Origin of the sequence: Herbiconiux flava (genome assembly GCF_013409865.1) — a bacterium.
Taxonomy (GTDB): Bacteria; Actinomycetota; Actinomycetes; order Actinomycetales; family Microbacteriaceae; genus Herbiconiux; species Herbiconiux flava.
In genome coordinates, this window is sequence record NZ_JACCBM010000001.1 from 1,566,328 (window position 1) to 1,621,779 (window position 55,452).

Consider the following 55,452-nt stretch of genomic DNA (forward strand, 5'->3'; position numbering starts at 1 on the left):
GTTGGGGCCGGTGTTGCGGCCGAGGCGGAAGCCCGGGCCGAAGGGGAGCGCGCGGTACTCGACGGTGACCGAGACCGTCTCGGTCGTGCCCTGCTGCGCCGGGAGGATGGCCGCCGAGGTGCCGTTCGGCACCGTGCGGGTGCGGCTGCCGTCGTCGAAGGTTGCTCCCGTCAGGGTGAACCGCCCGGGGAACGAGCCGGCGGGAACGGTGGCGCGGCCGGCCAGGTAGTCGACGACGAGCTCCGAGCGCACCGAGCCCCCGGGCCCATCGAGATCGAGCGAGACGGTCGCCGAGACCCCGGTGGAGGCGCCGCCCGGCTCGTCGGCGCGGGACAGGATGTGGTTCGCCGCGATGACGACGTCGGCCGCCGAGTCGTTGGCCCGGCGGGCGAAGTAGGCCTGGTCGTGGCCGGCGAGGCCTGCGACCGTCCAGGTGGCCAGCTGCGCCGACGCCGCCGAGAGCGGGTCGGCCGGCGAGCCGAAGTTGCGGGAGATGTAAGCCAGCCGCGCCGAGTCGGCCGCCGAGTACTCGCCCGTGGTCGAGCCGTCGACGTAGGTCACCTCGGTGCCGGCCGGCTGCGGCTTCTCGACGTCGAGGCAGTAGCCCGTGTTGCCGTCGTCGAGGCGGTACGAGCCGATCCACGAGGCGTGGTCGCCCGCCCACATCACCCCCTGGCCGTGGGCGACGGCCCGGGCCGCGAGTGCCGGGCCTGCGGCGAGGAGGCCGCCCAGCGCCAGGACGGCTGCGGCGAGGAGGAACGAGAGGAGGCGGAGGCGTGGGTTCATGCGGACAGCGTGCCGGGCGGGCATCCGGAGCCTGAGGTCGGCGGCGGCATCTGTGGAGAACGCCGAGCATCGGGAGACTGTGCAGGACGGGAGGGCGCCCAGGCGGGTGCTGCGACGGCCCTCGAAGGGGAGCGTCGGCGGGCGGGGGTAATGTTCTAGGTGGTGTCCGGAGCGACGAAGCGGAACATGCCCTCCGTCGCGCCGTGAGTCATGTCCTGAGTGACTGCCAGGACGACGAGTTGAACGGATTGGAAGACCAGCGTGGATCTATTCGAATACCAGGCCAGAGACCTCTTCGAGAGCTACGGCGTGCCCGTGCTCCCTGGAATCGTCGCCGACACCCCTGAGGAGGTGCGCGCAGCGGCCGAGAAGCTCGGTGGCGTCACCGTCGTCAAGGCCCAGGTCAAGGTCGGCGGTCGCGGCAAGGCCGGCGGCGTCAAGGTGGCGAAGACGCCCGACGAGGCCGAAGAGGCGGCGAAGGCCGTCCTCGGCCTCGACATCAAGGGCCACGAGGTCAAGCGCGTCATGGTCGCCGGCGGTGCCCGCATCGCCGAGGAGTTCTACTTCTCGGTGCTGCTCGACCGCGCCAACCGCTCCTACCTCTCGCTGACGAGCTACGAGGGCGGCATGGAGATCGAGCAGCTCGCCGTCGAGCGCCCCGAGGCCCTCGCCCGCATCGAGGTCGACCCCATCGCGGGCATCGACCTCGAGACCGCGAAGTCGATCGCCGTGCAGGCGAACTTCCCGGCCGAGCTGGTCGACAAGGTCGCTCCCGTGTTCGTGAAGCTGTGGGAGGTCTACAAGGGCGAGGACGCCACGCTCGTCGAGGTGAACCCGCTCGTCCTCACCGAGGAGGGCGAGATCATCGCCCTCGACGGGAAGGTCTCGCTCGACGAGAACGCCGACTTCCGCCACCCGGGTCACGAGGCGCTCGAAGACGCCGAGGCGGCCGATCCGCTCGAGGCCAAGGCCAAGAAGCTCGGCCTCAACTACGTCAAGCTCGACGGCCAGGTCGGCGTGATCGGCAACGGCGCGGGGCTCGTCATGTCGACGCTCGACGTCGTCTCCTATGCGGGTGAGAAGCACGACGGCGTGAAGCCGGCGAACTTCCTCGACATCGGCGGCGGAGCCTCGGCCCAGGTGATGGCCAACGGGCTCGACGTCATCCTCGGCGACGAGCAGGTCAAGAGCGTGTTCGTGAACGTGTTCGGTGGCATCACCGCCTGCGACGCGGTGGCGAACGGCATCGTCGGCGCCCTCGAGGTGCTCGGCGACACGGCGACCAAGCCGCTCGTGGTGCGGCTCGACGGCAACAAGGTCGAGGAGGGCCGCGCCATCCTCGAGAAGGCCGCGCACCCGCTGGTGACCCTGGCCCTGACGATGGACGACGGCGCCGACAAGGCCGCCGAGCTGGCCGCTGCGGCGAGCAAGTAAGCGGCGAGCGAAGTAGAGGACGAGAGACATGTCGATTTTTCTGAACAAGGATTCCAAGGTCATCGTGCAGGGCATCACCGGCGGTGAGGGCACCAAGCACACCGCCCTCATGCTGAAGGCCGGCACCCAGGTCGTCGGCGGTGTGAACGCCCGCAAGGCCGGCACCGTCGTCAGCCACACCGACAAGGACGGCAACGCCGTCGAGCTGCCGGTCTTCGCCACGGTGAAGGAGGCCATCGAGGCCACCGGCGCCGACGTGTCGATCGCGTTCGTGCCCCCCGCCTTCTCGAAGGACGCGATCATCGAGGCCATCGACGCCGAGATCCCGCTGCTCGTCGTGATCACGGAGGGCATCCCGGTGCAGGACTCGGCCGAGGCCTGGGCCTACGCCAAGCAGAAGGGTGACACGACCCGCATCATCGGCCCGAACTGCCCCGGCATCATCACGCCCGGTGAGGCGCTCGTCGGCATCACCCCGGCGAACATCACCGGCAAGGGCCCGATCGGCCTCGTCTCGAAGTCGGGCACGCTGACCTACCAGATGATGTACGAGCTGCGCGATCTGGGCTTCTCGACCGCCATCGGCATCGGCGGCGACCCCATCATCGGCACGACGCACATCGACGCGCTCGCCGCGTTCGAGGCCGACCCCGAGACGAAGGCGATCGTGATGATCGGCGAGATCGGCGGCGACGCCGAGGAGCGCGCTGCCGACTTCATCAAGGCGAACGTCACCAAGCCGGTCGTCGGCTACGTCGCGGGCTTCACCGCCCCCGAGGGCAAGACGATGGGTCACGCGGGCGCGATCGTGTCCGGCTCGGCCGGCACCGCCCAGGCGAAGAAGGAGGCCCTCGAGGCAGCCGGCGTGCGCGTCGGCAAGACCCCGAGCGAGACCGCTGCACTGCTGCGCGAGGTCTACGCGGCCCTCTAGCCACGAGCTCCCTGCACGACGGCCCGTCCCTCACCGGGGGCGGGCCGTCGTCGTCCCCGTCGACCTGCCAGAATGTGCAGAACGACCAGAATGTGCAGAACGACCAGAATGTGCAGAACGACCCGAATGTGCAGCACGACCCCGAGGCGATGAGGAGGCCGGCCGTGACCGACCACGACGCGACGACGGATGCTCCCGCCGCCCGCCCTTCGCTCCGACAACGCCTGAGGCACGAGCTCGTCACCCCCGAGTCGATCTACGGCACCATCATCGTCAGCGCCCTGATCGTCGTGGTCGACGACGGCGAGAGCGACTTCCGGCTGATGATCGGGGTCGGGAGCACCGTGCTGGTGTTCTGGCTCGCCCACGTCTTCGCCTTCACGGTGGCGCACCACGGGCGCCGCGGCGGCACCGAGCTCGGGGTGGCGGCCGCGCTCGGTCGGGCACTCACTCATTCCACCGGCCTCCTCCTCGCCGCGGTGGTGCCGATGATCGCGCTCGGCCTCGGCGCGCTGGGCGTGCTCGACGAGGCCTCCGCGTACTTCGCGGCGCTGTGGGTGGGGGTGATCGTGCTCTTCCTGCTCGGAGTGCTCGCCTTCGCCGAGCGCGGCGCCCGCTGGTACTCCTGCCTCACGGGTGGAGTGGCGACGGCGCTGCTCGGGGTGGCCGTGATCCTGCTCAAAGCCGTCTTCCACTGAGCACCTCCAGTGACCGCACGGCCGTTCCAGCCGAGGGCGACGCCGTTCGGGCCGAGCGCAGCGCCGTTCCCTCCGAGCGTCGTCAGCTGATGCGCCGACCCTGCCGGTAGGCTCGGCTCCGCATGAATCGCCCAGCCACCGCCCTCCTCGCCGCCCTCGACGCGGTCATCGCCGTAGCCATCGGAGTGGGCATCCCGCTCATCCCGCTGACCATCCTCTGGGCGGCCCAGTTCGGCCTCGCGGTCGACTGGCTCGCGTTCTGGCGCGCCTCGGGCGACCTGTGGCTGCTCGGCAACGGGGTCGACCTGCTGCTCACCATCGACCCGGCGCTGGCGCTGCGGCTCGGCGTGGCCGGGGCCGAGCTCCCCTTCGAGGTCGGCATCGCTCCCCTCGGCCTCGCGGTCGTGACCGTGCTGCTCGGGCTGCGCTCGGGGCGCCGGCTCGGCCAGACGCCCTACCCGATCACCGGAGCGGCAGTCGGCGTGATCGTGGTCGCCGCGCTCGCCCTCCTCGTGGCGCTGAGCGCCCGTGACGCGGCGGCCCTGCCCTCGATCGCCCAGAGCGTCCTCTTCCCCGCCGGCGTGTGGGCCATCGGCCTGGCGCTGGGCTACGGCACGGCGTCACGGCGGGTCGCGTCGCGAGAGCTCCCCCAGGGCTCGGCGCCGCGCCAGGCCCTCGCCCGTCTCGTCGACCGGGTCGACGCGGGCGACCGGGCCCTCGCCGCGCTCGCCCTGCGGGCCGGGACGATCGCGGCCGCCGGCGTCGTCGGCTTCGCCGCTCTGGCCATGGCCGTCGTGCTGGTGCTGAACTTCAGCTCGATCGTGGGGCTGTACGAGAGCCTGCAGGCGGGCATCCTGGGCGGGGTGACGCTGACGCTCGGGCAGCTGGCCCTGCTGCCGAACATCGTGCTCTGGACCGCCGCGTGGTTCGTCGGCCCCGGGTTCGCCCTCGGCGCCGGCTCCTCGGTGTCGCCGCTCGGCACCCAGCTCGGGCTGGTGCCGTCGCTGCCGGTGTTCGGCGCGCTGCCGGAGAGCGCTCCGGCGTTCGCATTCGTGGGTCTGCTGGTGCCGATCGTCATCGGCTTCGCCACGGCTGCCCTGCTGCGGCCGGTCTACCTCGACCACGTGCGCGGCTCGAGCCCGCGCGGCCGGATCGTGCGGCTCGCCGCGACGTCGGCCGGTGGGGGGCTGGTGGGGGCGGGCATCCTCGCCCTGCTGACGCTCTGGGCCGGAGGAGCGGCCGGGCCCGGACGGCTCGCCGAGGTCGGTGCCGACCCGGGGGCCGTGCTGCTGTGGGCGTTCGTCGAGCTCACCCTCGCCCTGCTGCTCGGCCTTCTCGGCGGAGCCAGCTGGCGCCCGGGAGCCGCCGGTGCGCGCCCGCGATCGGCGGAGACGCGCCCGCGATCGGCGGAAGCGCACGCGGGAGCAGCCGACTCGACGACACGCGCCGCCCGCCCGCCTGCCGATACACTGTGACCGTGCTCTCCCTCCTGGTTCTGATCTCCGGAGGGGGCTCCAACCTCAGAGCCCTGCTCGAGGCCTGCCGCTCGGCCGACTACCCGGCGCACGTCATCGCGGTCGGCGCCGACACCGACGCCCCGGGGCTCGCGCACGCCGAGGAGTTCGGTGTGCCGACGTTCACCGTCATCCCCTCGGCGTTCGGCAGCCGCGCCGCCTGGGGTGAGGAGCTGCTCGAGCAGATCGAGCGCTGGAACCCCGACCTGGTGGTGTGCGCCGGTTTCATGCGCATCCTGCCGCCCGGGGTCGTCGCGGATCTCACCCCGCGGCTCATCAACACCCACCCCGCCCTGCTCCCCGCTTTCCCGGGTGCCCACGCCGTGCGCGACGCGCTCGCCGCCGGCGCCGAGGTCACGGGCGTCACCGTGCACGTGATCGACGAGGGAGTCGACACCGGGCCCGTGATCGTGCAGCGCGAGGTCGCCGTGCGGCCGGGTGACACCGAGCACGCCCTGCACGAACGCATCAAGACCGTCGAACGCGAGCTGCTGGTGCAGGCCGTGCTCGACATCGCCACCGGACACGTCGATCTCGAGGAGACAGCAGCACGATGAGCGGACCGCAGCACGACCCGAGCCTCTACAGCCACCGCGACACCGTCCCGGTGCGCCGCGCGCTGATCTCGGTCAGCGACAAGACCGGCCTCGCCGACCTGGTGGGCGCGCTCGCGGCCTCGGGCGTCGAGATCGTCTCCACCGGCTCCACCGCCAAGGCCATCGCGGCCGAGGGCGTCGCGGTCACCGAGGTGAGCGAGATCACGGGCTTCCCCGAGTCGCTCGACGGCCGCGTGAAGACGCTGCATCCGGGTGTTCACGCGGGCATCCTCGCCGACCTGCGCCTCGAGTCGCACCGGCGCCAGCTCGACGAGCTCGGCATCCGGCCGTTCGACCTGGTCGTGGTGAACCTTTACCCGTTCCGCGAGACGGTCGCCTCGGGAGCCGCTCCCGACACCGTGATCGAGCAGATCGACATCGGCGGCCCCGCCCTCGTGCGCGCCTCGGCGAAGAACTTCGCCAACGTGGCCATCGTGGTCTCGCCGAACCGCTACGACGACGTCATCGCGGCCGCGGCCACGGACGGCACGACCCTGTCGCTGCGCCGTGCGCTGGCAGCCGACGCCTTCGCGCACACCGCCTCCTACGACACCGCGGTGGCGGCCTGGTTCGCCGAGCAGCTGGGCGGCGGGGCGAGCGAGGCGCTGGCCGAGACAGAGCAGGCCGAGCAGAGCGACACGGCGACGGATGCCCGGCCGGGCTTCCCCGACACCCTCGACGTCTCGGCGGCGAAGGCCTCCACCCTCCGCTACGGCGAGAACTCCCATCAGCAGGCCGCCGTCTACGCCCTCGCCGACGGGCACGGCATCGCCCAGGCGACGCAGCTGCACGGCAAGGAGATGTCGTTCAACAACTACGTCGACGCCGACGCCGCCGTGCGCGCCGCCTACGATTTCGCCGAGCCGGCCGTGGCGATCATCAAGCACGCGAACCCGTGCGGCATCGCGATCGCCGACCCGAGCGCCCCCGACCCCATCGCGAACGCGCACGCCAAGGCGCACGCCTGCGACCCGCTCTCGGCGTTCGGCGGCGTGATCGCGGCGAACCGCACCGTCACCCTGGCCATGGCCGAGTCGGTGAAGGACATCTTCACCGAGGTGCTGATCGCCCCCGCCTTCGAGGGCGAGGCGCTCGAGGTGCTGAAGACCAAGAAGAACCTGCGCCTGCTCACACTGCCCGAGGGCTTCGGCCGCGAGGCGCTGGAGCTTCGTCAGATCTCGGGCGGCTTCCTCGCGCAGACCCCCGACGGCTTCGAGGGCCTCGACACGGCGTCGTGGACGCTCGCCGCCGGCGAGCCCGCCGACGCCGCGACGCTGGCCGACCTCGAGTTCGCCTGGAAGGCCTGCCGCTCGGTGAAGTCGAACGCCATCCTGCTCGCGTCCGGCGGCGCCTCGGTGGGCGTCGGCATGGGCCAGGTCAATCGCGTCGACTCGTGCCGCCTGGCCGTCACCCGGGCCGGCGACCGCGCCGAGGGCTCGGTCGCGGCGTCCGACGCGTTCTTCCCGTTCGCCGACGGAGCTGAGATCCTCATCGCCGGCGGCGTGAAGGCCATCGTGCAGCCGGGCGGCTCCGTGCGCGACGCCGAGGTCGTCGAGGCGGCCGAGAAGGCCGGAGTCACCATGTACTTCACGGGGGAACGGCACTTCTTCCACTAGCCACCGCCTCGGGCGGCAGTCAGGCCGCTCGCCGAAAGCGTTCAGCCTCCGTCACCTAAGGTTCTCTGCATGACTTCGTTCCGCCTCCGGACGCTCACCGCGTCGGTCGTCGCCGCCGCGGCGGTCGCCCTGATCGCGATCGTCGTCGCCGACCTCGCCTACTTCGTGGCCAACCAGCAGAACCCGCAGGTCTTCCCCGTCTACAGCGAGTACTTCCTCAACGCGACGCTGCTGCTGTTCGTGTTCACCGCGGTGTTCGGTCTCGTGGGGGCGTTCCGGCGCTGGTACACGGCGCTGATCGCGGGTGTCGTGTCGGCGGTCGTCGCCGCTCTCGTGGGCACCGGCCTGTCGGCGCTGGTGGCGGGCATCGCCTTCGGCGACATGATCGCCCCGCTGCTGGCCACGCTGATGGGCAACAACCTCATCTTCGTGCTCGCCGCCGTGCTGGCCTCCGTGCTGCTGGCGCCGCGCATCCACTCGCGAATCGCGATCACCGAGCAGCAGGAGGTGCTGCGCAAGAAGTACGTGCTCGTGCGGCGCCCGGCTGCCACGCTCGACGAGGGCATCGTGACCCACATCGAGCGGGAGAACATCGACGTCGACCTCGCCGAAGAGCAGTGGGAGACGTACGTCGCCGCCCTCACCGGCGGAGGCTGGGAGCCGATCGAGGTGCCCGTCGCAGACGACCTGCCCGACTCCGTCTTCGTCGAGGATTCGGTAGTGATGTTCGGCGCCCTCGCCGTGCTGGCGAGCCCCGGAGCCGAGTCGCGCGAGGGCGAGATCGCCTCGGTGGAGGAAAGCGTCCGCGCCCTCGGCCTCGAGGTCACCCGCATCGAGAAGCCCGGCACCCTCGACGGTGGCGACGTGCTCAAGGTCGGCATGACGGTCTTCGTCGGCAAGGGCGGTCGTACGAACGCCGAGGGCATCCGGCAGCTGCGCAAGATCCTCGCGCCCCGGGGCTACTCCGTCGTCGCCGTGCCGGTCACCAAGGCGCTGCACCTGAAGAGCACCGTCACGGCACTGCCCGACGGCACCGTCATCGGCTACCGCCCGCTCGTCGACGACCCCTTCGTCTACGACCGCTTCCTCGAGATGCCCGAGCCGAGCGGTGCGCACGTCGTGGTGCTCTCCGACGACACCGTGCTCGTCTCGGCCTCCGCGCCCGAGTCGGTGCGCCTGATCGAGGGCCTCGGCTACCGGGTCATCGCGGTCGACATCTCCGAGTTCGAGAAGCTCGAAGGCTGCGTCACCTGCCTCTCGGTGCGCGTGCGCTGAGCCGTCCTCCTGGAGGGTCGCTGAGCGGCCCTCCCGCGCGGTCGACGATGATTCCGGATGCCCGGAACTGCGTCTTGCGCCCCGCCGAACCCCACCGCTAGTCTGTAAGGCTGCCGCGACGCCGGTTCCCCCGCACGGGGGCCGGCACTTCTTCCCTGCCCATCGAGCGGGGGAATCAGCGCGCGCAGCGATGCGTTGTGTCACGAGCACGGCGTGCAGCAGACGAGGACGAGACATGCAGAACCAGAACGAGGCCCAGCCCGCCGGAACGGTGGCGACGCTCGCGCGTCTGCGCCCCTACGCGGCGGCCGCGCTTCCGCGCATCTACACCGCGATGGTCGCCTCCCTGCTCGCCAGCCTCGTCGCCCTCGCCATCCCGCAGGTGCTGCAGTGGATGGTCGACGGTCCGCTGGCCGACGGTGACGCCTCTCAGATCTGGGTCGCGGCGGGGATCGTGCTGGGCCTCGGTGTTCTCGAGGCCATCCTGATCGGGCTGCGACGTGCGCTCGTCCTGACCCCCGGCACCCACGTCGAATCGCGCATGCGCAACGCGCTGTACGCGAAGCTGCAGGACCTCCCGGTGACGTTCCACGACCGCTGGCCGAGCGGCCAGCTGCTCTCGCGCGCCATCAGCGACCTGAACCTGATCCGCCGCTGGCTGTCGTTTGGGCTGGTGCTGCTGGTGGTGAACGTGCTGACCCTCGTCGGCGGTCTGATCATCCTGATCGTCATGAACTGGGTGCTGGGTCTGATCTTCGCGGCTGCGGCTCTGCCGGTGATCGCCTACGGCTTCGCCTTCGAGCGCAAGTACTCCTCGGTGGCGCGCCGCAGCCAGGATCAGGCGGGCGACCTCGCGACGAGCGTCGAGGAGTCGGTGCACGGCATCCGGGTGCTGAAGGCCTTCGGCCGCTCGCGCTACGCCCTCAAGCGATTCGAGTCGCAGGCCGAGGAGCTGCGGGGCACCGAGATCGAGAAGGCCAAGGCGATCGCGGGCATCTGGCTCTACCTGACGCTCATCCCCGACCTCGCCTTCGGCGTCTGCCTGGTGGTCGGCGTCTGGCTCGCCTCGGTCGGGCAGTCGTCGGTGGGCGAGCTGGTCGCGTTCTTCGCTACCGGCACCGTGCTGCTCTTCCCGATCTGGTCGATGGGTTACTTCCTCGCCATGACGCTCGACGCCAAGACGGCGACGCTGCGCTTCTTCGAGGTGATGGATGCTCCGAACACCATTCGCGACCCCGCCGCTCCTGCCACCATCGAGGGCGGCGCCGGCGAGCTGCGCTTCGACGACGTGCACTTCCGCTACCAGGACTCGCCGGAGGCCTTCCCCGACCTGATCGACGGGGTCTCGCTCACGGTGCGCCCCGGTGAGACCATGGCGCTCGTCGGGCTGACCGGCTCGGGTAAGTCGACGCTCACCGCGCTGACCACCCGGCTCTACGACGTCACCGGGGGAGCGGTGCGGGTCGACGGCGTCGACGTGCGCGACCTCACGCGGGAGGAGCTGCGGTCGCGGGTGGCGATGGCCTTCGAGGAGGCCACGTTGTTCAGCAAGACCGTGCGCGAGAACGTGCTGCTCGGGCGGCCCGACGCCTCGGAGGCCGACCTCCGCGAGGCGCTCGACATCGCCCAGGCGTCGTTCGTCGACGAGTTGCCGCACGGTCTCGACACCAAGGTGGGCGAGGAGGGGCTCAGCCTCTCGGGCGGTCAGCGGCAGCGGCTCGCGCTCGCGCGGGCCATCGCGGCGAGGCCGAGCGTGCTCGTGCTCGACGACCCGCTGTCGGCGCTCGACGTCGACACCGAGGCGCTCGTCGAGGCGGCGCTCCGCCGCGTGCTGGCCACCACCACTGCGCTGATCGTGGCGCACCGCCCCTCGACCGTGGCCCTCGCCGACCGCGTCGCCCTGCTCGAGGACGGCCGCATCACCGCCGTCGGCACCCACTCCGAACTGCTCGCCACGAGCGAGCACTACCGCTTCGTGATCTCCAGCCTCGAGGCCGAGACCCGCGACGAACTCTCCGAGGAGGTGAGCTCATGACCGATCAGCCCGACCAGTCCGTCGAGGGTGTCGAGGGCGAGGAGCGCGACGACCTGAGCAAGGCCGAGAGCCGGCAGATCCGCGCGCGGTCGGTGCGCCTGCTGGGTTCGCTCGTGCATCCGATGCGCGGCAAGCTGGCGCTCGCCGTGGTGGTCGTCGTGATCAGCACCATCTCGCAGGTCGCGGGCCCGTCGATCATCGCCTACGGCATCGACACCGGTCTGCCGGCCCTGCTCGCGCAGGACTGGATGCCCGTCGCGCTCGCCGGCCTCGCCTACCTGCTGGCGGGCGTCACGGGTGCGCTGCTGATCGCCTGGTTCACCATCCTCTCGGCGCGCATCAGCCAGGCCATCCTGTTCGACCTGCGTCGGCGGGTGTTCCTGCACACGCAGCGGCTCAGCCTGGAGTTCCACGAGAGCTACACCTCGGGGCGCATCATCTCGCGGCAGACGAGCGATCTCGACGCCATCCGCGAGCTGCTCGACTCGGGCATCAACCAGCTGGTGCAGGGCGTGCTCTACATGCTCTTCACCGCGATCGCGCTGTTCCTGCTCGACGTCGAGTCCGGCTTCATCCTGCTTGCATCGCTCGTGCCGCTGCTCGTGCTCACGCGGTGGTTCCAGCTGCGGTCTCAGCGGCTCTACCGTCGCACCCGGGTGGCGTCGGCGCGCCTGATCGTTCAGTTCGTCGAGACCATGACGGGCATCCGCGCGGTCAAGGCGTTCCGCACCGAGAAGCGCAACGAGGACGAGTTCGGCGAGCTGGTGGAGCAGTACCGCGAGTCGAACGCCAAGGTCATCCGCCTGTTCGGCGTCTACGACCCGGGACTCGTGCTGATCGGCAACGTCGCGGTCGCGGTCGTGCTGCTGGTGGGCGGCTTCCGGGTGATCGACGGCGGGCTCGAGATCGGTGTGCTGCTGGCCGCCGTGCTCTACACCCGGCGCTTCTTCGACCCGATGGAGGACATGGCGATGTTCTACAACGGGTACCAGAGCGCGACGGCGGCCCTCGAGAAGATCTCCGGCGTGCTGGAGGAGCGGCCGAGCGTCGCCGACCCCGAGAAGCCGGTCGACCTCTGGCACTCCGCGGGGCACGTGGCGTTCGAGGGGGTCGAGTTCGGCTACACGGCCGACCGGCCGATCCTGCCGCACTTCGACCTCGACATCCCGGCCGGGCAGACCATCGCGCTCGTCGGATCGACGGGCGCGGGCAAGACCACGCTAGCCAAGCTGATCTCCCGCTTCTACGACCCCAGCGCGGGCCGGGTGACGCTCGACGGGATCGACCTGCGGGAGCTCCACCCGAAGGACCTGCGCCGGGCGATCGTCATGGTCACCCAGGAGGCCTACCTCTTCTCGGGCACGGTCGCCGACAACATCGCGATCGGCAAACCCGACGCGAGTCGCGACGAGATCATCGCCGCGGCCCGGGCCGTGGGCGCGGCCGGCTTCATCGAGGGCCTGCCGAACGGCTACGAGACCGACGTGAACAAGCGCGGTGGTCGGGTGTCGGCGGGGCAGCGTCAGCTGATCTCGTTCGCGCGGGCGTTCCTCGCCGATCCGGCGGTGCTCATCCTCGACGAGGCGACGGCATCGCTCGACATCCCGAGCGAGCGCCTGGTTCAGGATGCGCTGCAGACCCTGCTCGCCGACCGCACCGCCGTCATCATCGCCCACCGCCTGTCGACGGTCTCGATCGCCGACCGGGTGCTGGTGATGGAACGGGGCCGCATCGTCGAAGACGGCACCCCCGAGGAGCTCATCGCGGGCGACGGCCGCTTCTCGCAGCTCCACGCCTCCTGGCGCAGCTCGCTGGTCTAGAGGAATCCGCCTAATCCAGCTGTGCTGATTCTGATTTCGGGATCAGCCCGCCGGACCCACCTCGTCGACTCAGCCATGTCCATCTCGGGCAAGCGCGTCAGCGCGCGGCAGCCGGGTGTGCTGCCGCGCGCTCCGCGCTTGCCCTCGGATGCGGTGGCTGGCTAAGCGGCGGGTCGCTGGATGGTGCGACGCCGGGTGGTCGGGATCGGTGTCTGCTCCGTGTCGATCCATCTGGGTGGGATGAGGTGGGGCACCCCGTCGTGCATTGTCAGTTTCCACGGTGATTTGTGCAGGTGGGAATGGTGGAAGTGGCAGAGCAGAACGCCGTTGTCGATATCGGTTCTTCCGGGCGGATGATCGTCTGAAACCCATTCGTTCGCGTGATGTGTCTCGCAGTATGAGGGCGGCCGGTCGCAGCTGGGCCACACGCAGCCGCCGTCGCGGGCGGCTAGTGCCCGGTTCTGCGCCGCGGTGAAGAGGCGCTTTGCCTTGCCGTGATAGAGCACCTCGCCCTTCTCACCGAACAGCGTCGCCGCGACGGGGGATGAGCATCGCAGCTGCTCCACGGTCGAGGCGGGGACGGGCTGGTCGATGCCGTCAATCCATCCGACTCCCCGGCCCTTTTCAAGATCGTCCAGGGTCATGTGCACGTTGACGGTGGCGATGGCCCCGTTGATGCGGGGCATGTCGTCCGCCCCGGCGGCGCGGGCGATCAGCTCGGTGACGGTGTCGGCGTTCTTCTGCGCCTGCGTGCGTCCATCGGCGGTCGCGTATTCGTCTCCCTCGACGAACCGCGGCCCGGTCGCTCGCGGGCTTTGCATCGCTTGGATGCTCGCAAACCACACTCCACCCTGCTCGGGCGTGAGCGCGAACTTCCCCCGGTACATCCCATCCGACGATTGCGCGATCGTCAGTGATCGCTGCATCTGCAGGACCTCGTCACGGGGTTCCGCCCCATCAGGGTCGAGCACTTCGCGCAGATGGATCGCAGCACGGAACGTCTCATCCGCGGTCAGCCGGCACGAGAGGGTCTGGTCGACGAGTGTCTCCTCGGCGAGGCTCACGACGTCGGGGGAGCATCCACGGTCGGCGAGCACACGGCACTGCTTCACGATGACCGACGCCGCTTCGACTCCGAGCACGCCCTCATCGAGCACGCGGGCGATCACCGGGAACGGTGCCTGCCCCTCGCCGCCGCCCAGCAACACGGCGCCCCGGAGCGTGCGGCCGAGGTCGAGGCGTGACTTGCACTCTCGCGCCGACGCACCCGTGACGTGTGAGAGCAGCTTCACGGGGCTGGTGAAGTTCTGCGACCGGCTCAGGCCCTCATCGCCGAGCTCGGTGCGAGACCGCACGCTGATCTCTCCGGCGAGGCGCACCTGCTGTGCCAGCATCGCGCGCACCACAGCTTCGCCGACGGCGACGACTTCGAGCAGTTCGTCATCGGTCATGCCGGCCTCGTGCGAGGCATGATCGCCACCGCGCTCGCCGCAGAGATCGGCGACGATCTCGGTGAGGCGAGCGGCTGGGAGCATACTGAGATTCTATCAGAAACAGCTGATGAAATCTCGTTTTAGTGCAGGTTTACGGAGTCCAGGCGAAGTACTGAGAGCCGTACATGAAGACGATGTGCCAGCCGTCCTGGCAGGTGGCCTCGTTGACCGGGAGGTTCTGGGGCCACCAGGTGTCCTGCATCGGAGGTGCGTTGTCGATGATCGACGCGTCGCAGGGGCCGCCGATGGGCTCGGGGGCCGGGTCGCCGAACTGCATGATCTTGGCGCCGGTCTCGGAGTTCTCCTTGATGCGGATGAGCGTCGCGTCATCCGGAACCCAGCTCGGGATCTCGATGGTGGCGTCGGAGCCCCGGGCCTCGGTGATCGTCGGGTAGAGCTGGGATTCGATCGGCGGAGTGATCGCATTGGCGAGCGTGCAGCCCGACAGCGCCGCTGCGAGGCCCGTGGCCATGACCGCAGCGAGGAGAGCGCGTCTTTTCATCTGCTGTGGGAGGTCCTTCCGAGTCAGGCGGCCGGGTGCGACGGCCGCCACCGTGCTACAGCGTACTCGACGGCGTAGCCCGGTTCCCGCGAGATCACCCGGAGGGGGGTGCCCTCCTCCTCGTAGTGCTCGCGGGCGCGTTGCTCGTGGCCGACGGGTGGGAGACCGCCGGAACGCACCACTCGCCACCACGGGTGACTGCCGCCGGACATCCGGAGCGTGGTGCCGACCGCCCTCGCCGCACGCGAACCGAGCAGAGCGGCGACGTCACCGTAGCTCAGCACGTGCCCAGGCGGGATGGAGTCGACGACCTCGAGGACGTCGTCGGCGAAGGCCACCGTGCGGGACTCGGCTCGGCGGACGTCAGAGCTCGAGGGCGGCGACGGTCTCGCCGTAGGGGGTCTCGCCGTAGGGCGTGAAGCCGATCTTCTCGAAGAACGCGGCGGGGCCGGCCTCGCCGGGCTCGTAGATGACCGTGATGCGCTCGAGCCCGCGGCGGCGCGCCTCGTCGGCGACCGCCAGCACGGCGAAGCGGCCCACGCCGTGCCCTTGGGCGTCGGCGGCGACGTTGATGCGCCAGATGCAGGCCTTGAACTCGTCCTCCTGCGCGTCGGGGTCGAAGTTGCCCATGATGAAGCCGACGACCTCGTCGTCTTCGAGCACCACGCGCGGCCACGCGGTGGCCGGGTTCACGTACGCCTCGGCGATGGAGTGCGACACCGGGGCGACGAACTGCTCCTGCCCCGGCTTGAGCGACAGGGTGTTCGCCGCGACGATGTTGGATGCCGCAAGCTCCTCGAGCCTCAGTTCACTCATGCGATCAGGGTATCGGGTGGCGGGCTCGGGGCGCCAGCGGTGCGGGGCGTGACCGTGCCGCGCGAGCATCCGGAACTATCTCGACGTCGAGATATCTGGAGGATCGCGTAAACTGGTGAGCGGCCCATTTCCGGCGGCTGATGAGGAGCTGAATTGTCCAAGATCAAGGTTGAAGGCACGGTCGTCGAACTCGACGGCGACGAGATGACCCGCATCATCTGGCAGGCCATCAAAGACACGCTGATCCACCCGTACCTCGACGTGAACCTCGAGTACTACGACCTCGGCATCGAGCACCGCGACGCCACCGACGACCAGGTGACGATCGACGCGGCGCATGCCATCCAGAAGCACGGTGTCGGCGTCAAGTGCGCCACCATCACCCCCGACGAGGCACGCGTCGAGGAGTTCGGCCTGAAGAAGATGTGGAAGTCGCCCAACGGCACGATCCGCAACATCCTCGGCGGCGTCATCTTCCGCGAGCCGATCATCATCTCGAACATCCCGCGCCTGGTGCCGGGCTGGAACAAGCCGATCATCATCGGCCGTCACGCCTTCGGCGACCAGTACCGCGCCACCGACTTCGTCTTCAAGGGCAAGGGCAAGCTCACGGTCGAGTTCACCCCCGACGACGGTTCCGAGCCGATGAAGTTCGACGTCTACGACGCCCCCGACGACGGCATCGCGCAGGTGCAGTACAACCAGGACGCCTCGATCCGCGACTTCGCGCGCGCCTCGCTGAACTACGGTCTGACCCGCAACTACCCGGTCTACCTCTCGACGAAGAACACCATCCTGAAGGCCTACGACGGTCGCTTCAAGGACATCTTCCAGGAGATCTTCGACACGGAGTTCAAGGAGCAGTTCGAGGCCGCCGGCCTCACCTACGAGCACCGCCTCATCGACGACATGGTCGCTTCGGCCATGAAGTGGGAGGGCGGCTACGTCTGGGCCTGCAAGAACTACGACGGCGACGTGCAGAGCGACACCGTGGCGCAGGGCTTCGGCTCGCTGGGCCTCATGACCTCGGTTCTCGCCACGCCCGACGGCAAGGTCGTCGAGGCCGAGGCGGCGCACGGCACGGTCACGCGGCACTACCGCCAGCACCAGGCCGGCAAGCCGACCTCGACCAACCCGATCGCCTCGATCTTCGCCTGGACCCGTGGGCTCGCCCACCGCGGCAAGCTCGACGGCAACCAGGAGCTGATCGACTTCTCGCTGGCCCTCGAAGACGTCGTGATCAAGACGGTCGAGTCGGGCAAGATGACGAAGGACCTGGCGCTGCTCGTCGGGCCCGACCAGCCGTACCAGACGACCGAGGAGTTCCTCGCGACGCTCGACGCGAACCTGCAGGAGCGCATGGCGGCCTAGCCTCCGCGCCTCGTGCGACGGCCCTCACCCTCCGGGGTGGGGGCCGTTCTCGTTCCGGGGCGGCGCCGGCTCAGGTGACGGCGACGGGGCGGCCGGCAGCCCAGACGTGGGTGACCTCGAAGGTCGGGGTGAGGAGGACGAGGTCGGCCGCGTGGGCCGGCGCGAGGCGGCCGAGGTCGGGGCGGCCGAGCACGCGGGCGGGGGTGGCGGTGAGTGCGGTGACGGCGGCGATGGGGTCGACGCCGGCGGCGACGGCGGTGCGCAGGGCGGCGTCCTGGGTGAGGGTCGAGCCCGCGATGGTGGGGGCGACGGATGCTCGGCCCGCACCCTCCGCGGAGGTGCCGGCCGCGGCGGCGGCGCCGCCCGGGGTGATGGCGGGGTCGGCGACGGCGCCCGGGGCGGGGCCGGCTGCAGCGGCCGCGGCTGCCGGAGCGACGCCCGGGGTGAGGGTCGCGACTCCGTCGCGGACCGTGACCGGGAGGGTGCCGAGGAGGTACGCGCCGTCGGGGGCCCCGGCCGCCGCCATGGCGTCGGTGACGAGGGCGATGCGCCCCGGGGCCGCCGCGAAGGCGAGCGCGAGCACGGCGGGGTGCACGTGCACGCCGTCGGCGATCAGCTCGAGGGTGACGCGGGGGTCGTCGAGGGCGGCGGCGACCGGTCCGGGGTCGCGGTGGTGGATGCCCGGCATGGCGTTGAAGGCGTGGGTGAGCAGGGTGGCGCCGCGGTCGACGGCCTCGCGGGTGAGGTCGTAGCCCGCATCCGTGTGCCCGATGGCGACGACCGTGCCGGACGACGCGAAGGTGCCGATCGCCTCGAGGGCGCCGGGGAGCTCGGGTGCGAGGGTGATCTGCACGAGCCGGCCCTCGGACGCTTCGAGCAGCTGCTTCAGCACGTGGTGCGTGGGCACGCCGAGGAAGTCGGGATTGTGTGCGCCCTTGCGGGACGGCGCGAGGAACGGCCCTTCGAGGTGCGAGCCGAGCACGAGCGGGTCGCCGGCGGCGATCCGGGCGATGGCGTCGAGGGAGGCCGCGAGCACGTGCGGCGGGTTGGCGACGAGCGAGATCACCGAGCGGGTGGTGCCGTGGGCGCGGTGCACCGCGAGGGCCGAGCGGATGGCGTCGGCTCCGTCGTCGAAGGAGAATCCGCCGCCGCCGTGCGCGTGCAGGTCGATGAAACCGGGGGTCAACCACGCGCCGCGGGCGTCGACGACATCGGCGTCGGGCGGCATCACCCCGGTCGCCCGCCACGAGTCGCTCGTGCCCGTCGCGGCGATGGTGGAGCCGGAGGTGAGCAGCCAGAAGTCGTCCACGATGCCGTCGGCGTCGAGCTTGCGGGCGCCGTGGACGAGCACGGTCATTGCAGGTTCCGCCGTCCGGCCACGACTCCGCTGGCCACCGCCACGAGTCCGAAGACGAGCGCCACGAGAGGCTGCCCGAGCATCAGCCAGGCCAGGGCCGCCGAGCCCAGCAGCACGATCTCGACCAGCGCACGTCCGAAGGCGTCGATATGGATGACGGCCTTGGGGGAGAGGAAGAACGCCCAGATCAGGATCGCGAAGAGGGGAGTGGCGATGCCGAGCCCCAGGTTCCAGGGGAAGGGCCAGGCCACGAAGCCCCAGAAGCCGAAGGTGAAGAAGGCGAACAGCTCGACGAGCAGGCGGACGACGTCGTTCACGCGGATACGGGGCTGGGCGGGGACATCGGACACACAGCAATGCTAGACGCCCGTGTTTCGGGTTTGTAAAGATCGCGAACGAATCCGGGAAAAGTCTTGATCGGGATAAGTTCGTAAGCTTTACTAACAAACATGACGGCACTGCGGCCCTTGAGGCCCTCCTCCAAAGTGCTTCCGGTCGACGCCCGGGGGCACAACCGCTCCCTCGTGCTCCAGACCCTCTACCGCGAGGGAGGCCGCAGCCGCGCCGACATCGCCCGCGAGACCGGGCTCACCCGGGTCACCGTCAGCGCCCTCGTCGCCGAGCTGATCTCCGACGGACTCGTCGTCGAGCTCGGCCAGCGCGAGGAGACCCGCCCCGGCAAGCCCGCGACGCTGCTCGACCTCGACCGCTCGGCGTTCGTGATCGTCGGGCTCGACCTCTCCGAGCACTCGGTGTTCACCGGCGCGCTGCTCGACCTCGACGGGGCCATCAGCGCCCGGGCCGAGGTCGCGCTCGACGGCAGCACCGGCGACGAGGCGGTCGCCAAGGTCGTGGCCTTGGCCGAGCGGCTGATCGAGCAGGCCACAGCTCCGGTGCTCGGCATCGGCGTGGGCTCGCCCGGCGTCGTCGACCTCGGCGGCGTGGTGCTCAGCGCACCGAACCTCGGCTGGAACGGGATGCCGCTGCAGAGCATCCTGGCCGACCGCTTCGGGCTGCCGGTGCTCGTCGCCAACGACGCCAACGCGGCGGTGCTCGCCGAGCACAGCTTCGGCGGCGCCGACAGCGACGCGATGCTCATCACGATCGGCCACGGCGTCGGCGCCGGCCTCCTGCTCGGCGGCACCCCGCTGTTCGGCAGCCGGTTCGCCGCGGGAGAGATCGGCCACGTCGTGGTGGGCACGGACGGGGGCGCGGTCTGCGCCTGCGGGAAGCGCGGCTGCCTCGAGACGTGGCTGAGCATCCCGAACCTGATCGACCGGTTGGAGGGGGAGCAGGGTACCGCGCGAACGGCCGTGCTCCAGGAGGCGGGCCAGCGGCTCGGCATCGCCCTCGCGCCGGTGGTGGGAGCGCTCGACCTCAGCGAGGTCATCCTGAGCGGGCCCACCGAACTGCTCGACGGACCGCTGATGGCGGCCACCGTCGAGACCCTGCGCAGCCGCACGATGGCCGAGTTCCACGGCTCTCTGACGCTGCGCATGACCACCCTCGGGCCGGACATCGTCCTGCGCGGGGCGGCCGTGATGGTGCTCTCGGGCCAGCTCGGCGTCTCCTGAAGTACAACAGCAACCCCATCCCATCGCCCTAGGAAAGGCAGAACACCATGAGGAAGACGACACTCGCCGTCACCGCCCTCGGCGTCACGGCGGCACTCGCGCTCGCCGGCTGCGCCGGAGGCTCGTCGGACGACAGTGCGGGAGGCGACGGCACCGCCGACATCCGCGTCTGGCTGAACGGCACCGACACCCCGCAGGAGGCCCGCGACTACCTGGTCAGCACCTTCGAGAAGGACCACCCGGGCTCCACCCTCACCATCGAGGAGCAGGCCTGGACCGGTCTCGTCGACAAGCTGACGACGAACCTCTCCGGTTCCGACAGCCCCGACGTCGTGGAGGTCGGCAACACGCAGGCGGCCGCCTTCACCTCGGCGGGGGCGTTCCTCGACCTGTCCGACGTGCAGGAGGAGCTCGGCGGCGACGACCTGCTCCCCGGCTTCGTCGAGGCGGGCAGCTACGACGGCAAGCTCTACGCCGCTCCCTACTACTCGGGTGCGCGCCTGGTGTTCTACAAGAAGGACCTGCTCGCGAACGCCGGCCTCACCGTGCCGACGACCCTCGACGAGTACGTCTCGAACGGCGTCGCGCTCGCCGCGGCGAACCCGGGCGTCTCGGGCATCTACTTCCCGGGCCAGGACTGGTACAACGCCCTGCCCTACATCTGGGAGAACGGCGGCGAGATCGCCACCCAGGACGGCGACACCTGGACCTCGAGCTTCTCGAGCCCCGAGTCGATCGCCGGCCTGAAGCAGGTGCAGGAGGTCATGACCGAGGCCAGCGTCGCCCCGAAGGACGGCAACGAGACCGACCCGCAGGTGCCGTTCTGCGAGGGCGTCGTCGCGAACCTCTCCGCCCCCAGCTGGGTGAAGGGCTCGATCCTCGCCCCGGCCGACGCGGATGCGCCCGGCTGCCCCGACCAGGAGGCCAACCTCGGCGTCTACGCCCTGCCCGGCAAGGACGGCGGCGCCGCCCACGTCTTCGCCGGCGGCTCGAACATCGCCGTCGCCGCGAAGTCGGCCCACCCCGAGCTCGCCACGGACGCGCTCGAGATCATGCTGAGCGACGAGTACCAGTCGATCCTCGGTGAGAACGGCCTCGTGCCGGCGAAGATCTCGCTGGCGTCGACCCTCGGCACCGACGAGGTCGCCACGGCCATCGCCGAAGCCGCGGCCAACGCCAAGCTCACCCCGGCCTCGCCGAAGTGGGCCGACGTCGAGGCCTCGGGCGCCCTGCAGGACTTCTTCGTCGGCATCGCCCAGGGCGGTGACGTGGAGCAGCTCGCCAAGGCGCTCGACGAGAAGATCGACGGGATCCTGAACTCCTAGAAGGGCTCCGACCAGCCCAACCGGACGGTGGCCGGCACGGTGCGCGAACACCGCGCCGGCCCCCGTCGGCCCGATGCCCATCGCCCTAGGAAGGTGGGGGCACAACCGCAATCGTAGTGGGAGTACCGTCTATGACCTCGTCCGTGCTGCTCGTGCGCGAGCACGAATCCGGGGGTGTGCAGGAGCTGCCGCCCGACCCCGGCACCGCCCGCCGGAAGCGCGCCCGCTTCACGCCGATCGTGCTGCTCGTGCCGGCCCTGATCATCCTCGCCGCCGTCATCGGCTGGCCGCTCGTGCAGCTGTTCGTGATGTCGTTCCAGGAGTTCGGCCGAGCGCAGGTCTTCGGCGCCGACGCCCCGTTCGTGGGCTTCGACAACTACGCCCGGGTGCTCGGCGACCCCCAGTTCTGGGCGGTGCTCGGCCGCAGCATCCTGTTCTGCGTCGCCAACGTCGTGACGGCGATGGTGCTCGGCACGGCCGTCGCCCTGCTGATGAACCGCGTCAACCGCTTCTTCAAGACCCTCGTCTCGGTGGGCCTGCTGCTCGCCTGGGCGATGCCGGCGCTGACCGCCACGATCGTCTGGGGCTGGATGTTCGACACCCAGTACGGCGTCGTCAACTACCTCATGGAGGCCGTCAGCGGCCAGGACTTCACCAACCACTCCTGGCTGATCGACCCGTTCTCCTTCTTCGTGGTCGCGACCATCATCGTCACCTGGGGCGCTGTGCCCTTCGTCGCCTTCACGATCTTCGCCGGGCTCACGCAGGTGCCCGACGAGGTGCTCGAGGCCTCCCAGCTCGACGGGGCCGGGGCGTGGCAGCGCTTCCGCCTGATCGTCTTCCCCTACCTCCGCTCGATCTTCGTGGTCGTGATCATCCTGCAGGTCATCTGGGACCTGCGCGTGTTCACGCAGATCTTCGCCCTCCAGGGCATCGGCGGCATCAAGGAGCAGACCTCGACCCTCGGCGTGTACATCTACCAGACCTCCATCGGCGGCGGCGACTACGGCACGGGCGGCGCCATAGCGGTGATCATGGTCATCCTGATGGTGGCGATCTCGGTGTTCTACGTGCGCCGGAGCCTGAGGGAGGAGGAGCAGTGAGCGGCGTGCGCACCAAGCGCAGCACGAGCATCCTGCTCGGGGCCGCGTCGATCGTGGTCTTCGTCTTCTCGGTCTTCCCGGTCTACTGGATGGTCAACACCTCCCTGCAGCCCAACAACGAGATCCGCGGCTCCGTGCCGAACTTCTTCCCCCAGCACCTCACCACGGCGAACTACGAGACCGTCATCTTCGACCCGGGTCGCGCGCCCTTCCTGCCGGCCCTCGGCAACTCGCTGATGGTCACCATCTCGACCGTCGTGATCGCGCTGGTCTTCGCGTTCCTCGCCTCGCTCGCGGTGACGCGCTACCGCTTCCGCAGCCGCAAGGCGTTCATCTTCGCCATCCTGATCATCCAGATGATCCCCGCCGAGGCGATGATCGTCTCGACCTACCGGGTGCTCGACGGCTGGAACCTGCTCAACACCATCGCCGGCCTCACCCTCGTCTACGTCGCGACGGTGCTGCCGTTCACCATCTGGACCCTGCGCGGTTTCGTCAACGGCGTGCCGGTGGAGCTCGAGGAGTCGGCGATGATCGACGGATGCTCGCGCACCGGCGCGTTCTGGCGGATCACCTTCCCCCTGCTGGCGCCGGGCCTCGTCGCCACCGGCGTCTTCGGCTTCATCCAGGCGTGGAACGAGTTCCTGCTCGCGCTCGTGGTGAACTCGCGCCCCGAGATGATGACGCTGCCCGTGTGGCTGCGCACCTTCCAGCAGGTCACCGGCACCACGAACTGGGCGGCGATCATGGCGGGGTCGACGCTGATGGCCATCCCGGTGATCGTGTTCTTCCTGCTGGTGCAGGGGCGCATGACCTCGGGGCTCGTGAGCGGGGCGGTGAAGGGATGAGCGGGCTCCGGTCGAGCATCCTGGGCACCCTGCTGCCCGGGTTCGAGGGCACGACGTTGCCCGAGTGGGTCGAGCGGATGCTCGGCGAGGGTCTCGCGGGCGTGTGCCTGTTCGGCGAGAACATCGTCTCGCCGGCGCAGCTCGTGGCCCTGACGGACGCTATCCGCGCGGCCAACCCCGCCGCTCTCATCGCGATCGACGAGGAGGGCGGCGACGTCACCCGGCTGTTCTACGATCGCGGGGCGCCCTATCCGGGCAACGCCGTGCTCGGCCGCCTCGACGACCTCGCGGCGACCCGTGCGGTCGGCGCCGCGGTGGGGCGGGCTCTCGCCGAGGCGGGCGTCAACCTCGACTTCGCGCCGGATGCGGACGTGAACTCGAACCCGCTGAACCCCGTGATCGGGGTGCGGAGCTTCGGCGCCGACCCGGCGCTCGCGGCCCGGCACACCGTCGCCTGGACCGAGGGACTGCAGGCCCAGGGAGTCGCCGCGTGCCTCAAGCACTTCCCCGGGCACGGGGACACGGCGCAGGACTCCCACCTCGCGCTGCCGACGGTGGACGCGCCCGCCGATGTGCTGCGGTCGCGGGAGCTCGTGCCCTTCGCCGCAGCCGTCGCGGACGGGGCCCGCACCGTGATGACGAGTCACATCGTGCTGTCGCAGCTCGACCCGGGCACGCCGGCGACGTTCTCGCGGCCGATCCTCGAGGGGATCCTGCGCGGAGAGCTCGGCTTCGACGGGGTGATCGTGACCGATGCGCTCGACATGGCGGGCGCGAGTGCCTCGATCGGCATCCCGGGGGCCGCCGTCGCGGCGCTCGCCGCGGGATGCGACCTGCTCTGCATCGGCACCAGGAACACCGGGCCGCAGCTCGACGAGATCGTCGACGCGGTGCAGGCCGCGATCGACTCGGGCCTGCTCGCGGCCGGGCGGGTCGAGGAGGCGGCCGGGCGGAACCTCGCTCTGGCGGGCTGGGCGGGTGCGGCGACTCCGTCGTCGGGAGCGGTCGGCTCAGACGGTGCGATGCCGGATGCCCGTGCCGTCGCCTCCACGTTCGCCTGGACCCCCGAGGCCGACGAGGCGCTGACCGGCCCCGGCTGGACCGTCGTGCGGGTCGACACCGCGGCCAACAGCGCCATCGGCGTCGTGCCGTGGGGCCCCTTCGCCGCGCTCGCCGCGGCCGGTGTGCACCTCGGCGTGCACGAGGTCGTCGAGGCGTCCTGGCGGGAGGAGATCGAGGACATTCCCGCCGAAGCATACGTGCTCGTGATCGGGAAGGACAACGAGCGGCGGCCGGAGGTCGTCGCCCTGATCGACGCACTCCGGGACCGGCATCCGCGGGTCGTCACCGTCGACATGGGCTGGCCCGGATCGCACGCCCGCTACGCCGGCCTCGCCACCTACGGTGCCTCGGCGCTCGTGGGCGAGGCGCTCGCCTCGGTGCTCGCCGACAGGGGGGTGCGCTCGTGAGGCTCGGGCTGGACATCGGGGGCACCAAGACCGACGTGGTCGCGGTCGACGACGGCGGAGCCGTCGTGGAGCGGGTCCGTCTCGCCACCGGATTCGGGCCGGAGGCCGTGGTCGCGACCGCGCTCGCCGGGATCGCCCGCGTCGCCGAGCTGACCGGGCGGGCGCCGTCGGACTTCGACTCGATCGGGGTGGGCATCCCGGGGCAGGTCGACGTCGTCGCCGGTACGGTGTCGCACGCGGTGAACCTCGGCTTCGACGAGCTCGCTCTCGGCGACCTCCTCGGCGAGCGGCTCGGCTGCCCGGTGAAGGTCGAGAACGACGTGAAGGCCGCCGCTCTCGGCGCCTATCACCTGATGACGGCGCAGCCGCAGCTGACCGCGCGCTCGATGGCCTACCTGAACCTCGGCACCGGGCTCGCGGCCGGACTGGTGATCGACGGCCGGCTCTGGCGGGGTGCCCGCGGGGCGGCCGGTGAGATCGGGCACATCCCGGTCGACCCGAACGGGGTGCTCTGCCCGTGCGGGCAGCGGGGCTGCCTCGAGACCGTGGCGTCGGGGAGCGCGATCGCGAGGCAGTGGTCGTCGCCCGGGGCGGCCGACCCGATCCCGGCGCGGTCGCTGATGTCCGCTGCGGATGCCGGTGACCCGGAGGCCGTGGCCATCCGCTCGCTGCTCGTCGACAACGTGGCCGCCGCCGTGCGCGTGCTCGTGCTGACCGTCGACGTCGAGATCGTGATGATCGGCGGCGGGCTGTCGAACCTGGGGGAGTGGCTGCTCGACGAGGTGCGGCGGGTTCTGACATCCTGGGCCGAGGAGTCGCCGTTCCTGGCGTCGCTCGGGCTGGAGAGCCGGGTGCTGCTCGTGCCGGCCGGGTTCCCGGCGGCCGCCGTCGGGGCCGCCCTGGTCGGGGCGCCGGCGCTCACCGCTGACGAGAGGGTGCCGACGTGGCAGAAGTGATCGTGGTCGGCAGCCGCCGCGCCGCCGGGGCGCTCGTGGCCGAGGCCATTGAGCGGCTGGTGCTGCAGCGGCCCGACGCCGTGCTGGGGCTCGCCACCGGGGACACACCGCTGCCGGTGTACCGGGCGCTCGCCGAGCGTGTGCGGGCGGGGCTCGACCTCTCGGGCGTGCGCGGGTTCGCGCTGGACGAGTACGTGGGCATTCCCGTGACGCATCCGCAGAGCTACCACTCGGTGATCGCCGCGCAGGTGACCGGGCCGCTCGGGTTGGAGCCCTCGGCCGTGCACGTGCCCGACGGGCGGACGCTCGGCATCGAGACCGCGGGGGAGCGCTACGAGGACGCCATCCTGGCAGCCGGCGGCGTCGACCTGCAGCTGCTCGGCATCGGCACCGACGGCCACATCGGCTTCAACGAGCCCGGCTCGTCGTTCGCCTCGCTGACCCGGGTCAAGACGCTCACCCGGCAGACACGGGAGGACAACGCCCGCTTCTTCGACACCGTCGAGGAGGTGCCGGTGCACAGCATCACGCAGGGGCTCGGCACGATCCTGCGGGCGCGGCGGCTGGTGCTGCTCGCGTTCGGGCGGGGCAAGGCTCGGGCGGTGGCGGCCGCGGTCGAAGGCCCGCTGACGGCGAGCGTGCCGGCGTCGGCCATCCAGCTGCACCCGCGGGCGACCGTCGTGGTCGACGAGGAGGCCGCGGCCGAGCTCACCGAGCTCGAGTACTACCGTGAGGCCTTCGCGCAGAAGCCCATCTGGGACCCGGTCATCCTCTAGCCGCCGGCCCTCGTGCGTGGCGGGTCAGCGGCGCACGGGGTCGGCGGCGTCGAAGGCCGCGAGGTCGGACGGGCGCGCGTAGCCGAGCCAGTCGCTCGGGTGGGTGCAGGCGATGGCGCCCGCGATCGCCGCGGTGCGCACCGCCTCGGCCAGGGGTGCGCCCGCGAGACGGCGAGCCAGGTAGGCGGCGGTGAAGGCGTCGCCCGCACCGACCGTGTCCACGACCGGCACCGCGAAGGCGGCCTGGTGCACGACCTCACCGCCGGCCGAGGCGCTGGCGCCGAGCGGTCCGCGCTTCACGACGGCCTCGCGCGGCCCGAGGTCGCGGAGGGCCTCGAGCAGCGCCGCCGGGTCGTCGAGGGCGGCGGGCGACCCGGTGATCAACCGCGCCTCGTCATCGCCGGCGATCACGATGTCGACGAGGGCGGCGAGCGAGCGCAGCACCGGCGCCGGATCCTCGGCCGGCCAGAGCGAGGCCCGCAGGTTCACGTCGAAGGACACGGCGCAGCCCGCCGCGCGGGCGAGCTCGACCGCCGCGAAGGCGGTCTCGCGCGCCGACGCCGAGAGCGCCGGGGTGATGCCCGTCAGGTGCAGCAGCGCGTGCTGAGCGAAGTCGATCCGGTCGAGGTCGGCCGGGGTCAACCGGCTGCCCGCGCTCCCCGCGCGGTAGTAGGTGACGGCCGTCCGCCCGGCGTGCGGGGTGTTCTTGATCATCAGCCCGGTGGGCGCCGCCGTGTCGACGATCGCCACGACCCGCACGCCCTCGCCCCGCAGCTCGCCCGCGACCCGTCGCCCGAGGGCGTCGTCGCCGACCCGCCCGAGCCAGGTGGCGTCGACCCCGAGGCGTGTCAGCCCCACGGCGACGTTGCCCTCGGCCCCGCCGGTCTCGATCCGGGCCGTCGCCAGGTGCTCGAGCCCGGCGACCCCGTCGCCCCGGATCAGCGCCATGCTCTCCCCGAGCGTCACCACCCCGCGCGTCATGTCCCCGCCCGTCATCGCTTCACCCCGCCCAGCGAGTCGACGGCGGCGCGCGACAGCTCGGCGATGCGGCCGAAGTCGCCCGCTGCGATCGCGTCGCGGGGCACCATCCAGCTGCCGCTGATCGCGAAGACCGACGGATGCGCGGCCCACGCCGCGGCCGAGGCCGCACTCACCCCACCGCTCGGCAGGAAGCGCACCCCGGGGAACGGCCCCACCAGCGCGTCGAGGTACGCCGTGCCGCCGAGCGCGCCCGCCGGGTAGAGCTTCACGTGGTCGACGCCGGCGCGCAGCGCTCGGGAGACGTCGGTGGGCGTGGCGACGCCCGGCACGACGTCGAGCCCGCGGTCGGCGCCGAGGGTCACGATCTCCTCGTCGAAGCCGGGCGCGACCGCGAAGCGCGCGCCGGCGTCGGCCGCCGCGTGCAACTGCGCCGGCGTGATCACCGTGCCGACGCCTGCGACGAACCCCGGCACCGCCGAGGCCGCGGCGAGGGCGTCGAGCGCCGCCGGGGTGCGCAGGGTGAACTCGGCGCAGCCGATGCCGCCGGCCAGCAGCGCCTCGGCCAGCCCGACGGCCTGCGCGGCGTCGTCGATGACGACGACCGGCACGATCCGCTGCCCGCCGAGCGAGGCCGGTGCCCCGCTCATCGTCCGAGCCAGCCGCCGTCGACGGGCAGCGTGATGCCGTCGACGTAGTCCGAGGCGCGGGAGGCCAGGAAGACGGTGGCGCCCGCCAGGTCGGAGGCCTCGCCCCAGCGCCCGGCCGGGATGCGGTCGAGGATCGACTGCGAGCGCGAGGGGTCGGCCCGCAGCGCCGAGGTGTTGTCGGTCGCGATGTACCCGGGCGCGATGGCGTTCACGTTCACGCCCCGCGCCGCCCACTCGTTCGACAGCGCCTTGGTCAGGCCCGCGATGCCCGACTTGGCCGCGGTGTAGCCCGGCACGTTGATGCCGCCCTGGAAGCTGAGCAGGGACGCCGTGAAGATCACCTTGCCGTGGCCGCGGTCGAGCATCCGTCGCCCCACCGCCTGGGTCAGCCGGAACTGGCTCGACAGGTTGATCTCGAGCACCCGGTACCAGGAGTCGAGCGGATGCTCGGCCGCCGGTGACCGCTCGATGGTGCCCGCGTTGTTCACCAGCACGTCGATGTCGCGCTCGGAGAGAGCGGCCCCGAGGGCGTCGACGGCGGACGGGTCGGCGAAGTCGCAGGCGAGCCCCTCGAACCGCCGCCCGGTCGCCTCGACGGCCGCGCCGACCGCACTGCCGGAGGCCGGGAGCGTCGTGCTCACACCGATGACGTCGGAACCGGCCTCGGCGAGGGCCACCGCCATGGCGAAGCCGATGCCGCGGCTGGCGCCGGTGACCACGGAGGTTGTTCCTTCGAGGGAGAAGAGCCCGCTCAGGCCCGGCCCGCTCGGGCCCGGCCCGCTCATGCCTTGCCCGCCACGTCGACGAGGATCTTCATCGCGCGACCGCTCTCGAGCTCCTCGAGCGCGGCCTGGGTCTCGGCGAGCGGCACGCGGCTCGTGATGAGCACCTCGGCCGGCACCGTGCCGTCGGCCACCAGCTCGACCGCCCGCTCGAAGTCGGTGCGCTGATAGACGCGTGCTCCGCGGATGGTCAGCTCGCGCCAGAACACCCGCTGCAGGTCGATCTCCCGCGGGGTCGGGTGGATGGCGACCACGACGAGCGTTCCCCGCACCTTCGCCAGCGCGGTCGCGCCGAGCACCGCGGCGGCTGCGCCCGAGACCTCGAACACGACGTCGGCGCCGACGCCGCCCGTCCACTCCTCGACCCAGGCGGTCTGGTCGACCGCGCGCGGGTCGACGGTGGTGAAACCGAGGGCGGCGACCTGCTCCCGGCGCCCGCCGTCGAGCTCGATCACGGCGACCTCGGCGCCGATCGAGCGGGCGACCGTGGCGATCAGCACGCCGATCGGGCCACCGCCGATCACGACCGCCTTCTCGCCGGCCTTCAGCTCGGCGCGGCGCACGTCGTGCACGGCGACGGCGACGGGCTCGACGAGAGCCGCGTGGTCGAGACGGATGCCCGCCGGCAGCGCCACGAGTGTCGACGCCGGCACGTTCCAGAGCGGCTGCAGCGCACCGGGCGAGTCGATGCCGATGAAGTCGAGGTTCTGGCAGATGTGCTCGTTGCCCGCGAGGCAGGCGGGGCAGGTGCCGTCCCAGTCCAGCGGCATGACGGTCACGGGGTCGCCGACCGACCAGCCGGAGACGCCGTCGCCGAGCGCCGCGATCTCGCCGCTCATCTCGTGACCGAACACCAGCGGGGTGCCGACCCGCGCATCCATCGAGCCGTGGAAGATGTGCAGGTCGGTGCCGCAGAGGCCGACGTGCGACACCGCGATCTGCACGGAGCCGGGCGGCGGCGGGGGAGTGGTCTCCGCCTCGGCGATCTCGATGGTGCGGTTTCGCACGTAACTGGCAGTCAGCACTGACTCGTCCTTCCGTCGTCGGAGGTCGTGCGCCGCGGGCCCTGAGGCCGCGCCTTGCGCATCGACACCCCGCGACAGTAGCATGAGCAAACGATTGAGCAAAGGGCTCGCCGCAAGGATGCGGACAGGGAGACGACGTGACCACTGCACGAGGAGCACTGCCGCTCGACGGCATTCTCGTTCTCGATTTCAGCCAGTTCCTGGCGGGGCCGGTGGCGGCCATGAGGCTCGCCGACCTCGGCGCCCGGGTGATCAAGATCGAGCGGCCGGGGTCCGGCGACATCGGCCGCACGCTCGCCTTCGCGGGCCGGACGGCCGACGGCGACACCGTGTCCTTCCACGCGATGAACCGCAACAAGGAGTCGATCACCGCCGACCTGAAGAAGCCGGCCGACCTCGACTACGTCAAGGAGCTCGTGGCGAAGGCCGACGTGCTCATCCAGAACTTCCGGCCGGGGGTGATGGAGCGGATCGGCCTCGACTACGAGTCGGTGCGCGAGCTGAACCCCTCGATCGTCTACGCCAGCGCCACGGGCTACGGCTCGGAGGGCCCGTGGGCCACACGGCCGGGCCAGGACCTGCTGGCGCAGTCCGTCTCGGGGCTGCCCTGGCTGAGCGGCTCGGCCGCCGACGGGCCCGTGCCCGTCGGGCTGTCGATCGCCGACCACCTGCTGAGCTGCCACATCGCCCAGGGGGCGACCGCCCTGCTGGTGCGGCGCTTCCGAACGGGGGAGGGCGGCCTGGTCGAGTCGAGCCTGCTCGAGGCGATGCTCGACCTGCAGTTCGAGCTGCTGAGCGTGCGGCTGAACGACGACTCCATCGCGGTGAAGCGGCACGGCGAGCACTCCGCGCACGCCTTCCTGGCGGCGCCCTACGGCACCTACCCGACGCTCGACGGGTACATCGCGCTGGCGATGAACCCCATCCCGAAGCTCGGCGAGCTGCTGGAGCTCCCCGAGCTGACCGGCATGGTCGATCCGCAGCAGGCGTGGGACGAGCAGGAGCGCATCGAGGCGCTGCTCGCCGAGCGCTTCGCGACCGGCAGCACCGAGCACTGGCTCGGCATCCTCGACGCGGCCGACGTCTGGTGCGCACCGGTGCTGACGCTCGACGAGCTGCTCGACAGCGAGGGGTTCGCCGCCATCCGCATGACGCAGGAGGTGGAGCGGCGCGGCACCACGCTGACCACGACCCGCAGTCCGCTGCGCGTCGACGGACAGATCCTCAGCAGCCGCAAGGCCGCCCCGCTGCTCGGCGAGGACGACGAGCGGGTGCGCGCCGAGTTCCCGGACACGGGCCGTGCCACGGTAGCCGAGGCGAGCGGCACAGCGGCCCCCGCTGCGGGCCGTGCCCCGGCGCACGAGGCGACCGCATGACCGTCACCCTCCGCGGCATGACCTGGGAGCACGCCCGCGGTCACGGCAGCGTCGTCGCAGCCGCCGAGGCCTACCGTGCGGTCGCCCCCGACGTCGAGGTCGTCTGGGAGTACCGCTCCCTCCAGGCCTTCGCCGACTATCCGCTCGACAAGCTCACCGACCGCTACGACCTGCTGGTGATCGACCACCCGCACATCCCGATCGCGGCCGTCGAGGGCCTCTTCGCCCCGCTCGACGGAACCGGCCACGACGACGAGCTCGAGCTGCTCGCCCGGCAGTCGGTCGGCGCGTCCCACCGCTCCTACTCCTACGCCGGACGCCAGTGGGGGCTCGCCAGCGACGCCGCCGCCCAGGTCTCGGCGTTCCGCGCCGACCTCATCGACGCCGCGCCCACCGACTGGGACGAGGTCATCGCGCTCGCCGAGGAGGGCCGTGTGCTCTGGCCCTACAAGCCGGTCGACGCCTTCTCGAGCCTCGTCACCGTCGCCTCCGGGCTGGGGGAGGAGCCGATGCGCACGCCCGGCGTCTTCCTCCGCGCCGAGACCCTCGGCTCCGCGATGGCGGTGCTCCGCCGCCTCGCCGCACTCGTGCCGCGCGAGAACGCGGGGTGGAACCCCATCCAGGTCGCCGACGCCCTGAGCGAGGGCGATCGCTACGCCTATTCGCCGCTGCTGTTCGGTTACACGAACTACAGCCGGCCGGGTTTCCGGATGCACCGACTGACGTACACCGACATCCCCCGCTCGCGGAACGGGGCGCGGGGTTCGCTGCTCGGCGGCGCCGGCATCGCGGTGTCGGCCTCGACCGCGCATCCGGTCGAAGCCATCGACCACGCCTTCTGGCTCGCCTCGGCGGCGGTGCAGGAGGGTGTCTACTACGACGGCGGCGGCCAGCCCGGCAACGCCGTCGCGTGGGAGAGCGCACGCACGAACGCCGACAGCCTCGACTTCTTCCGGGGCACGCGCGCCACCCTCGAGGGCGCCTACCTGCGACCCCAGCACCCGCACTACATCGAGCTGCAGAACGAGGCGTCCGAGCACGTCACCGCGGCCCTTCTCGGCGAGCTCGACGACGACGAGCTGCGCCGCCGCCTCGACGACGCCGTCGCGCGCCACCTCGGCGACGACATCGCCGACACCGGCACCGCGCGCACCGCCCCGCGCACCACCGAGCAGGAGACCTCCGCATGAGCACCGTCGACCGCTACTACGACGACATCGCGATCGGCGAACGTCGCGACACCACCGGCCGCACCATCACCGAGGCCGACATCGTGCTGCACGCCGGCCAGACCGGCGACTTCTTCCCGCACCACATGGACGCCGAGTGGATGGCCACCCAGCCGGCCGGGCAGCGCATCGCCCACGGCACGCTCATCCTCTCGGTCGCGGTGGGCATGACGGCGGGGGACATCAACCCGCAGGCGATGAGCTACGGCTACGACCGCATCCGCTTCATCAAGCCGGTGTTCATCGGCGACACCATCCGCGTGAGCGCCGAGATCGTCGACCGGGTGCCGCACGCGAAGCGCCCCGAGCAGTTCGGCTACGTGCACGAGCTCGTGACGGTCACCAACCAGCGCCAGGAGACCGTGCTCGTGCTGACCCACCTGTACCTCGTCTCGGTGCGCCCCTCCGCGTGATCGCGGCGCGGCGGAACCTAGACTGAGCGCATGGCGACCCTCAGCGACGTGGCGACCATGGCCGGGGTCTCCGTCTCGGCCGTCTCGCGCGTGCTCACCGGGGCGGCGGATGCGCGGGTCAGCGACGCGACCCGCAAGCGCATCACCGACGCCGCCCGCGAGCTCGACTACCGCCCCAACTACGCCGCCCGGGCGCTGAAGTTCTCGCGCACCAACGTGGTCGCCCTCGTGGTGCCCGACCTCACCAATGCCATCGTCAGCGAGCTCATGCGCGGCGTCGAGGACGAGGGCTACGAGAAGAAGTACATGGTGCTGCTCGCCCGCGCCGAGAGCGAGCTCGAGGAGTACGCGCTGCCCCGCCTGATCAAGGAGGGCCGGATCGACGGTGCCCTGGTGCAGGCCGCCGACGCGATGGAGCCCGCCGAGCTGAGCGAGCAGATCGACAGCCGCCTGCCGGTCGTCTACGTCAACTCCAACCACCCCGCCGACGGCGGCTACGTCGACCTCGAGGACGAGCTCGGCACCCGCATCGCCACCCGGCACCTGATCGGGCAGGGGCACAAGCGCATCGCCTTCGTGGGCGGCCTGCCCTCCTCGGTCACCGGCCGGCGCCGGGAGCAGGGCTTCCGCGACGAGATGGCGAGCGCCCGCCTGCCCGTCGACGAGCACTTCGTCACCTCCCTCGGCTACGAGCTCGTCGTGGGCCGGGCGGCGGTCGGCCCACTGCTCGACGCGGATGCGCGGCCCACCGCGATCGTCGTGGCCAACATCAACGCCGCCTTCGGTGTGCTGCTCGAGCTGCGCAGTCGCGGGGTGAGCGTGCCGCACGACATCTCCGTGGTGGCGATCCACGACGCGTGGACGGCCGACAACTCCTGGCCGCCGCTGACCACCGTGAAGATGCCGCGGTACGAGCTCGGCCGGCGGGCGATGGCGGCGCTCTACGACCGGATCCACGGAGGCACGGTGCCGCGGCTCGTGGTCTCCGACCCGGCACCGCAGCTGATCATCCGCGAGTCGACGGTCGCGCCGCGGCCCTGACCGCCGTCCCGTCGATCGCCGCGTGGCACTCGACGCGGTGCCGCGCGTCGTGAACAATCGATTGTGCAGATCCGGGCCGCAGCCGCGGCGCGGAGGAGTTCGAGGAGGAACACGCATGCCCTTTCCCGTCATCGACGCCCACCAGCACGTCTGGGATCCGGCCCGCGCCGAGTACAGCTGGCTCGGTCCGCAGCACGCGCCGATCGACGGCGCCATGTCCTTCGAGCAGCTGCAGCCCGAACTCCAGGCGGCGGGCGTCGGCTTCACCGTGCAGGTGCAGTCGGCCGACAACAGCGACGACACGGCGGTGATGCGGGGGTCGGCGGCCGAGCATCCCGAGGTCGCCGGCATCGTGGGCTGGGTGCCGCTGGACCGGCCCGAGGAGGCGGCCGCGATGCTCGAGGGCTGGCGCGACGACAGCCTGATGGTGGGGGTGCGCAACCTCATCCACGACCGCGCCGACGCCGACTGGCTGCTGCGCCCCGAGGTCGACGAGGGCCTCGGCGTGCTGGAGGAGGCGGGGCTGCCGTTCGACGTGGTGGCCGTGCTGCCGCGCCATCTGGAGCTGATTCCGATCATCGCCGAGCGCCACCCGCGCCTGAGGATGGTGATCGACCATCTCGCCAAACCGCCGATCGGGCTCGACTCCTGGGAGCCCTGGTCGACGCTGATCGCCGAGGCCGCCGCCGTGCCGACCGTCTACGGCAAGGTGAGCGGTCTCTACTCGGCGACCGGCGACGAGGGTGCGTGGACGACCGACACCGTGCGGCCCGCCTTCGAGCGGGCCGTCGAGGTGTTCGGCGTCGAGCGGCTGATGTACGGCGGCGACTGGCCGATCTCGGCGCTCGCCGGTGGCTACACGCGGGTCTGGCAGGGACTGCAGCCGCTGTTCGCCGAGCTGTCCGAAGCCGAACGCGAGCAGCTCCTCGGCCGCACGGCGGCGCGCTTCTACGCCCTCGACCCGGCCAGGATCGGGCTGGCGCACGACGCGCCGAATTGATTTGAGCAAACGTTTGACTAGTGGCCCTCGATGGGGATAGCGTGACAGCGGCACCAAGCGGGGAATCCCGTTCGCCAGGCAAACCGCAGTGTTCGGCCCCTTGCCCGCACTGCTCTCAACAGGGAGTGTCAATGAAGACAACAAGATTCCTCACAGCAGGTGTCGCCCTTGCCGCAACCGCCCTTCTGATGGCGGGCTGCGCGAGTGGTGGAACCACGACGACCGGGGGCGCTCAGACCGACTCCGGCGGCAAGATCACGGTCTGGGTCGACCCGCCTCGGGTGCCCGCGGCCGAGGCCTTCAAGGAGGCCTACCCCGACATCGAGATCGACATCGTGCAGATCGACGGAACGGTCGGAGGCCAGACCGTGCGTCAGGCCTTCGCGAACTTCGACTCGGCCGGGAAGGGCTGGCCCGACGCCATCTTCTTCCCCTCGAACGACGACATCGCCTGGGCCACGAACTCCACGAGCAACTACGCCGCCGACCTCGGCGAGCTGATGCCCGACACGATCGAGGGCTACGACCCCGCGGTCATCTCGTTCTGCGACATCGACGGGGCCATCCGCTGCCTCCGCAACGACGCCGCCCCCGACGTGTTCTGGTACAACAAGGCCTTCTTCGACGAGAAGGGCTACACCGTGCCCACCACGTGGGAGGAGTACGGCGAGCTGTCCGTCAAGATCGCCCAGGAGAACCCGGGCAAGATCTCCGGCTTCCTCGGCGACGCCTACGCGGTCAACCGCTACCTGCAGGCCGCGGGCTGCCCCACGAACGACCGCGTCTCGGAGTCGGAGGCGCACATCGACCTCTCCGACCCGAACTGCGTGCGCGCCACCGAGCTGCTCGACCAGATGCAGGCCGGCGGAGCCCTCTCGACCCAGGGCATCTTCGACGGCGACGCCGCCGAGGCCGGAGCCAACCTGGTGATGAGCCCCGGGGCAGTGTGGTGGGGCAACTACCTCTTCCGCGACACCTGGAAGATCCCGGCCGGCCAGATGACCGCGGTCGCCCCGCTGAAGTGGGACGGCGAGTCGGAGCCCTCGACGGGCAACGAGGGCGGCGGCCTCTGGGGCGTCTCCTCGCACATCACCGGCAAGCAGCTCGAGAACACGCTCACCTTCGCGAAGTTCGTCGCCACCGACCCGCGCTGGCAGGTCGACCTGAGCACGGGCCTGCCCGGCTACGGCCCGGTGCAGGAGGACTGGCTGGCGAAGATCGCCGACGACGCCTACTTCGCCGACGTCGCGACGACGCAGGAGGCGTTCAAGAGCGCTCTCGGAGTCGTGCAGCCCTACTCGTACATGCTGTACGACACCGGTTCGGTCTGGACCCAGACGGTGCCCTCGACGCTGATCGGCGGAGGCTCCGCCACGGACGCCATCAAGGCGTTCGGCGACGAGCTCGTCAACCAGGCCAAGTCCGTCGGCTACACGGTCGTGGCCGAGTAGCCGAACACCGAGCGGGCGGGCGCCGGCCCTCGGCCGGCGCCCGCCACAGGGGAACACTGTGACCAATCACCTCCTGGAGGAGCGCGCGAAGACCGCCGCCCCCTCCGACACCAGGGGCGCGGGCACCACCGCCCGCCGCCGCCGCTCGTGGCTCCGCCGCGACGAGACCCTCGGGGCCTGGGTGCTGCTGGCGCCCTACACCGTGCTCTTCCTCGTCGCCGCGGCCATCCCGATCGGCTACGCCTTCGTCATCAGCCTGCAGCGGGCGCCGTCGCTGGTGAACCCGACCTCGGGCTTCGGCGGCCTCGAGTCGTTCGCGACCGTGGTCGGCGACTACCGCTTCTGGTCGACGTTCATCAACATCTTCACACTGATGGCCATCTGGCTGCCGATCATGATCCTCGGCATCGTGGCCCTGGCGCTGCTCATCCACGCCAGCCCCGGTCGCTTCGGCGGCGCGATGCGCTTCGTCTACTACATCCCGGGCGCCCTCGGCGGCATCGCGAACTTCGTGCTCTGGGTCTACCTGATCGACCCGGTCAACTCGCCCATCGCCTTCCTCTGGCAGGGCCTCGGTGCGAGCACCTACAAAGAGGTCATCACGCCGGGCAACATGCCCTTCATCCTCACCGCGATGCTGTTCTTCCAGGGCATCGGCACCTGGATCGTCGTGGTCAACGGCGGCCTGAACGGCATCTCCGACGAGGTGCTCGAGGCCGCGCGCATCGACGGGGCGAACGCCTGGCAGCTCGCCTGGCACGTCAAGCTCCCGCTCATCCGCCCCTGGGTCGGCTACGCGGCCCTGATGAACCTGGCCTACGGCTTCCAGCTCTTCCTCGAGCCCTACCTGCTGAGGCAGATCTCCTCGGGCTCGGTGGTCGCCGAGTGGGCGCCCACGCAGCTCGGCTACGCGTTCGCGTTCACCAACCGCAACTTCCCCGCCGCGGCCGCCCTGTCGATCATCCTGCTGCTGATCACGCTCGGCATCGGCCTGATCATCGTCACCCGCAGCGGACTGTTCGGCGACGAGACCAGCACCCGCACGACCCGCGCCCAGCGCAAGGAGAGGAGGACCGCATGACCCGCGTCAGTGCGACTCGCGTGAGTGACGTCCCCCGCGTCGTCGGCTCGCACCGGTGGAACGCCGGCCGCATCGCCCGCATCGTCGTGATGGTCGTGATCGCGGCCGCCTTCCTGCTGCCGATCATCGGCTTCATCGCCCTCGCCTTCGGCAGCCAGGAGAACATCGAGTCGGGCGCCAGCGGCTTCCTCAACCTCGGCGGCATGTCGTGGGAGAACATCGTCTACAGCTGGAACCAGATCACCGGCTTCGGCCCCGGCAACGGTGGGCTCTTCCAGCAGTGGATGATCAACTCGGCCATCGTCTCGGTCGGCGGCGCGGCGCTCGCGCTGGTCGCGGCCATCCCGGCGGGCTACGCGTTCGCCCGGCTGCGCTTCCGCTTCCGCAAGGCGTTCCTGATCGCGACGCTGCTCGCCATGGTGATGCCGAACACCGTGCTCGTCATCCCGATCTTCCTCGAGGTGAACGCCATCAACGCGGTGGGCCAGCTCTGGCCGGTCGCGGTGATCATGGGCTTCTACCCGTTCGGCGTCTACCTGTCGTACATCCACTTCATGACGACGATGCCGCACGAGCTGGTCGAGGCGGCCCGCATTGACGGGCTGAGCGAGCTGCGCACCTTCTTCGAGATCGCCCTGCCCATCTCGAAGCAGGCCATCGCGCTGGTCGCGTTCTTCAGCTTCGTCGCGAACTGGACGAACTTCTTCCTGCCGCTCGCGCTGCTCACCTCGAGCCAGCAGAACAAGACGATCTCCATCGGCATCCAGGAGCTCATCGGCGCCAGCCCGCTGTTCAACGCCACCGTGGCCGCCGGCCTCGACGTGAAGCTCTACCTGCCGCAGCTCGCACTCGCGACGGTCATCTCGATGGTGCCGCTGCTGGCGATGTTCATCGGGGCCCAGCGCTTCCTGGTGCGGGGCCAGACCATCGGGGCGGTGAAGGGATGAGCGACGAGCGGATGCGCGGCGACCTGCCCGAACGCGATGACCTGCCCGAGCGCCACCCGGCCGCGGCCTACACGCTCGAGCTGCCCGTGCATCCGAGACCCATCGTCGTCATCGGTGCCGGCGGCATCGTCAAGGACGCGCACCTCCCGGCCTACCGCAAGGCGGGCTACCCGGTCTGGGGCATCGTCAACCGCACGGTGCAGAGAGCGGATGCCCTCGCCGCCGAGTTCGGCATCGAGCACGTCTTCGGCACCGTCGAGGCGGCCGTCGCCGAGGCCCCGGCCGACGCGGTCTACGACATCGCGCTGATGCCGGAGCAGTACGAGGCGGCCCTCGAGGCCCTGCCCGACGGATCTCCCGTGCTCATCCAGAAGCCGCTCGGCCACAGCCTCGAGCAGGGGGAGGCGCTCGCCGCCCTCTGCCGGCGCAAGGGCCTCGTGGCCGCGGTGAACACCCAGCTCCGCTTCGCGCCCTACGTCGCCGAGGCCCGCCGGCTGATCGCCGCGGGCACCATCGGCGAGGTGCACGACATGGAGGTGCGGGTGTCGGTCGACACCCCGTGGCACCTCTTCCCGCACGTGTTCGGGATGGAGCGGCTCGAGCTGACGATGCACAGCGTGCACTACCTCGACCTCGTGCGCTCGTTCTTCGGCGACCCCGACGGCGTCAGCGCGGTGACCCGGCGACACCCCGGGAAGCCCGAGATCGCCACGACGCGGTCCACGATCATCCTGCGCTATCGGGGTCGCGATCTGCGGGCCGTCGTGAGCACGAACCACGACCACGACTACGGGCCGGCCCACGAGGAGAGCTTCATCAAGTGGGAGGGCACGAGGGGCGCGATCCGCGCGCAGCTCGGCCTGCTGCTCGACTACCCGCGGGGCCGCGAGGACTCGCTCGAGCTCGCCGTCGCCGGCGAGAAGGGCTGGACTCCGCTGCCGTTCGAGGGCTCGTGGTTCCCCGACGCCTTCATCGGCTCGATGGGCGCACTGCAGCGCTACGTCGAGGGCTCGGTCGACTCGTTGCCGACCTCGGTGGACGACGTGCTGCACACCATGGCGGTCGTCGAGGCGGCCTACGAATCGGACGAGCGCGAGGGCGTGCCGCTCCGCGTGACGGTGACCTCGTGAAGCGGGTCGCCTCGGTGATCGGGCTGCCGCCCGAGAACCGCGAGGAGTACGAGGCCCACCACGCCGCCGTCTGGCCGGAGGTGCTGGCGCGGCTCGCCGAGAGCCACGTGCACAACTACTCGATCTACCGCTTCGGGGCCCTGCTGTTCTCGTACTTCGAGTACACGGGCGACGACTACGAGGCCGACATGGCCGCGATCGCCGCCGACGAGGCGACGCAGCGCTGGTGGGCCGTGCAGGAGCCGTTGCAGCGCCCGCTCGAGAGCCGGGCGCCGGGGGAGTGGTGGCAGGAGCTCCCCGAGGTCTTCCACACCGACTGACCGACACCCCCCTTTTCTTCACCCCTTCGACCGAACGGTTCACACTGATGACGATCATCACCGGCGTGGACGTCTACGACGTCCGCTTCCCCACCTCCCTCAGCCAGGACGGCTCCGACGCCATGAACAAGGACGGCGACTACTCCGCCGCCTACGTCGTGCTCCGCACCGACGGCGATCTCCGCGGCCACGGCTTCACCTTCACCATCGGCCGCGGCAACGACCTCTGCGTCGAGGCCTCGCGTCAGCGCGCCCTGCCGCTGATCGGCCGGGACGTCGACGAGATGGTGGGGGACCTCGGTGCCACCTACCGCTCGCTGAAGTCCGACTCGCAGCTGCGCTGGCTCGGCCCGGAGAAGGGTGTCGAACACCTCGCCATGGCGGCCGTGATGAACGCCGTCTGGGACCTCGCCGCCCGCAAGGCCGGCAAGCCCCTGTGGCGGATGCTCGCCGAGATGAGCCCCGAGGAGCTCGTCGACGTGGCCGACCTGCAGTACCTCTCGGATGCGCTGACCCGCGACGAGGCGCTCGAGATGCTGCGCGAGCTGGAGCCGACCCGCGGACAGCGGATCGCCGAGCTCGAGCAGCGCGGCGGCTACCCCTGCTACACCACCAGCGCCGGCTGGCTGGGCTACAGCGACGACAAGCTGCGCCGCCTGCTGCAGGAGTCGGTCGACGAGGGCTACCGGCACCTGAAGCTCAAGGTCGGCGCGAACCTCGAGGACGACATCCGCCGCCTCGGCATCGCCCGCGAGGTGATCGGCTGGGATGCGAACCTGATGATCGACGCGAACCAGGTCTGGGACGTGCCGGAGGCGATCGAGTGGGTGAACCGCCTCGCCGAGTTCAAGCCGCTGTGGATCGAGGAGCCCACGAGCCCCGACGACGTGCTCGGCCACGCCGCCGTGCGCCGAGCGGTCGCGCCGATCGGTGTCGCCACCGGCGAGCACGGCATGAACCGGGTGCTGTTCAAGCAGATGTTCCAGGCCGAGGCGATCGACTTCTGCCAGCTCGACTCGGCCCGGCTGGCGTCGATCAACGAGATCCTCGCCGTGTACCTGATGGCCAAGAAGTTCGGCGTGCCGGTCTGCCCGCACGCCGGCGGCGTCGGGCTCTGCGAGCTCGTGCAGCACCTCTCGATCTTCGACTACGTGGCCGTCTCGGGATCGCTCGAGGGCCGGGTGACCGAGTACGTCGATCACCTGCACGAGCACTTCACCGATCCCTGCATCGTCGTCGACGGGAACTACGTGCTCCCGGGCCTCCCGGGGTACTCTGCGGAGATGTACGAAGAGTCCGTGGCGGAGTACTCCTTCCCCGACGGCGGCTACTGGAGCCGCGCGCTGGCTCCCGCGACCGCCGAGACCGCCGAGACCGCCGAGACCGTCTCCGTGGAGGCCGTTCTGTGAAGACCCGCTCCCTCCGCACCGGTCTCGCGCTGACCGAGCTCGGCCTCGGCACCGCCCAGTTCGGCAACCTGTTCAAGGAGACCACCGACGAGGAGGCCGCGGGCGCGTACGACGCCGGCTTCGCCGGCGGCGTGCGCTACTTCGACACCGCGCCGCACTACGGCCTCGGGCTCTCCGAGCGGCGGCTCGGGGCGGCGCTCGCCGCCACCGGCACGCGCGACGAGATCGTGCTCTCCTCCAAGGTCGGCAAGCTGCTCGTCGACAGCCCCGAGACCGCCGACCGGCTGGACGACGAGGGCTTCGTGGTGCCGGCCGCCACCCGCCGGGTCTGGGACTACAGCCGTGACGGCATCCTGCGCTCGGTCGAGGCGAGCCTCGCCCGGCTCGGCACCGACCGGCTCGACATCGCGTACCTGCACGACCCCGACGACCACTGGGAGGCCGCGTCGACCACCGGCGTCGACACCCTCGTCGAGCTGCGCGAGCAGGGCGTCGTCGGAGCCATCGGCGCCGGCATGAACCAGTCGGCGATGCTCGCCGAGTTCGTGCGCCGCACCGACGTCGACGTCGTGATGGCCGCCGGCCGGCTGACGCTGCTCGACCAGGGCGCCTCCGACGAGCTGCTGCCGCTCGCGGTCGCCCGCGGCGTCGGCGTCGTGGCGGCGGCGCCGTTCAACTCGGGGCTGCTCAGCAGCGACCGGGTTCCGGAGGCCGCGACCTTCGACTACGCGCAGGCCCCCGCCGAGCTGCTGCAGAAGGCCCGTGACATCGCCGAGGTCTGCGCACGGTACGGCGTCTCCCTCCCGGCCGCTGCGCTGCAGTACCCGCTCGGCTTCCCCGGTGTCGTCAGCGTCGTCGCCGGCGTGCGCACGGCGGCCCAGGCCGCCTCGACCGCCGAGCGCTTCGCCGTCACCATCCCCGACGAGCTCTGGAACGAGCTCGACGAGGCGGGGCTCGCCCCGCGACCGCCCGCATCACCGACCACCCCTACTCCGACGAAGGACAGCACGCGATGAGATTCAGCCGTATCGGCGCCCCCGGACACGAGACCCCCGCGGTCGAGATCGACGGGATCCACTACGACCTCTCGACGGTCACCCGTGACATCGACGGGGCCTTCCTCACCGGAGGGCTCGAGGCGGCCGCTGCCGCCGTGACCGCGGGCTCCCTCCCCGAGCTGCCCGCCGGCGGCCGTGTCGGTGCCCCGCTGGCGGCGCCCGGCAAGATCGTCTGCATCGGCCTGAACTACCGCGACCACGCCGACGAGACCGGGGCCGCCTACCCGGCCGAACCCGTCGTCTTCATGAAGGACCCGTCGACCATCGTCGGCCCCTTCGACGAGGTGCTCATCCCGCGCGGCTCGACCAAGACCGACTGGGAGGTCGAGCTCGGCGTCGTGATCGGCGAGACCGCCCGGTACCTCGACTCCCCGGCCGACGCCCGCAGGCACATCGCCGGGTACGTGCTCTCGCATGACGTGTCCGAGCGGGAGTTCCAGCTCGAGCGCGGCGGCCAGTGGGACAAGGGCAAGAGCTGCGAGACCTTCAACCCCCTCGGTCCGGTCCTGGTCACCGCCGACGAGGTCGACGACCCGCAGAACCTCGGTCTGCGGCTCTGGGTCGACGGCGTGCAGCGCCAGAACGGCTCGACGGCGAACATGATCTTCGGCATCGACCACGTCATCTGGTACCTCAGCCAGTTCATGGTCCTCCGTCCCGGCGACCTGATCAACACCGGCACCCCCGCCGGTGTCGCCCTCGGCATCCCGGGCAACCCGTACCTCCGCGCCGGATCCACCGTCGCCCTCGAGATCGACGGCCTCGGCCGCGCCGAGCAGACGCTGGTGCAGGCATGAGCGGCGTCTTCGAGGGGCTGACCGCGATCGTCACGGGAGGCGCATCCGGAATCGGGGCCTCCACCGCGACCGCGCTGCTCGCCGCCGGCGCCCGCGTCGCCGTGCTCGATCGCGCCACCGAGGGAGCGCCCGAGGGAGCCGTGCTCGTCACCGCCGACGTGACCGACCGCGCCTCGGTGCAGCAGGCCGTCGACGCCGCGGCCGAGGCCCTCGGCGGCATCGACATCGTGGTGAACAACGCGGGCATCAGCGCCGTGGGCACCGTGGAGCAGAACGACGACGAGCAGTGGGCCCGCGTGCTCGACGTGAACGTCGTGGGCATGGCCCGCGTCTCGGCCGCCGCGCTGCCGTGGCTCCGCCGCTCCGAGCACGCCGCGATCGTCAACCTCTGCTCGATCGCGGCGCTGAACGGCCTGCCCGACCGCGCGCTCTACTCGGCGTCGAAGGGTGCGGTGCTGGCGCTCACGTTCGCCATGGCCACCGACCATGTGGCCGAGGGCGTGCGCGTCAACGCCGTCAGCCCCGGCACCGTCGCGACCCCGTTCGTCGAGCGGATGCTGCAGGGCTTCGACGACCCGGTCGCCGAGCGCGCGGCCCTCGACGCCCGCCAGGCCACCGGCCGCATGGTCTCGCCCGATGAGGTCGCCCAGGCCATCCTCTACCTCGCGAGCCCGCTCTCGGCCTCCACGACGGGCACGGCCCTCGAGGTCGACGGCGGCGTCACCCACCTCCGCGTCCGCCGCTGAGGGCCGGCGCCCGCATCCTGGCCCCGACCGCTGCTAGCGGAAGATGATGGTGCGGGCGCCGTCGAGGAGCACGCGGTGCTCGGCGAACCAGGTCACGGCCGTGGTCAGGGTGCGGCTCTCCTCGTCCTGCCCTATCGCCACGAGCTCCGACGGCGTGCGGGTGTGGTCGACGCGCACCACGTTCTGCTCGATGATCGGGCCCTCGTCGAGGTCGCTGGTGACGAAGTGCGCGGTGGCGCCGATGAGCTTCACCCCGCGGGCGTGCGCCTGCTTGTAGGGGTTCGCGCCCTTGAAGCCCGGCAGGAAGGAGTGGTGGATGTTGATCATCCGCCCCGCCAGCCGCTCGCACAGCTCGGGCGAGACGATCTGCATGTAGCGGGCCAGCACCACGAGCTCGATGTCGTGCTCCTCGACGACCTCGAGCACGCGCCGCTCGAACGCGGCCTTCGACTCGGGCGAGGTGACCGGCAGCGACTCGAACGGCACGTCGTAGAAGCCGGCGAGGTCGCGGAGCGCGCCGTGGTTCGACAGCACCAGCGGGATCTCGACGGGCAGCTGCCCCGCACGGCGCCGGAACAGCAGGTCGTTCACGCAGTGCGCCGCCGTCGAGCCGAGCACGAGGGTGCGCAGCGGCCGGCCGACGGTGTCGAGCCGCCAGTCCATCGCGTAGCGCTCGACGACGGCGGCGAGGGCGGCCTCGAACACCTCGCGGCCCGCCTCCGACTCGACCTGCAGGCGCATGAAGAAGCGGCCCGTGTCGGAGGAGGAGAACTGCTGGCTCTCGGTGATGTTGCCGCCCGACTCGACCACCGCGCCGCTGACCGCGTGCACGATCCCGGGGAGGTCGGCGCAGACGAACGTCAGCACCCAGTGGTTTCTCGGCAGCGACATCGGATCTCCTCTTGCCTGGAACGGGCTCTCCGCTAGAATAGTGAATGGTCGCGCGGTCATCGTCCGGCCACGGGCATGTACGAAGTCGTCGCCGTCTGCGAGAGAAGTCGATTCGCCCCGAGTCGACCTGGCCACGGCGCTTCAGGTCGTCAGGAACAGGCACTCGAGCCTCCTCTGTCCGCCGAATTTCGAGATGTCTTCGAATGGTGCGCACTGCTGTGACCACATTTCTGCCGCAGACCGGGTCGATCCCGGTCGTCAAGCGCTTCCCCTGGGGCGGTCTGATCGTCCTGGCGACCGCCGTCTTCCTCTCGGTCACCGCCGAGATGATCCCGACGGGCCTCCTGCCCGAGATGAGCACGAGCCTCGGCGTCACCGAGTCCCAGACCGGTCTGCTGATCAGCTTCTTCGCCTTCGCGGTCGTGCTCACGAGCGTGCCGCTCAGCCTGCTCTTCCGCCGGGTGCCCCGGCACCTGCTGCTCGTCGGCGTGCTCGTCGTGGTCGCCGTCACCAGCGTTCTGGCCTCGATGGCGCCGAGCTACGAGTTCCTCGTCGTCGTGCGCATCATCGGCGGCATGGCGCACGGCGTGTTCTGGGGCGTCGTCGGCGCCTACTCCGCGCACCTCGTGCCCAAGGAGCAGATCGGCCGCGCGGTCGCCCTCACCACCGGCGGCGGAACCCTCGCGTTCGTGCTCGGCGTGCCGCTGGCCACCGCGGTCGGCCACGCCTTCGGCTGGCGCATCCCGTTCCTCGCCGTGGGCCTCCTGGCGCTCCTCGGTGCCGTGCTGCTTTGGTTCATGCTGCCCCGGGTCGACCACCTGAAGCACGCGGTCCAGGATGCGCGGCTCACCGACTCCGGCCGCCGACGCCGCTTCGTCTGGAACGACAGCATCCCCGCCGTGGCCCTGGTCTGCATCTTCGCCGCCGTCGTCACCGTCGGGCACTACTCCTTCTACACCTACATCGCGCCGTTCATGATCGACCGGATGGGCGTGGCCGAGGGCGACGTCGGCCTGCTGCTGCTCGTCTACGGCGTGGCCGGGGCCCTCGGGCTGATCATCGCCGGCTCCGTCTTCGGCAAGCGGCCGTCGACCGGGCTGCTCGTCTCGCTGGCCGTCACCGCAGCCTCGGTGCTCGTGCTCTCGGTCTTCACCGCGAACCCGGTGATCGCGATCGGCTCCTTCGCGCTCTGGGGCGTCGTCTTCGGCATCATCCCGACGCTCATGGCCACCCGGCTGATGCACGTCGCCGACCCGGCCATCCGCGACGCCGCCAGCGCGTTCTACTCGACGGCCTTCAACGTCGGCATCGGCCTCGGGGCGGTCGTGGGGGCTCTCTTCCTCGACACCTTCGGGCTCGAGGTGCTGCCCTGGGTCGACCTCGTGGCCATCGTGATCGGCGCCTCGCTGCTGCTCGCGACCCCGATGATCACTCGCCGCGCAGCCCGCTCCTGAGGTAAGCTGACCCCGTCGCAACTGGCGTTCAGATGGTCACCATCGGGAAGCGACGGACAGGGATTCGGCCGCGCGCCTGGGTCGATACGAATCCTCCCCTTCACGTCCGTCACGCCAAAAGGAGCCCGTCATGTCCGACACCTTCAACCTGCCCCTGGCCGAGGTCGATCCCGAGATCGCCGAGGTGCTGAAGCTCGAGCTCGGCCGCCAGCGCGGCACCCTCGAGATGATCGCCTCCGAGAACTTCGTGCCCCGCGCCGTGCTCGAGTCGCAGGGCTCGGTGCTCACCAACAAGTACGCCGAGGGGTACCCCGGCCGCCGCTACTACGGGGGCTGCGAGTTCGTCGACATCGCCGAGGAGCTGGCCATCGCCCGCGCCAAGTCGCTGTTCGGCGCCGAGTACGCCAACGTGCAGCCCCACTCCGGTGCCACCGCCAACGCGGCGGTGCTCTCGGCCATCGCGACCCCGGGCGACACCATCCTCGGTCTCGAGCTCGCGCACGGCGGCCACCTCACCCACGGCATGAAGCTCAACTTCTCGGGCAAGCTCTACAACGCCGTCTCCTACGGCGTCGACCCCGAGACCTTCCTCGTCGACATGAACGTGGTGCGCGACAAGGCCCTCGAGCACAAGCCGCAGGTCATCATCGCCGGCTGGTCGGCCTACCCCCGCCAGCTCGACTTCGCGGCCTTCCGCGCCATCGCCGACGAGGTGGGCGCGAAGCTCTGGGTCGACATGGCGCACTTCGCCGGCCTCGTGGCCGCGGGCCTGCACCCCTCGCCCGTGCCCTTCGCCGACGTCGTCTCGTCGACCGTGCACAAGACCATCGGCGGCCCCCGCTCCGGCTTCATCATCAGCCGCGACACCGAGCTGGCGAAGAAGCTGAACTCGAACGTCTTCCCGGGCCAGCAGGGCGGCCCGCTGATGCACGTCATCGCCGCCAAGGCCACCGCGTTCAAGCTCGCGGCCGAGCCGGAGTTCAAAGATCGTCAGGTGCGCACCCTCAGCGGCGCGCGCATCCTGGCCGAGCGCCTCATCGCCGACGACACCCGCGGCGCCGGCGTCGACGTGCTCACCGGGGGCACCGACGTGCACCTCGTGCTCGCCGACCTCCGCACCTCGGAGCTCGACGGCCAGCAGGCCGAGGACATCCTGCACGAGGTGGGCATCACCGTGAACCGCAACTCGGTGCCCTTCGACCCGCGCCCGCCGATGGTCACCTCCGGCCTCCGCATCGGCACGCCCGCCCTTGCCACCCGCGGCTTCGGCGACGTCGAGTTCACCGAGGTGGCCGACATCATCGCCACCGCGCTGAAGCCCGAGCCCGACGTCGAATCGCTGCGTGCCCGCGTGCTCACGCTGACCGACGGCTTCCCGCTCTACCCGGGCCTCGAGCAGTGGTAGCCGAGCGCCTCGACGGGGTCGCCACCGCGACCGCGTTGAAGGACGAGATCCGCGCGCGGGTCGACGCCCTGCGCTCCCGCGGCATCCACCCGGGGCTCGGCACGCTGCTCGTCGGCTCCGACCCCGGGTCGATCTCCTACGTCGCCGGCAAGCACCGCGACTGCGCCGAGGTCGGCATCGAGTCGGTGCGGGTCGACCTGCCCGACACGGCGACCGAGGCCGACGTGCGGGCGGCCATCGAGCAGCTGAACGGCGACGACTCCGTCACGGGCTACATCGTGCAGCTGCCGCTGCCGAACGGCATCGACGAGAACGCGATGCTCGAGCTGATCGATCCCGCGAAGGACGCCGACGGCCTGCACCCCACCAACCTCGGCCGCCTGGTGCTCGGTGTCGGCGGCGAGCTCGACTCGCCGCTGCCCTGCACCCCGGCCGGCATCGTCGAGATGCTCGGCCGCTACGATGTGCCGCTGGCGGGCAGGCACGTCGTGGTCGTCGGCCGCGGCCTCACGGTCGGGCGTCCGCTCGGTCTGCTGCTGACGCGCAAGGGCGTCGACGCCACCGTCACCCTCACCCACTCGCGCACCACCGACCTGGCCGCCGAGGTGCGGCGGGCGGATGTGGTGGTCGCCGCCGTGGGCGTGCCCGGTCTCATCCAGCCCGACTGGGTGAAGCCCGGCGCCGCCGTTCTCGACGTGGGTATCACGCGCGTGGTGAACGAGGAGACGGGCAAGGCGCGACTGATCGGCGACGTCGACCCCGGTGTCGCGTCGGTGGCGGGCTACCTCTCGCCGGTTCCCGGCGGGGTCGGGCCGATGACGCGGGCGATGCTGCTGGCCAACGTGATCGACGAGGCGGAGCGCCGGGCGCGCTGAGCTCGGCCCGCCTGTCGGCCGGGCGGGGCCGGCTCGGGGCCTCCTCGGGTCGGGGTGGCCGTCCTAGGGTGGAGCCATGCGCGCACCCACCGGAGACCAGTACCGCCTCGAGCTCGAGGCCGAGGGGCGCCGGGTGGTCGCCGTCGTCACCGAGGTGGCGGCGGGCATCCGCTCGCTCTCGATCGACGGCGTCGACCTCGTCGAGCCGTTCGCCGAATCGGTCATCCCGCCGGGCGGCGCCGGCATCGTGCTCGTTCCGTGGCCGAACCGGGTCGCGGGCGGGCGGTGGACGCTCGACGGAGAGCCGCAGCAGCTCGACCTGACGGAGCCGAAGGCGGGCAACGCCATCCACGGACTGCTGCGGAACACCGCGTACCGCGTGCTCGAGCAGGAGCCGCACCGGGTGCTGCAGGCGGCGACCGTGCACCCGCAGCACGGCTACCCGTTCCTCGTCGACACGACCGTCGAGCACCGGCTGACCGACGACGGTCTGACGGTGACGCACACGCTCTCGAACGCCTCGGCGTCGGCGGCGCCCGTGGCAGTGGGCGCGCATCCTTATCTCAGGGTCGGCGACGTGCCCGTCGAGGAACTGACCCTCACCGTCGACGCGAGCACCCGGTTCGTCACCGACGACGCGCAGATCCCCGTGTCGGAGGAGCCCGTCGCCGGCACCGCGTACGACCTGACGGCCGGGCGACGCATCGGCGACCTCACCATGGACCAGGGCTACGGCGGGGTGCGGGTGACGGATGGCCGGAGCCGGCACCGGGTCGAGGCCCCCGACGGCCGTGCGGTCGAGCTCTGGGCCGACGCCTCCTTCGGCTACGCGCAGGTGTTCACCCCGCCCGCCTTCGCGTCGATCGACGGGCCGCGGCGGGCCGTCGCGATCGAGCCGATGACCGCACCGGCGAACGCGCTGAACAGCGGGCAGGGGCTGCGCTGGCTGGCGCCGGGGGAGCGCTGGGAGCTCAGCTGGGGCATCCGTTCAGCCTGATGATCAGGGGTGTTGTCAAGCCCCTTCGCTCTGTTTTGGGGAGTAAATATCGCCACGTTAGGCTCGATTTCGGGAGTACGGCTGTGGGCTCCTGAACTGTTTGGGAGCGTGGCTTGGGCCTGTTGATCTATGGGCCGATGTCGGCGGAGATCGAGATGGACGACCGTCTGCTCGCCCATCTGCGCCTCGTGATCCTCACGAAGATGCGCAACCACGAGGCGTTCTCGCTGTCCTGGACGATGGAGCCCGGGCAGGGGAGCGGCCGCGAGACGCTGTGGGTGCATCCGTCGATCCCGTTGCGCTTCCGCTTCTACGGCAGCCGGCCCGCCGCCATCAACCGGGCGTGGATCGAGCTGATGGTGCAGGCGGCGAACCGGGGCGATTTGCGCATCATGCCCGAGCCGGCGCCCGACGTGGACAACTGAGCCTCCGCCGATCGATATGCTCGGCCTATGACTGAGCTGAGCCCCCGGCCGCGACGGCGGCGGTGGCTGACGGCGGTCGTCGCGGTGGTCGCCGTCATCGTCTACGCCGTGGTGGTGCTGCTCTATGCCGGGGGGCTGCGGGCGTCGAGTAACGAGTGCGAGACGGTCATCGACGGAGCCGACGGGGTGACCGTGCTGCTGCAGCCGGCGGCCGTGCACGCGGCCGAGCAGCGGCTCGAGTTCCAGGTGACCCTCGACCCCTCCGACAACTTCCTGTCGCTGGACGGCTACACGGCGAAGCAGGGCATCAGCCTCCTGACGTTCCCGGTCGACGGCAGCCTGGTGCAGTCGTTCGCCGAGGGAGAGGCGCTGGCGAGCTCGACCCAGTCGGACTACGCGGCGGGGGTCGTCGAGGAGTGGCCGTTCGACAGCTACGAGGCCGACCTCACCACCTACGCGTTCACCGGCTCGGGTGCCGACGAGCTGGCGCTGCCCACCAGGGTCTGCCTGCACGACTCGGTGCCGGGGTGGCAGCTGGAGATGCACAAGATCGACGACCCGGACAAGAAGGTCAACACTGCGCAGGGCAAGGTCACGTTGCCGATCGTCGTCATCACCGCCACCCGCTCCGCCAGCACCGTGGCGTTCGGCATCGTGCTGCTCGGTTTGATGGCCGTCGTGCCGGTGCTGGTGCTCTTCGTGGCGATCAGCGCCTACACCGGCCGTCGCAAGGTCGAGGCCACCCTCACCAGCTGGATCGGCGCGATGATCTTCGCCACGATCCCGCTCCGCAACTTCCTGCCCGGCTCGCCGCCGGTCGGCTCGTGGATCGACTACCTCGTCGTGCTGTGGGTGATCGTCGGCCTCGTCACCGGCCTCGCGATCTACATCCTCGCCTGGAACCGGTGGGGCACGCGGGCCTCGCCTCGCTCACTGCACGACGCCGAGCAGTCCCAGCACTAGGGCCGTCGCCACGGCCGCCGCCGCGGTGACCGCCACGAAGGCGGCCACCCAGACGACGGCGGGCACGTGGGTGAGGCGGGCCAGGGCATCCGCATCGGATCTGCCCCTGGCCCGCCGGCTGAAGCCGAGCTCGACCGACGACCGCACGGCCCCCGCCACGAGCACGAGGCACAGCACCAGCGGCAGCGCCGAGCCGACGCCGCTCGGGAGCAGCAGAAGCCCGCCCACGAGCACCGCGGCCGTGCCGAGCACCACGAGCGCTCCGACGACGTTGCGCACGAGCACCAGCGCGACGACGAGCAGCGCCCCGAGCCCGGCCGCCACGGCGACGGCGTGCCCCTCGACCGTGAGCCACACCCCGGCCAGCCCGAGCAGCCCCGGCGCGGGGTACCCGGCGGCGGCCGTCAGCACCATCCCGGGCCCCCGCGGTCTGCCGCGCGACACCGTCAGCCCGCTGGTGTCCGAATGCACCCGGATGCCCGCCAGCCGCCTCCCCGTCAGCACCGCCGCCAGCGCATGCCCGCCCTCGTGCGCCAGCGTCACGACGAACCGCGCCACCCGCCACACGGGCGACACTCCCACCACCCCCACGGCGACCCCCACCGCCACGATCACCCCCACCACGGACGGCGCGGCCGCCCGCGCCACCAGCACCTCCCACACCCCGTCCACCCCCGAACGCTACCCCGCCCCGACTGGTTGAAGCGGATACAGCAACGCCCCGGCCAGCGCCTCACGACTGGTCAGGGCGTCATGCAGTTCGGGTCAGCTGTTGCCGAAGTCGCTCGACGAGCACGTCACGAACGCGAACTGTCCCTCGGCGGTCTGAGTCGACACGACCTCGCCATCGACGGTGATGGTGCAGGTCACGGTTCCGGAGTCAGTGCTCGTAGACCCGGTGAGCAGGAACGATGTGTAGTCGAAGGCGTCGCCGGTCTCGACCGTGAACTCCTTGACGAATGGCGCCGGCAGACCATTGCTCGACTCGGTGCCCGAGCTGCCGTTCGTGTACGTCGAATAGGTGACGTCGACAGTCGGCAGGCTGCTGGTCACCTCGTACTTCACGGACACCGGGACGGCCGCAGCGGCCGAACTGGACGCCTGCACCTCATCGATGCTGTCGCTGACCGCGCTGGCGAATCCGGCTGTGTAGACAACGGCGAGGATGATCGACAGAATCAGCGCGACGAAGGACACGATCGTCCCCGCGATCGCGATGCCCTTCGAACGGCCTTTGAGGAACAGGGCGATCGCTCCGAGAACGAGACCCACGAAGGCGATGAATCCCGTGGCGTAGTTCAGGAAGGGGATGAATGATCCGAGGAGCGCCAGCCCGCCGACGATCAACGACGCGATACCCAGGCCGTTGCCCTTCTTCAGCTGCGCTCCGGGAGCCGGGTAGCCGGGCTGAGCGGGCGGGTAGGTGGGGGGTTGCTGTGAGTTAGTCATGTGTTGATCATGACAGAGGTATCCACCTCGAACCGGCAGCGAGTGAGCCCAGAACAGGGGTCACGAGCGGCGACCCCTACGTTCTCTCCCCGGTCTCGCGCCCTAGTATCGGGGCGTCGGAGACGGGCGGGGGAGCCCGGTGGAGGCCGACCGAGGGGAAGGGGTGCGGGATGAGCGAGTACCCGCTGGCCTTCGAGGTCGGGCCCGGGAGGGCGGTGCCCTCGAGGGTCGGGGACGTCGTGGCGGCGGTGGTGCTGCTCGTGCTGGGCGCGATCGGCATCGCGATGCTCGCGTTCGTGTCGCTGTTCCTGGCGATGGTGTCCGACGGATGCGCTCCGGCACCGACTGCGACTTCAGCCTGATGGGGGTCGGCTACTTCATCGCGCTCCTGGCGCCGCCCCTCGTCTACCTCGCGGCGATCGTCTGGACGATCGTGCGGCTGACGCGCCGCCGGCGCTCGTGGTGGGTGCCCGTCGTGGGCGCGCTCGCGGCCCTGGCCGTCTGGGCGCTCGGCTACGGCCTCCTGATGGCCAGCCTCAACCGCTGAGCAGCACGCTCACGCAACGAGGCGGGAGGGTGGGCCCGGAGGGGCTCGAACCCTCGACCCGCGGATTAAAAGTCCGATGCTCTGCCAACTGAGCTACAGGCCCTCGGGGTCAAGGGTAGCGCGAATCGGGTGGCGGTCGGGTCGGCGGTGGGCGTTCGCTGTGCGCGTGAGAGGTGCGGGAAGCGGGGGAGGGTGGCTACCGTTGGAGACTGCGACCGCATACCGCCGACCGGCAGGACATCACCGCATGGCAGACGACTTCCACCGCCCCGCGCTCTTCAGCAACTCGGCCTTCGAGGCCTTCCAGGGCGGCGACGACCCGGCGACCGTGAACCGGGTCGCCCACGAGACGGCCGGCGCCCTGCTCAGCCGGGTGCGCGACGATCCCCAGCCCGAGGTGATCGAGCGCCTCCTGGCGTTCACCGACGACCACGGGATCGACGCGATCGCCGAGCTGTGGGCGCGAGCATCCGCTCATTCTCTGCCCGGCAGTCTGTGGCGCATCTACCTGCTGCGCGTGCTGATCAGGCAGGACCCGGAGCTCGCCAGTTACTTCTTCGAGCGAGGCACCACCATGACGCAGGGCATCGACCCCGTGGTCGCGGGTGCCGAGTCGCCGACCGGGCCGAAGGAGATCACCGAGCTGGCCGACCGCATCCTGCGCGGGTTGTTCACCGGCGACTTCGCGGTGGCGCTCGATCGGGCGGCCGCGTTCTGCCGGATCATGGCGCAGGGCTGCGTGAGCATCGCCGACGACGCCGAGATCGGGGCGCCCGAGACGGCGACCACGCTCACCACCCGGGCCCTGCGGTTCGAGACGATCGGCGACGACCTGGCCGAGTCTGCGGCGCTCTGGCGGCACGACGGGCTCGACTGAGCCGGCACCCGCCCGGTTCGACTCCCACCCGAGGCGTTGTAAAATAGAAGCGTCGGGCCGCAGTAACCCCGGGCTCCAAAATTCGCCGCTTCGAGCGGCCTTCCGCCGAGAGGCGTTTCTGCGGCCCGGCACCTCGCAGCTGGGAAGATCCGGCCAATCCGCTCCGTAGTTCGTTCCGAATAACGATCGTGACCAGACGAGGTGCCAACGGCACGAACCCAGGCGTGACCTGTCATGCTTGAGCTCGTGACGACAGACCGAGGGCAGCGCGACGACGCCGAAGGCGTCGAGGCCGCCGCGACCCTCGAGAGCCTGCTGCTGCAGGTGGCCCAGGGCGACGCGCAGTCGTTCTCCGAGCTCTACGACCGCACAGCGGCCCGGGTGCTCGGTCTCGTCAGGCGCGTCCTGGTCGACCACTCGCAGTCCGAGGAGGTCACCCAGGAGGTGCTGCTCGAGGTCTGGCGCACCGCGCCGCGCTTCGAGCAGGCACGCGGCAGTGCCATGTCGTGGATCCTCACGATGGCCCACCGCCGCGCGGTCGACCGGGTGCGCTCGTCGCAGTCCAGTCACGACCGTGACGAGAAGATCGGCCTTCGCGACATCGAGGCCGACTACGACAGCGTCAGCGAGACCGTCGAGATCCGAATCGAGCACGAGAGGGTGAAGAGAGCCATGACACAGCTCACCGCCCTCCAGCGCGAGGCCATCTCGCTCGCCTACTACGGCGGCTACAGCCACACCGAGGTCGCCACCCTGCTCTCCGTGCCCGTGGGCACGGTCAAGACACGATTGCGCGATGGAATGATCCGACTTCGAGACGCCCTGGGGGTGACATCATGACCGACCGCACCGACGACACGAACGGCGAGGGCTTCGACCCCCGCGTCTCCACCGGCGCCTACGCCCTCGATGCTCTCACCGCCGCCGAGACCGCCGAGTTCGATCAGGCGATCCGCTCCTCCGCCTCCCTGCGCGAGGAGAGCGACGAGCTCCGCGAGACCGCGTCCCTCATCGGTCTCTCGGTCACACCCGTCGAGCCCTCGCCCGAGCTGAAGCGCGAGCTCATGGCGAAGCTGCTGCTCACCCCGCAGCTGCCCGCACTCCCCGTCCAGTCGTCCCGCTCCGAGACGGCGACGGATGCTCGAGCAGCCCTCCCCGACATCACCCCCGCGGCCCCCGCCGACGAGGGCCTGCCGACCGCCCTGGGCCAGTCCGCCCCCGTCGAGGCGCGCTCCGCCGGAGGTGCCGAGAACCGAGCCCGCCTGCGCTGGTTCGCCCGCCCCACGACCCTGGTGGCGGCCGTCGCCGCAGCCGCGGCTCTCTTCGTCGGCGGCGGCTTCGTCGGCAGCGCGATCGTGAACAGCACCTCCACCACCGACGTCGCCGACTCCTCGGCGAGCGAGCTCGCTCGCATCACGGCGGCCGACGACGTGCAGCGCGCCTCCGTGGCCGTGGCCGGGGGCGGGAACGCCACCGTGGTCTGGTCGAACGAGCTCGGCCGCTCGGCGGTGCTCGCCGAGGGCCTGCCCGAGCTGCCCGAGGGCAAGGTCTACGAGGCCTGGTACATCGACGCGAAGGGCCCGGTCGCGGCCGGCACCTTCACCGCCGCCGAGTCGGGCACCTCGTGGCACGTGCTCGAGGGCGCGATGAGCGCCGGCGACGTCGTCGGCGTCACGGTCGAGCCGGCGGGCGGCTCGCAGCAGCCCACCACCGAGCCCATCTTCGCGGTCGAGTCGGCCTAGCCGGCCCGACGGCTCAGTCGGATGGCCCGCACGGTGTCAGTTCTGCCACGGCCTGACTGAGAGCCGCCGTTCCTCCTAGCAGAGTGGCGACGCCCACCC

General features: G+C 70.9%; 57 protein-coding genes, 1 tRNA gene and 1 riboswitch (2 of these 59 cut by a window edge). Of the genes, 42 read left to right on the plus strand and 16 right to left on the minus strand.

Features of this window, described 5'->3' with window-relative positions; translation table 11 throughout:
• Nucleotides 1-786, minus strand: partial view of a hypothetical protein gene (locus BJ984_RS07575; RefSeq protein ID WP_179547485.1) — the 5' portion only. It extends 1,278 nt beyond the left edge of the window; the window shows 786 of its 2,064 coding nt (coding positions 1-786); its start codon is at nucleotides 784-786; its stop codon lies beyond the left edge, outside the window.
• A 261-nt stretch (nucleotides 787-1,047) separates the two neighbouring features.
• Here BJ984_RS07575 and sucC point away from each other — a divergent pair, with 261 nt between their 5' ends.
• From sucC to BJ984_RS07620, 9 genes are all read left to right on the plus strand, one after another.
• A complete protein-coding gene (sucC, locus tag BJ984_RS07580) occupies nucleotides 1,048-2,220 on the plus strand; it encodes an ADP-forming succinate--CoA ligase subunit beta (protein ID WP_179547486.1) in 1,173 nt (390 codons plus the stop codon).
• A gap of 28 nt (nucleotides 2,221-2,248) precedes the next feature.
• Nucleotides 2,249-3,151: a succinate--CoA ligase subunit alpha gene (sucD, locus tag BJ984_RS07585; protein WP_179547487.1), complete on the plus strand. Its 903-nt coding sequence runs from the start codon at nucleotides 2,249-2,251 to the stop codon at nucleotides 3,149-3,151.
• 164 nt (nucleotides 3,152-3,315) lie between these two features.
• Entirely contained in the window at nucleotides 3,316-3,849 is a 534-nt protein-coding gene (locus BJ984_RS07590) for a hypothetical protein (RefSeq protein WP_179547488.1), read from the plus strand.
• Nucleotides 3,850-3,971: 122 nt separating this feature from the next.
• Nucleotides 3,972-5,324: a cell division protein PerM gene (locus tag BJ984_RS07595; protein ID WP_179547489.1), complete on the plus strand. Its 1,353-nt coding sequence runs from the start codon at nucleotides 3,972-3,974 to the stop codon at nucleotides 5,322-5,324.
• A 2-nt stretch (nucleotides 5,325-5,326) separates the two neighbouring features.
• On the plus strand, nucleotides 5,327-5,920 hold the full coding sequence (purN, locus tag BJ984_RS07600) for a phosphoribosylglycinamide formyltransferase (RefSeq protein WP_179547490.1): 594 nt from the start codon (nucleotides 5,327-5,329) through the stop codon (nucleotides 5,918-5,920).
• The gene (gene purH, locus BJ984_RS07605) at nucleotides 5,917-7,575 is read left to right on the plus strand and encodes a bifunctional phosphoribosylaminoimidazolecarboxamide formyltransferase/IMP cyclohydrolase (RefSeq protein WP_179547491.1); all 1,659 of its coding nucleotides are present in this window, start codon (nucleotides 5,917-5,919) and stop codon (nucleotides 7,573-7,575) included. The genes purN and purH overlap by 4 nt, the downstream gene beginning before the upstream one ends.
• Before the next feature lie 69 nt (nucleotides 7,576-7,644).
• Nucleotides 7,645-8,850, plus strand: coding sequence for a dimethylargininase (ddaH, locus tag BJ984_RS18920; protein ID WP_179547492.1), 1,206 nt, complete (start codon nucleotides 7,645-7,647; stop codon nucleotides 8,848-8,850).
• Nucleotides 8,851-9,085: 235 nt separating this feature from the next.
• Entirely contained in the window at nucleotides 9,086-10,885 is a 1,800-nt protein-coding gene (locus tag BJ984_RS07615; RefSeq protein WP_179547493.1) for an ABC transporter ATP-binding protein, read from the plus strand.
• The gene (locus BJ984_RS07620; protein ID WP_179547494.1) at nucleotides 10,882-12,705 is read left to right on the plus strand and encodes an ABC transporter ATP-binding protein; all 1,824 of its coding nucleotides are present in this window, start codon (nucleotides 10,882-10,884) and stop codon (nucleotides 12,703-12,705) included. Before BJ984_RS07615 ends, BJ984_RS07620 begins: the two co-directional genes overlap by 4 nt.
• Nucleotides 12,706-12,866: 161 nt before the next feature.
• Here the strand turns inward: BJ984_RS07620 and BJ984_RS07625 are convergent, their stop codons facing one another.
• Genes BJ984_RS07625 through BJ984_RS07640 form a run of 4 tightly spaced genes read right to left on the minus strand, consistent with a single transcriptional unit; the run spans nucleotide 12,867 to nucleotide 15,516 of the window.
• Nucleotides 12,867-14,240, minus strand: a complete 1,374-nt coding sequence (locus BJ984_RS07625) for an HNH endonuclease signature motif containing protein (RefSeq protein WP_179547495.1) — start codon at nucleotides 14,238-14,240, stop codon at nucleotides 12,867-12,869.
• Between the two features lie 49 nt (nucleotides 14,241-14,289).
• Nucleotides 14,290-14,670 (minus strand): hypothetical protein, encoded by a 381-nt coding sequence (locus BJ984_RS07630; RefSeq protein ID WP_179547496.1) that lies wholly within the window; start codon nucleotides 14,668-14,670, stop codon nucleotides 14,290-14,292.
• A 53-nt stretch (nucleotides 14,671-14,723) separates the two neighbouring features.
• Nucleotides 14,724-15,038, minus strand: coding sequence for an MGMT family protein (locus BJ984_RS07635; protein ID WP_179547497.1), 315 nt, complete (start codon nucleotides 15,036-15,038; stop codon nucleotides 14,724-14,726).
• Nucleotides 15,039-15,063: 25 nt separating this feature from the next.
• Nucleotides 15,064-15,516 carry a GNAT family N-acetyltransferase gene (locus BJ984_RS07640; protein WP_179547498.1) on the minus strand — a complete coding sequence of 151 codons (453 nt, stop codon included), beginning with the start codon at nucleotides 15,514-15,516 and terminating at the stop codon, nucleotides 15,064-15,066.
• Between the two features lie 153 nt (nucleotides 15,517-15,669).
• On the opposite strand from BJ984_RS07640, the gene BJ984_RS07645 reads away from it, so the two are divergent.
• Nucleotides 15,670-16,887, plus strand: a complete 1,218-nt coding sequence (locus BJ984_RS07645; protein ID WP_179547499.1) for an NADP-dependent isocitrate dehydrogenase — start codon at nucleotides 15,670-15,672, stop codon at nucleotides 16,885-16,887.
• 70 nt (nucleotides 16,888-16,957) lie between these two features.
• On the opposite strand, the gene BJ984_RS07650 is transcribed toward BJ984_RS07645, so the two are convergent.
• On the minus strand, nucleotides 16,958-18,244 hold the full coding sequence (locus tag BJ984_RS07650; protein WP_179547500.1) for an N-acetylglucosamine-6-phosphate deacetylase: 1,287 nt from the start codon (nucleotides 18,242-18,244) through the stop codon (nucleotides 16,958-16,960).
• Complete coding sequence (locus BJ984_RS07655) at nucleotides 18,241-18,594, minus strand: YrdB family protein (protein ID WP_173183408.1); 354 nt, start codon at nucleotides 18,592-18,594, stop codon at nucleotides 18,241-18,243. Before BJ984_RS07655 ends, BJ984_RS07650 begins: the two co-directional genes overlap by 4 nt.
• 99 nt (nucleotides 18,595-18,693) lie before the next feature.
• Between BJ984_RS07655 and BJ984_RS07660 the strand changes: the two genes are divergently transcribed.
• From BJ984_RS07660 to BJ984_RS07690, 7 genes are all read left to right on the plus strand, one after another.
• On the plus strand, nucleotides 18,694-19,818 hold the full coding sequence (locus tag BJ984_RS07660; RefSeq protein ID WP_179547501.1) for an ROK family transcriptional regulator: 1,125 nt from the start codon (nucleotides 18,694-18,696) through the stop codon (nucleotides 19,816-19,818).
• A gap of 47 nt (nucleotides 19,819-19,865) precedes the next feature.
• Entirely contained in the window at nucleotides 19,866-21,143 is a 1,278-nt protein-coding gene (locus tag BJ984_RS07665) for an extracellular solute-binding protein (RefSeq protein WP_179547502.1), read from the plus strand.
• A 131-nt stretch (nucleotides 21,144-21,274) separates the two neighbouring features.
• Nucleotides 21,275-22,246, plus strand: coding sequence for a carbohydrate ABC transporter permease (locus BJ984_RS07670; protein ID WP_179547503.1), 972 nt, complete (start codon nucleotides 21,275-21,277; stop codon nucleotides 22,244-22,246).
• Nucleotides 22,243-23,094, plus strand: a complete 852-nt coding sequence (locus BJ984_RS07675) for a carbohydrate ABC transporter permease (RefSeq protein WP_173183412.1) — start codon at nucleotides 22,243-22,245, stop codon at nucleotides 23,092-23,094. The genes BJ984_RS07670 and BJ984_RS07675 overlap by 4 nt, the downstream gene beginning before the upstream one ends.
• A complete protein-coding gene (locus tag BJ984_RS07680; protein ID WP_179547504.1) occupies nucleotides 23,091-24,563 on the plus strand; it encodes a glycoside hydrolase family 3 protein in 1,473 nt (490 codons plus the stop codon). Before BJ984_RS07675 ends, BJ984_RS07680 begins: the two co-directional genes overlap by 4 nt.
• Nucleotides 24,560-25,519, plus strand: a complete 960-nt coding sequence (locus tag BJ984_RS07685; RefSeq protein WP_179547505.1) for an ROK family protein — start codon at nucleotides 24,560-24,562, stop codon at nucleotides 25,517-25,519. Before BJ984_RS07680 ends, BJ984_RS07685 begins: the two co-directional genes overlap by 4 nt.
• Entirely contained in the window at nucleotides 25,507-26,295 is a 789-nt protein-coding gene (locus BJ984_RS07690; protein ID WP_179547506.1) for a glucosamine-6-phosphate deaminase, read from the plus strand. Before BJ984_RS07685 ends, BJ984_RS07690 begins: the two co-directional genes overlap by 13 nt.
• A gap of 24 nt (nucleotides 26,296-26,319) precedes the next feature.
• On the opposite strand, the gene BJ984_RS07695 is transcribed toward BJ984_RS07690, so the two are convergent.
• From BJ984_RS07695 to BJ984_RS07710, 4 genes are read right to left on the minus strand one after another with little or no spacing between them, the layout of a single operon-like run.
• On the minus strand, nucleotides 26,320-27,291 hold the full coding sequence (locus BJ984_RS07695; RefSeq protein ID WP_218870002.1) for a sugar kinase: 972 nt from the start codon (nucleotides 27,289-27,291) through the stop codon (nucleotides 26,320-26,322).
• A complete protein-coding gene (eda, locus tag BJ984_RS07700; RefSeq protein ID WP_179547507.1) occupies nucleotides 27,288-27,923 on the minus strand; it encodes a bifunctional 4-hydroxy-2-oxoglutarate aldolase/2-dehydro-3-deoxy-phosphogluconate aldolase in 636 nt (211 codons plus the stop codon). Before eda ends, BJ984_RS07695 begins: the two co-directional genes overlap by 4 nt.
• On the minus strand, nucleotides 27,920-28,708 hold the full coding sequence (locus BJ984_RS07705; protein WP_218870005.1) for an SDR family oxidoreductase: 789 nt from the start codon (nucleotides 28,706-28,708) through the stop codon (nucleotides 27,920-27,922). Before BJ984_RS07705 ends, eda begins: the two co-directional genes overlap by 4 nt.
• A complete protein-coding gene (locus BJ984_RS07710) occupies nucleotides 28,705-29,730 on the minus strand; it encodes a zinc-dependent alcohol dehydrogenase (protein WP_271206446.1) in 1,026 nt (341 codons plus the stop codon). Before BJ984_RS07710 ends, BJ984_RS07705 begins: the two co-directional genes overlap by 4 nt.
• A gap of 137 nt (nucleotides 29,731-29,867) precedes the next feature.
• Between BJ984_RS07710 and BJ984_RS07715 the strand changes: the two genes are divergently transcribed.
• The 14 genes from BJ984_RS07715 to BJ984_RS07780 all read left to right on the plus strand — a co-directional run bounded on the left by BJ984_RS07715 (nucleotide 29,868) and on the right by BJ984_RS07780 (nucleotide 43,728).
• A complete protein-coding gene (locus BJ984_RS07715; RefSeq protein WP_179547509.1) occupies nucleotides 29,868-31,106 on the plus strand; it encodes a CaiB/BaiF CoA transferase family protein in 1,239 nt (412 codons plus the stop codon).
• A complete protein-coding gene (locus BJ984_RS07720) occupies nucleotides 31,103-32,296 on the plus strand; it encodes an extracellular solute-binding protein (protein ID WP_179547510.1) in 1,194 nt (397 codons plus the stop codon). The genes BJ984_RS07715 and BJ984_RS07720 overlap by 4 nt, the downstream gene beginning before the upstream one ends.
• A complete protein-coding gene (locus BJ984_RS07725) occupies nucleotides 32,293-32,748 on the plus strand; it encodes a MaoC/PaaZ C-terminal domain-containing protein (protein WP_179547511.1) in 456 nt (151 codons plus the stop codon). The genes BJ984_RS07720 and BJ984_RS07725 overlap by 4 nt, the downstream gene beginning before the upstream one ends.
• A 30-nt stretch (nucleotides 32,749-32,778) precedes the next feature.
• Nucleotides 32,779-33,789, plus strand: coding sequence for a LacI family DNA-binding transcriptional regulator (locus BJ984_RS07730; protein WP_179547512.1), 1,011 nt, complete (start codon nucleotides 32,779-32,781; stop codon nucleotides 33,787-33,789).
• Between the two features lie 115 nt (nucleotides 33,790-33,904).
• Nucleotides 33,905-34,789 carry an amidohydrolase family protein gene (locus BJ984_RS07735; protein WP_179547513.1) on the plus strand — a complete coding sequence of 295 codons (885 nt, stop codon included), beginning with the start codon at nucleotides 33,905-33,907 and terminating at the stop codon, nucleotides 34,787-34,789.
• A 131-nt stretch (nucleotides 34,790-34,920) separates the two neighbouring features.
• Nucleotides 34,921-36,240: an ABC transporter substrate-binding protein gene (locus BJ984_RS07740; RefSeq protein ID WP_173183425.1), complete on the plus strand. Its 1,320-nt coding sequence runs from the start codon at nucleotides 34,921-34,923 to the stop codon at nucleotides 36,238-36,240.
• 58 nt (nucleotides 36,241-36,298) lie between these two features.
• Nucleotides 36,299-37,321, plus strand: a complete 1,023-nt coding sequence (locus BJ984_RS07745; RefSeq protein WP_179547514.1) for a carbohydrate ABC transporter permease — start codon at nucleotides 36,299-36,301, stop codon at nucleotides 37,319-37,321.
• On the plus strand, nucleotides 37,318-38,268 hold the full coding sequence (locus tag BJ984_RS07750) for a carbohydrate ABC transporter permease (RefSeq protein ID WP_179547515.1): 951 nt from the start codon (nucleotides 37,318-37,320) through the stop codon (nucleotides 38,266-38,268). The genes BJ984_RS07745 and BJ984_RS07750 overlap by 4 nt, the downstream gene beginning before the upstream one ends.
• Nucleotides 38,265-39,398, plus strand: coding sequence for a Gfo/Idh/MocA family protein (locus BJ984_RS07755; RefSeq protein WP_246306446.1), 1,134 nt, complete (start codon nucleotides 38,265-38,267; stop codon nucleotides 39,396-39,398). Before BJ984_RS07750 ends, BJ984_RS07755 begins: the two co-directional genes overlap by 4 nt.
• On the plus strand, nucleotides 39,395-39,718 hold the full coding sequence (locus BJ984_RS07760; RefSeq protein ID WP_179547516.1) for an L-rhamnose mutarotase: 324 nt from the start codon (nucleotides 39,395-39,397) through the stop codon (nucleotides 39,716-39,718). The genes BJ984_RS07755 and BJ984_RS07760 overlap by 4 nt, the downstream gene beginning before the upstream one ends.
• Before the next feature lie 47 nt (nucleotides 39,719-39,765).
• On the plus strand, nucleotides 39,766-41,127 hold the full coding sequence (locus tag BJ984_RS07765) for an L-fuconate dehydratase (RefSeq protein WP_179547517.1): 1,362 nt from the start codon (nucleotides 39,766-39,768) through the stop codon (nucleotides 41,125-41,127).
• Nucleotides 41,124-42,143, plus strand: coding sequence for an aldo/keto reductase (locus tag BJ984_RS07770; protein ID WP_179547518.1), 1,020 nt, complete (start codon nucleotides 41,124-41,126; stop codon nucleotides 42,141-42,143). Before BJ984_RS07765 ends, BJ984_RS07770 begins: the two co-directional genes overlap by 4 nt.
• Nucleotides 42,140-42,982 (plus strand): fumarylacetoacetate hydrolase family protein, encoded by an 843-nt coding sequence (locus BJ984_RS07775; protein ID WP_179547519.1) that lies wholly within the window; start codon nucleotides 42,140-42,142, stop codon nucleotides 42,980-42,982. The genes BJ984_RS07770 and BJ984_RS07775 overlap by 4 nt, the downstream gene beginning before the upstream one ends.
• Complete coding sequence (locus BJ984_RS07780; RefSeq protein ID WP_179547520.1) at nucleotides 42,979-43,728, plus strand: SDR family NAD(P)-dependent oxidoreductase; 750 nt, start codon at nucleotides 42,979-42,981, stop codon at nucleotides 43,726-43,728. Before BJ984_RS07775 ends, BJ984_RS07780 begins: the two co-directional genes overlap by 4 nt.
• A gap of 33 nt (nucleotides 43,729-43,761) precedes the next feature.
• On the opposite strand, the gene purU is transcribed toward BJ984_RS07780, so the two are convergent.
• Entirely contained in the window at nucleotides 43,762-44,619 is an 858-nt protein-coding gene (purU, locus tag BJ984_RS07785; RefSeq protein ID WP_179547521.1) for a formyltetrahydrofolate deformylase, read from the minus strand.
• Nucleotides 44,620-44,837: 218 nt separating this feature from the next.
• Between purU and BJ984_RS07790 the strand changes: the two genes are divergently transcribed.
• The 6 genes from BJ984_RS07790 (at nucleotide 44,838) to BJ984_RS07815 (ending at nucleotide 50,738) form a co-directional block, all read left to right on the plus strand.
• The gene (locus BJ984_RS07790; protein WP_271206448.1) at nucleotides 44,838-46,073 is read left to right on the plus strand and encodes an MFS transporter; all 1,236 of its coding nucleotides are present in this window, start codon (nucleotides 44,838-44,840) and stop codon (nucleotides 46,071-46,073) included.
• Between the two features lie 7 nt (nucleotides 46,074-46,080).
• A riboswitch (ZMP/ZTP riboswitch) is annotated at nucleotides 46,081-46,162 on the plus strand.
• A gap of 41 nt (nucleotides 46,163-46,203) precedes the next feature.
• Nucleotides 46,204-47,478 (plus strand): serine hydroxymethyltransferase, encoded by a 1,275-nt coding sequence (gene glyA / locus BJ984_RS07795; protein ID WP_179547523.1) that lies wholly within the window; start codon nucleotides 46,204-46,206, stop codon nucleotides 47,476-47,478.
• Nucleotides 47,472-48,353: a bifunctional methylenetetrahydrofolate dehydrogenase/methenyltetrahydrofolate cyclohydrolase gene (locus BJ984_RS07800; protein ID WP_179547524.1), complete on the plus strand. Its 882-nt coding sequence runs from the start codon at nucleotides 47,472-47,474 to the stop codon at nucleotides 48,351-48,353. Before glyA ends, BJ984_RS07800 begins: the two co-directional genes overlap by 7 nt.
• A 76-nt stretch (nucleotides 48,354-48,429) precedes the next feature.
• Complete coding sequence (locus tag BJ984_RS07805) at nucleotides 48,430-49,350, plus strand: aldose 1-epimerase family protein (RefSeq protein WP_179547525.1); 921 nt, start codon at nucleotides 48,430-48,432, stop codon at nucleotides 49,348-49,350.
• A gap of 122 nt (nucleotides 49,351-49,472) precedes the next feature.
• Entirely contained in the window at nucleotides 49,473-49,775 is a 303-nt protein-coding gene (locus tag BJ984_RS07810; RefSeq protein WP_444979737.1) for a DUF7882 family protein, read from the plus strand.
• 27 nt (nucleotides 49,776-49,802) lie between these two features.
• Nucleotides 49,803-50,738, plus strand: coding sequence for a DUF4436 family protein (locus BJ984_RS07815; protein ID WP_179547527.1), 936 nt, complete (start codon nucleotides 49,803-49,805; stop codon nucleotides 50,736-50,738).
• Here the strand turns inward: BJ984_RS07815 and BJ984_RS07820 are convergent.
• Entirely contained in the window at nucleotides 50,706-51,410 is a 705-nt protein-coding gene (locus BJ984_RS07820) for a M50 family metallopeptidase (protein WP_179547528.1), read from the minus strand. The two genes, BJ984_RS07815 and BJ984_RS07820, sit on opposite strands and share 33 nt — an antisense overlap.
• Before the next feature lie 93 nt (nucleotides 51,411-51,503).
• Nucleotides 51,504-52,187, minus strand: a complete 684-nt coding sequence (locus BJ984_RS07825; protein ID WP_179547529.1) for a DUF4190 domain-containing protein — start codon at nucleotides 52,185-52,187, stop codon at nucleotides 51,504-51,506.
• Between the two features lie 170 nt (nucleotides 52,188-52,357).
• On the opposite strand from BJ984_RS07825, the gene BJ984_RS07830 reads away from it, so the two are divergent.
• Complete coding sequence (locus BJ984_RS07830) at nucleotides 52,358-52,549, plus strand: hypothetical protein (RefSeq protein WP_179547530.1); 192 nt, start codon at nucleotides 52,358-52,360, stop codon at nucleotides 52,547-52,549.
• Nucleotides 52,516-52,734 (plus strand): DUF6264 family protein, encoded by a 219-nt coding sequence (locus BJ984_RS07835; protein WP_179547531.1) that lies wholly within the window; start codon nucleotides 52,516-52,518, stop codon nucleotides 52,732-52,734. Before BJ984_RS07830 ends, BJ984_RS07835 begins: the two co-directional genes overlap by 34 nt.
• 30 nt (nucleotides 52,735-52,764) lie before the next feature.
• Here BJ984_RS07835 and BJ984_RS07840 read toward each other — a convergent pair.
• A tRNA-Lys gene (locus tag BJ984_RS07840) sits at nucleotides 52,765-52,837 on the minus strand.
• 144 nt (nucleotides 52,838-52,981) lie between these two features.
• Here BJ984_RS07840 and BJ984_RS07845 point away from each other — a divergent pair.
• From BJ984_RS07845 to BJ984_RS07855, 3 genes are all read left to right on the plus strand, one after another.
• Nucleotides 52,982-53,611, plus strand: a complete 630-nt coding sequence (locus BJ984_RS07845) for a DNA-directed RNA polymerase subunit beta (RefSeq protein ID WP_179547532.1) — start codon at nucleotides 52,982-52,984, stop codon at nucleotides 53,609-53,611.
• A gap of 234 nt (nucleotides 53,612-53,845) precedes the next feature.
• Nucleotides 53,846-54,451, plus strand: a complete 606-nt coding sequence (sigK, locus tag BJ984_RS07850; RefSeq protein ID WP_179547533.1) for an ECF RNA polymerase sigma factor SigK — start codon at nucleotides 53,846-53,848, stop codon at nucleotides 54,449-54,451.
• A complete protein-coding gene (locus BJ984_RS07855) occupies nucleotides 54,448-55,353 on the plus strand; it encodes an anti-sigma factor (protein WP_179547534.1) in 906 nt (301 codons plus the stop codon). The genes sigK and BJ984_RS07855 overlap by 4 nt, the downstream gene beginning before the upstream one ends.
• Before the next feature lie 13 nt (nucleotides 55,354-55,366).
• Here the strand turns inward: BJ984_RS07855 and BJ984_RS07860 are convergent, their stop codons facing one another.
• Nucleotides 55,367-55,452 carry the 3' end of a cell wall-binding repeat-containing protein gene (locus BJ984_RS07860; protein WP_179547535.1) on the minus strand. 1,681 nt of this gene lie beyond the right edge of the window, so 86 of the gene's 1,767 nt are visible here — the last part of the coding sequence; its start codon lies off the right edge, out of view — the gene reads right to left on this strand; the stop codon is at nucleotides 55,367-55,369.

What these genes read in the sequence shown, in the direction of transcription:
- sucD (WP_179547487.1), top strand. Translation starts at nt 2,249, where the DNA reads ATGTCGATTTTTCTGAACAAGGATTCCAAGGTCATCGTGCAGGGCATC.
- BJ984_RS07595 (WP_179547489.1), top strand. Translation starts at nt 3,972, where the DNA reads ATGAATCGCCCAGCCACCGCCCTCCTCGCCGCCCTCGACGCGGTCATC.
- purH (WP_179547491.1), top strand. Translation starts at nt 5,917, where the DNA reads ATGAGCGGACCGCAGCACGACCCGAGCCTCTACAGCCACCGCGACACC.
- ddaH (WP_179547492.1), top strand. Translation starts at nt 7,645, where the DNA reads ATGACTTCGTTCCGCCTCCGGACGCTCACCGCGTCGGTCGTCGCCGCC.
- BJ984_RS07615 (WP_179547493.1), top strand. Translation starts at nt 9,086, where the DNA reads ATGCAGAACCAGAACGAGGCCCAGCCCGCCGGAACGGTGGCGACGCTC.
- BJ984_RS07620 (WP_179547494.1), top strand. Translation starts at nt 10,882, where the DNA reads ATGACCGATCAGCCCGACCAGTCCGTCGAGGGTGTCGAGGGCGAGGAG.
- BJ984_RS07625 (WP_179547495.1), bottom strand. Translation starts at nt 14,240, where the DNA reads ATGCTCCCAGCCGCTCGCCTCACCGAGATCGTCGCCGATCTCTGCGGC.
- BJ984_RS07630 (WP_179547496.1), bottom strand. Translation starts at nt 14,670, where the DNA reads ATGGCCACGGGCCTCGCAGCGGCGCTGTCGGGCTGCACGCTCGCCAAT.
- BJ984_RS07640 (WP_179547498.1), bottom strand. Translation starts at nt 15,516, where the DNA reads ATGAGTGAACTGAGGCTCGAGGAGCTTGCGGCATCCAACATCGTCGCG.
- BJ984_RS07650 (WP_179547500.1), bottom strand. Translation starts at nt 18,244, where the DNA reads ATGACCGTGCTCGTCCACGGCGCCCGCAAGCTCGACGCCGACGGCATC.
- BJ984_RS07660 (WP_179547501.1), top strand. Translation starts at nt 18,694, where the DNA reads ATGACGGCACTGCGGCCCTTGAGGCCCTCCTCCAAAGTGCTTCCGGTC.
- BJ984_RS07665 (WP_179547502.1), top strand. Translation starts at nt 19,866, where the DNA reads ATGAGGAAGACGACACTCGCCGTCACCGCCCTCGGCGTCACGGCGGCA.
- BJ984_RS07670 (WP_179547503.1), top strand. Translation starts at nt 21,275, where the DNA reads ATGACCTCGTCCGTGCTGCTCGTGCGCGAGCACGAATCCGGGGGTGTG.
- BJ984_RS07680 (WP_179547504.1), top strand. Translation starts at nt 23,091, where the DNA reads ATGAGCGGGCTCCGGTCGAGCATCCTGGGCACCCTGCTGCCCGGGTTC.
- BJ984_RS07695 (WP_218870002.1), bottom strand. Translation starts at nt 27,291, where the DNA reads ATGACGGGCGGGGACATGACGCGCGGGGTGGTGACGCTCGGGGAGAGC.
- eda (WP_179547507.1), bottom strand. Translation starts at nt 27,923, where the DNA reads ATGAGCGGGGCACCGGCCTCGCTCGGCGGGCAGCGGATCGTGCCGGTC.
- BJ984_RS07705 (WP_218870005.1), bottom strand. Translation starts at nt 28,708, where the DNA reads ATGAGCGGGCCGGGCCCGAGCGGGCCGGGCCTGAGCGGGCTCTTCTCC.
- BJ984_RS07720 (WP_179547510.1), top strand. Translation starts at nt 31,103, where the DNA reads ATGACCGTCACCCTCCGCGGCATGACCTGGGAGCACGCCCGCGGTCAC.
- BJ984_RS07725 (WP_179547511.1), top strand. Translation starts at nt 32,293, where the DNA reads ATGAGCACCGTCGACCGCTACTACGACGACATCGCGATCGGCGAACGT.
- BJ984_RS07730 (WP_179547512.1), top strand. Translation starts at nt 32,779, where the DNA reads ATGGCGACCCTCAGCGACGTGGCGACCATGGCCGGGGTCTCCGTCTCG.
- BJ984_RS07735 (WP_179547513.1), top strand. Translation starts at nt 33,905, where the DNA reads ATGCCCTTTCCCGTCATCGACGCCCACCAGCACGTCTGGGATCCGGCC.
- BJ984_RS07740 (WP_173183425.1), top strand. Translation starts at nt 34,921, where the DNA reads ATGAAGACAACAAGATTCCTCACAGCAGGTGTCGCCCTTGCCGCAACC.
- BJ984_RS07750 (WP_179547515.1), top strand. Translation starts at nt 37,318, where the DNA reads ATGACCCGCGTCAGTGCGACTCGCGTGAGTGACGTCCCCCGCGTCGTC.
- BJ984_RS07755 (WP_246306446.1), top strand. Translation starts at nt 38,265, where the DNA reads ATGAGCGACGAGCGGATGCGCGGCGACCTGCCCGAACGCGATGACCTG.
- BJ984_RS07765 (WP_179547517.1), top strand. Translation starts at nt 39,766, where the DNA reads ATGACGATCATCACCGGCGTGGACGTCTACGACGTCCGCTTCCCCACC.
- BJ984_RS07775 (WP_179547519.1), top strand. Translation starts at nt 42,140, where the DNA reads ATGAGATTCAGCCGTATCGGCGCCCCCGGACACGAGACCCCCGCGGTC.
- BJ984_RS07780 (WP_179547520.1), top strand. Translation starts at nt 42,979, where the DNA reads ATGAGCGGCGTCTTCGAGGGGCTGACCGCGATCGTCACGGGAGGCGCA.
- purU (WP_179547521.1), bottom strand. Translation starts at nt 44,619, where the DNA reads ATGTCGCTGCCGAGAAACCACTGGGTGCTGACGTTCGTCTGCGCCGAC.
- glyA (WP_179547523.1), top strand. Translation starts at nt 46,204, where the DNA reads ATGTCCGACACCTTCAACCTGCCCCTGGCCGAGGTCGATCCCGAGATC.
- BJ984_RS07805 (WP_179547525.1), top strand. Translation starts at nt 48,430, where the DNA reads ATGCGCGCACCCACCGGAGACCAGTACCGCCTCGAGCTCGAGGCCGAG.
- BJ984_RS07815 (WP_179547527.1), top strand. Translation starts at nt 49,803, where the DNA reads ATGACTGAGCTGAGCCCCCGGCCGCGACGGCGGCGGTGGCTGACGGCG.
- BJ984_RS07825 (WP_179547529.1), bottom strand. Translation starts at nt 52,187, where the DNA reads ATGACTAACTCACAGCAACCCCCCACCTACCCGCCCGCTCAGCCCGGC.
- BJ984_RS07830 (WP_179547530.1), top strand. Translation starts at nt 52,358, where the DNA reads ATGAGCGAGTACCCGCTGGCCTTCGAGGTCGGGCCCGGGAGGGCGGTG.
- BJ984_RS07835 (WP_179547531.1), top strand. Translation starts at nt 52,516, where the DNA reads ATGCGCTCCGGCACCGACTGCGACTTCAGCCTGATGGGGGTCGGCTAC.
- BJ984_RS07845 (WP_179547532.1), top strand. Translation starts at nt 52,982, where the DNA reads ATGGCAGACGACTTCCACCGCCCCGCGCTCTTCAGCAACTCGGCCTTC.
- sigK (WP_179547533.1), top strand. Translation starts at nt 53,846, where the DNA reads ATGCTTGAGCTCGTGACGACAGACCGAGGGCAGCGCGACGACGCCGAA.
- BJ984_RS07855 (WP_179547534.1), top strand. Translation starts at nt 54,448, where the DNA reads ATGACCGACCGCACCGACGACACGAACGGCGAGGGCTTCGACCCCCGC.